Raw genomic sequence first — 42161 nt, 5'->3', positions numbered from 1 at the left:
TGGTAATGCCAGGTGACAACATTCAGATGACTGTTACCCTGATCAAAACCATCGCAATGGAAGACGGTCTGCGCTTCGCTATCCGTGAAGGCGGCCGTACTGTTGGTGCTGGTGTTGTAGCCAAAATCATCGAGTAATCTCTTTTTTGAGATGGCTTTGATGCTTTGAGAAAGCCCCCGCTCAGCGGGGGCTTTTTTATTGGGTTGACACCTATCTGGGGCGTCTATAGAATTGCGCCTCCTTTTAACGGGCGTATTGCGCCCGGTGGGAATAGCAGCCGGAGTCTGAAATCCAATGCAAAATCAGCAAATCCGTATCAGGTTGAAGGCTTTCGACCATCGCCTGATCGACCAATCAACCCAGGAAATCGTGGAAACCGCGAAACGTACTGGTGCTCAAGTGCGTGGTCCAATTCCACTGCCTACCCGTAAAGAGCGGTTCACCGTTCTGGTCTCCCCGCACGTCAACAAAGACGCGCGTGACCAGTACGAGATCCGTACTCATAAGCGCGTTCTGGACATCGTCCAGCCAACGGATAAAACCGTTGATGCTCTTATGAAGCTTGATCTTGCGGCCGGTGTGGAAGTGCAGATCAGCCTCGGCTAAGACTCGGTCTTAGTCGTGTAACGCTCTGAAATGGGCGGCCATAGCGGGTGAAAGCCCCGTACACTCATGAGGTTTACAACATGACTATTGGTGTAGTCGGTCGTAAATGCGGTATGACCCGTATTTTCACCGAAGAAGGTGTCTCCATTCCGGTCACGGTCATTGAGATCGAGCCGAATCGCGTCACCCAGTTCAAAACTGAAGAGACCGATGGCTATCGTGCAGTGCAAGTCACTGTCGGCGAGCGTCGCGCTTCGCGTGTAACAGCAGCTCAGGCTGGCCACTTCGCCAAGGCGAACGTTGCCGCTGGTCGTACCGTAATGGAATTCCGTCTTGAAGAAGGCGAGTACCAGGCCGGCGATCTGATCAACGCTGAAATCTTCGCCGCTGGTCAACTGGTTGATGTAACCGGTCAGTCCAAGGGTAAAGGCTTCCAGGGTACGATCAAGCGTTGGAATTTCCGCGGGCAAGATAACACCCACGGTAACTCCGTATCCCACCGCGTTCCAGGCTCTATCGGCCAGTGCCAGACTCCTGGTCGTGTATTCAAGGGCAAAAAAATGTCCGGTCATATGGGCGCTGAGCGCGTGACCGTGCAGTCCCTCGAAGTAGTGCGCGTGGACGCTGAACGCAATCTGTTGTTGGTCAAGGGCGCTGTTCCTGGCGCTACTGGCGGCAACTTGGTTGTACGTCCAGCAGCCAAGGCTCGCGGTTAAGGGGAAGCTGACATGCAATTAAATGTAAATGACGCTCAAGCGATCGAAGTTTCCGAACTGACATTTGGCGGCGAGTTCAACGAGACGCTGGTTCACCAAGCAGTCGTGGCCTACATGGCCGGCGGCCGTCAGGGTAGCAAGCAGCAAAAGACCCGTTCCGACGTTCGTGGTGGCGGTAAGCGCCCATGGCGTCAGAAAGGTACTGGCCGTGCTCGTGCCGGTACTATCCGTAGCCCAATCTGGCGTGGCGGCGGTACCACTTTCGCAGCTCGTCCACAGGATCACTCCCAGAAGCTGAACAAGAAGATGTATCGCGCAGCAATGCGTTCCATCCTTGCTGAGCTGGTGCGTACTGATCGTCTGGTCGTGGTTCAGGATTTCGCCGTTGAGACGCCGAAAACCAAAGACCTGCTGGGCAAACTGAACAACATGAGCCTGACCGACGTTCTGATCGTGTCGGACGCTGTTGATCAGAACCTGTACCTGGCTGCTCGTAACCTGCCACACGTAGATGTACGTGACGTGCAAGGTTCCGATCCAGTTAGTCTGATCGCATACGACAAGGTGTTGATCACCGTGTCGGCCGTGAAGAAATTCGAGGAGCTGCTGGGATGAACCAGGAACGCGTATTTAAAGTTCTGCTTGGCCCGCACGTTTCCGAGAAGGCTACGGTTCTGGCAGACAAGAAAGGCCAGTTCGTTTTCAAGGTTGCTACTGACGCAACCAAGCTGGAAATCAAGAAGGCCGTCGAAAGCCTGTTCAGCGTGAAAGTAGAGCGTGTTACTACCCTGAATGTTCTGGGTAAGAGCAAGCGCACTGCTCGCGGTCTGGGCAAGCGTAATGACTGGAAGAAGGCAGTTATCTCCCTTCAGCCAGGCCAAGATCTCGATTTCAGCAGCAGTGCTGAGTAAGGAAGGGGTGCATCATGGCAATCGTTAAATGCAAACCGACTTCCCCTGGCCGCCGTTTTGTGGTCAAGGTGGTCAACCAGGAGCTGCATAAAGGCGCTCCTCACGCACCGCTGCTCGAGAAGAAGTCGAAGTCTGGTGGTCGTAACAACAATGGCCGTATTACCACTCGTCACATCGGTGGTGGTCATAAGCAGCATTATCGTCTGGTCGACTTCCGTCGCAACGACAAAGATGGCATCGCTGCCACTGTCGAGCGTATCGAATACGATCCAAACCGTACTGCTCACATCGCTCTGCTGCTGTACGCAGATGGCGAGCGTCGCTACATCATCGCCCCTAAAGGCGTGAGCGCTGGCGACCAGCTGATCGCAGGTGCTCTGGCACCGATCAAGCCGGGCAACGCTCTGCAACTGCGTAACATTCCAGTTGGTAGCACCGTACACGGCATCGAATTGAAGCCAGGTAAAGGCGCGCAGATCGCTCGTTCCGCTGGTGCTTCGGCTCAGCTGATCGCTCGTGAAGGTGTCTACGTGACCCTGCGTCTGCGTTCTGGTGAGATGCGTAAAGTGCTGGCTGAGTGCCGTGCGACCCTGGGCGAAGTCTCGAACTCCGAGCACAGCCTGCGTTCGCTGGGTAAAGCTGGTGCCAAACGCTGGCGTGGCGTTCGCCCAACCGTTCGTGGTGTTGCCATGAACCCGGTTGACCACCCACATGGTGGTGGTGAAGGTCGTACCTCTGGTGGTCGTCATCCGGTATCGCCATGGGGCTTCCCGACTAAGGGCGCGAAGACTCGTGGTAATAAGCGTACCGACAAAATGATCGTCCGTCGTCGCAAGTAAATAGAGGGATACGACAGTGCCACGTTCTCTGAAAAAAGGTCCTTTTATCGATCTTCACCTACTGAAGAAGATCGAAGTGGCGGCGGAAAAGAACGATCGCAAACCAGTTAAAACCTGGTCGCGCCGTTCGATGATCCTGCCACAAATGGTCGGTCTGACCATCGCAGTACACAACGGTCGTCAACACGTCCCAGTTCTCGTTAACGAAGACATGGTCGGCCACAAACTGGGCGAGTTCGCCGGTACCCGCACTTATCGCGGGCACGTGGCAGACAAGAAAGCCAAGCGTTAAGGGGTTAGGAAATGGAAGTAGCCGCTAAGTTGTCGGGCGCTCGAATCTCCGCCCAGAAAGCCCGCTTGGTCGCCGACCAGATCCGCGGGAAGAAGGTGGGCGAAGCGCTCAACCTGTTGGCTTTCAGCAGTAAGAAAGCCGCCGAGATCATGAAGAAAGTGCTGGAGTCGGCCGTAGCCAACGCCGAGCATAACGAAGGCGCAGACGTTGATGACCTGAAGGTCAGCACCGTTTTCGTCAACGAAGGGCGTTCGCTGAAGCGCATCATGCCACGTGCCAAAGGCCGTGCTGATCGCATCGTCAAGCGGTCTTGCCATATCACTGTCAAGGTTGCTGACAAGTAACGGAGTCGAAGAGATGGGTCAGAAAGTACATCCCATTGGCATTCGCCTGGGAATCGTCAAGGAGCACACCTCCGTCTGGTACGCAGACGGTCGGACTTATGCGGACTACTTGTTCGCTGATCTGAAGGTGCGTGAGTATCTCCAAGACAAACTAAAAAGCGCGTCCGTAAGCCGTATCGATATCCATCGTCCGGCCCAAACTGCACGTATCACCATCCACACCGCTCGTCCAGGTATCGTTATCGGGAAGAAAGGTGAAGATGTTGAGAAACTGCGTCAGGACCTGACCAAGCAAATGGGTGTGCCTGTGCACATCAATATCGAAGAGATCCGCAAGCCGGAGCTCGACGGTATGCTGGTTGCGCAGAGCGTAGCTCAGCAGCTGGAGCGTCGCGTAATGTTCCGTCGCGCTATGAAGCGCGCTGTACAGAACGCCATGCGCATTGGTGCCAAAGGCATCAAAATCCAAGTGAGCGGTCGTCTCGGCGGTGCTGAAATCGCACGTACTGAATGGTATCGCGAAGGTCGTGTGCCACTGCACACCCTGCGTGCCGACATCGACTATGCCAACTACGAAGCTCACACCACTTACGGTGTGATCGGTGTAAAGGTTTGGATCTTCAAAGGCGAAGTAATTGGTGGTCGCCAAGAAGAACTGAAACCACAAGCACCAGCGCCTCGTAAAAAAGCTGCTAAGTAAGGGGTACGCCAAATGTTGCAACCAAAGCGTACGAAGTTCCGCAAGCAAATGACTGGTCACAACCGTGGCCTGGCATTGCGCGGTAGCAAAGTCAGCTTCGGCGAGTTCGCGCTGAAGTCTGTTGCTCGTGGTCGTCTCACCGCTCGTCAGATCGAGTCAGCGCGTCGTGCTCTGACCCGTCACGTAAAACGTGGCGGCAAGATCTGGATCCGTGTATTCCCGGACAAGCCGATCTCCAAAAAACCTCTCGAGGTTCGGATGGGTAAAGGTAAGGGTAACGTGGAATACTGGGTTGCCCAGATTCAGCCAGGCAAAGTCCTGTATGAAATCGAGGGTGTTTCTGAAGAGCTGGCGCGTGAGGCTTTCGCCCTGGCTGCTGCAAAGCTGCCGCTCGCCACCTCCTTTGTTAAACGGACGGTGATGTGATGAAAGCGAATGAACTTCGTGAAAAATCCGCACAGCAGCTGAACGAGCAACTGCTCGGCCTGCTGCGCGACCAGTTCAATCTGCGTATGCAGAAAGCAACTGGCCAGTTGGGGCAGTCTCATCTGCTCTCGCAAGTTAAGCGTGACATCGCTCGCGTGAAGACTGTGCTCAACCAGCAGGCAGGTAAGTAATCATGGCTGAAGCCGAAAAAACTGTCCGTACGCTGACTGGCCGTGTTGTCAGCGACAAGATGGACAAAACCATCACCGTTCTGATCGAGCGTCGCGTTAAGCACCCGATCTACGGTAAATACGTTAAGCGTTCGACTAAGCTGCACGCGCACGACGAAACCAATCAGTGCCACATCGGCGACAAAGTCACTATTCGTGAAACTCGTCCTTTGGCCAAGACCAAGTCTTGGGCGCTGGTTGATGTTCTCGAACGCGCTGTGGAAGTCTAAGGACTAGGGGTCGGAGAAATTATATGATTCAGACTCAATCCATGCTCGATGTGGCCGATAACAGCGGCGCTCGCCGTGTTATGTGCATCAAGGTGCTGGGTGGCTCCCATCGTCGTTACGCTGGTATCGGTGACATCATCAAGGTTACCGTCAAGGAAGCAATTCCTCGCGGTAAAGTGAAAAAAGGCCAAGTGATGACTGCTGTTGTAGTCCGCACTCGTCACGGCGTACGCCGTGCCGATGGCTCCATTATCCGCTTTGATGGCAACGCTGCTGTTCTTCTGAACAACAAGCAAGAGCCGATCGGCACCCGTATCTTTGGGCCAGTGACCCGTGAACTTCGTACTGAGAAGTTCATGAAGATCGTCTCGCTCGCCCCAGAAGTGCTGTAAGGAGATCCGACATGCAAAAGATTCGTCGTGACGACGAGATCATCGTGATCGCCGGCAAAGACAAAGGTAAGCGCGGTAAGGTGCTGAAGGTTCTTGCTGACAACCGTCTGGTTGTTGGTGGTCTGAACCTGGTCAAGCGCCATACCAAGCCTAACCCGATGTCGGGCGTACAAGGCGGTATCGTCGAGAAAGAAGCGCCACTGCACGCTTCCAACGTCGCCATCTTCAACGGCGAAACCAACAAGGCTGACCGCGTTGGTTTCAAAGTAGAAGACGGTAAGAAAATTCGTGTCTTCAAGTCGACCCAAAAAGCGGTTGATGCTTGAACACTGCTAGGTAGAAGACCATGGCACGACTAAAAGAGATTTACCGGAAGGAAATCGCTCCGAAACTTAAGGAAGAACTTAAGCTTTCGAACGTGATGGAAGTTCCGCGCGTTACCAAAATCACCCTGAACATGGGTCTGGGCGAAGCGATCGGCGACAAAAAAGTCATCGAGCACGCTGTTGCTGACCTGGAAAAGATCACCGGCCAGAAAGTCGTTGTGACCTACGCTCGCAAATCCATCGCTGGCTTTAAAGTCCGTGAAGGTTGGCCGATCGGCGTCAAAGTGACCCTGCGCCGTGAGCGTATGTACGAGTTCCTGGATCGTCTGCTGTCGATCTCCCTGCCTCGGGTTCGCGACTTCCGCGGCCTGAATGCCAAGTCCTTCGATGGTCGTGGTAACTACAGCATGGGCGTAAAAGAGCAGATCATCTTCCCGGAAATCGACTACGACAAGATCGATGCTCTCCGCGGTCTGGACATTACCCTGACCACCACTGCCAAGAACGATGATGAAGGCCGCGCTCTGCTGCGTGCGTTCAAATTCCCGTTCCGCAACTGATTGGAGTAGGACCATGGCCAAGATGAGCATGAAAAACCGCGAGCTGAAGCGTCAGCTCACGGTTGCCAAGTACGCCAAGAAGCGTGCAGCACTGAAAGCGATCATCGTTGATCTGAACGCAAGTCCAGAAGCGCGTTGGGAAGCTACAGTAGCCCTGCAGAAGCAGCCACGTGACGCAAGCGCCTCGCGCATGCGTAACCGCTGCCGCCTGACTGGTCGTCCGCACGGCGTTTACCGCAAGTTCGGCCTCGGCCGTAACAAACTGCGTGAAGCGGCAATGCGTGGTGACGTACCAGGTCTGGTTAAAGCCAGCTGGTAAATACTTTCAAAGTCTCGGTGTTCGGGGTCGCAAGATCCTGACCACCGGTGGCCTTGAATCTGAATCAAGCCCCTTTTGGGGCTTGATTCATTTCTGGGGTGTGTCTAGAATACCCGGCTCGCCTGAGCCCGTGTTTTATACGCTCGGAGATTCTCGGCGACACGTAGTAGCCGCAAGGCTAATTTTTCTGTATTAGGAGCGTCTAGCCCATGAGTATGCAGGACCCGTTAGCGGACATGCTAACTCGAATCCGTAATGCCCAGATGGCTGAAAAGTCCGTCGTAAGCATGCCATCTTCTACTTTGAAGGTAGCTGTTGCCAAAGTCCTGAAGGACGAAGGTTACATCGCGGGTTATCAGATCAGCAGCGAAACCAAACCACTGCTGTCTATCGAGCTTAAATATTTCGAAGGCCGTCCGGTTATCGAAGAAGTCAAGCGCGTTAGCCGTCCAGGCCTGCGTCAGTACAAGTCCGTCGAAGATCTGCCGAAAGTTCGTGGCGGTCTCGGTGTGTCTATCGTCTCCACCAACAAGGGTGTGATGACTGATCGTGCTGCGCGCGCTGCCGGTGTCGGCGGCGAAGTTCTTTGCACTGTGTTCTAAGGGGGGATAAGCATGTCTCGCGTCGCTAAGAACCCCGTTAAGCTGCCAGCCGGTGTCGAAGTAAAATTCGCAGGCCAACAGCTTTCGGTGAAGGGTGCCAAGGGCACTCTCGAACTGAACATCCATTCGTCCGTTGAGATCGTTGAAGAAGCCGGTGAGCTGCGTTTTGCTGCTCGCAATGGCGATCAACAGACTCGCGCAATGGCTGGTACCACTCGTGCGTTGGTAAACAACATGGTCCAAGGCGTAAGCCAAGGCTTCGAGCGCAAGCTCCAGCTGGTCGGTGTTGGTTACAAAGCGCAAGCTAAAGGCACAGTGCTGAACCTGGCTCTTGGCTTCTCGCACCCAGTGGATTACGAACTGCCGGAAGGCATCACCGCTGAGACTCCTAGCCAGACCGATATCCTGATCAAGGGCATCGACAAGCAGCTGGTAGGTCAAGTGGCCGCCGAGATCCGCGACTTCCGTCCACCAGAGCCGTACAAAGGCAAAGGTGTGCGCTACGCGGACGAAGTCGTCCGTCGTAAAGAAGCCAAGAAGAAGTAGGGCATAGCAAATGACCGACAAAAAAGTTACTCGACTGCGTCGCGCTCGCAAAGCACGCCTGAAAATGCACGAACTCGAAGTCGTGCGTCTCTGCGTGTTCCGCTCTTCGCAGCACATCTACGCCCAGGTCATTTCGGCCGACGGCAACAAAGTCCTGGCAAGTGCCTCGACTTTGGATAAAGAACTGCGTGATGGCGCCACTGGCAACATCGACGCGGCCACTAAGGTTGGCCAGCTGGTCGCTACGCGTGCTAAGGCCGCTGGCGTCTCGCAGGTGGCTTTCGACCGCTCTGGCTTCAAGTACCACGGCCGCGTTAAAGCGCTGGCTGATGCTGCTCGTGAAGCTGGGCTGGAGTTCTAAGTTATGTCAAATAACGACCAAAAGCGCGACGAAGGCTACATCGAGAAGCTGGTTCAAGTTAACCGCGTAGCCAAAACCGTTAAAGGCGGCCGTATCTTCACTTTCACCGCGTTGACCGTGGTTGGTGATGGTAAAGGCCGTGTTGGCTTCGGCCGTGGCAAGTCGCGTGAAGTGCCTGCTGCGATCCAGAAGGCAATGGAAGCTGCTCGCCGCAACATGATCCAGGTTGATCTGAACGGCACCACTCTGCAGTACGCAATGAAGTCCGCTCACGGCGCTTCGAAGGTGTACATGCAGCCTGCTTCTGAAGGTACCGGTATCATCGCTGGCGGCGCAATGCGTGCCGTTCTCGAAGTTGCTGGCGTTCAGAACGTTCTGGCCAAGTGCTACGGCTCGACTAACCCGGTAAACGTGGTTCACGCCACTTTCAAGGGTTTGAAAGCAATGCAGTCTCCTGAATCCATTGCCGCCAAGCGTGGCAAAAGCGTCAAGGAGATCTTCTGATCATGGCTACCGTTAAAGTTACGCTGATCAAAAGCATGACCGGCCGCATCCCTAACCACAAACTGTGTGTTAAGGGTCTGGGTCTGCGTCGCATCGGTCACACTGTAGAAGTCCAGGATACTCCCGAGAATCGCGGGATGATCAACAAGGCTTACTACATGCTGCGTGTCGAGGGTTAATCGATGAAACTCAATGATCTGAGTCCAGCGCCGGGTTCCCGTCGCGAAAAGCATCGTCCGGGCCGTGGTATCGGTAGTGGTTTGGGTAAGACTGGTGGCCGTGGTCACAAAGGTCAAACCTCCCGCTCCGGTGGCACCATTGCTCCAGGCTTTGAAGGCGGTCAACAGCCGCTGCATCGTCGCCTGCCGAAGTTCGGTTTCGTTTCCCTGAAAGCCATGGATCGCGCAGAAGTGCGTCTGTCCGAGCTGGCTAAAGTGGAAGGCGACATCGTCACCGTGCAGTCCCTGAAAGATGCCAACGTGATCAACGTCAACGTACAGCGTGTGAAAATCATGCTGTCCGGTGAAGTGACTCGCGCTGTCACTATCGGCAAGGGAATCGGCGCCACCAAAGGTGCGCGTGCGGCTATCGAAGCAGCTGGCGGCAAGTTCGAGGAATAAATGGCTAAGCAAGGTGCTCTCTCTGCGCTCGGCAAAGGCGGTATGTCTGAACTCTGGGCTCGTCTGCGTTTTCTGTTCCTGGCGATTATCGTCTACCGAATAGGCGCACACATCCCGGTTCCAGGTATCAACCCGGACCGACTCGCGGACCTGTTTCGACAGAATGAGGGGACCATTCTTAGCTTGTTCAACATGTTTTCCGGCGGCGCGCTGGAGCGGATGAGCATCTTTGCACTGGGGATCATGCCGTACATTTCGGCATCGATCATCATGCAGTTGATGACAGCCGTCAGCCCGCAGCTGGAGCAGTTGAAGAAGGAAGGTGAAGCTGGCCGTCGCAAGATCAGCCAGTACACCCGCTACCTCACCGTCGCTCTTGCTCTTGTCCAGGCCATTGGCATGTCCATCGGCCTGGCGGGGCAGGGCGTTTCGTTTACTGCTGATTTCAGCTTTCATTTCGTTGCGGTAACCACATTTGTGGCTGGTGCGATGTTCATGATGTGGCTGGGTGAGCAGATCACTGAGCGCGGTGTAGGCAACGGTATCTCGATGTTGATCTTCGCAGGTATCGTCGCCGGTCTTCCGAGAGCGATCGGGCAGTCTTTCGAGTCTGCACGTCAGGGTGATATCAATATCTTCGCCCTGGTTGCCATCGGTTTGCTGGCAGTAGCGATTATCGGTTTCGTGGTGTTCATTGAGCGTGGTCAGCGTCGTATTGCTGTTCACTACGCCAAGCGTCAGCAAGGCCGTAAGGTGTTTGCTGCGCAGACTAGCCACTTGCCGCTGAAGGTGAACATGGCCGGTGTTATTCCGGCTATTTTCGCGAGCAGCATTTTGCTGTTCCCGGCTTCGTTGGGTGCCTGGTTCGGTCAGTCTGAAGGTATGGGCTGGTTGCAGGACATCTCGCAGTCGATCGCTCCTGGTCAGCCGTTGAATATTCTGCTGTTTAGTGCAGGGATTATTTTCTTCTGCTTCTTCTATACGGCGTTGATGTTCAATCCGAAAGACGTAGCGGAAAACCTGAAGAAGTCCGGTGCCTTTATTCCGGGCATTCGTCCAGGTGAGCAGTCTGCGCGCTACATTGATGGCGTTCTGACTCGCTTGACCCTGTTCGGTGCTCTATACATGACGGCCGTGTGCCTGTTGCCCCAGTTCCTGGTGGTTGCAGCCAACGTTCCGTTCTACCTTGGCGGGACCTCGTTGCTGATCGTCGTCGTGGTTGTGATGGACTTCATGTCCCAAGTACAATCGCACCTCGTTTCGCACCAGTACGAATCCCTGATGAAGAAAGCCAACCTGAAGGGTTACGGCAGCGGCATGCTGCGCTGACCCATAAGGTTCGAGGAGTTGGTGATGAAAGTTCGTGCATCGGTGAAAAAGCTGTGCCGTAACTGCAAGATTATTCGCCGCGAAGGTGTTGTTCGAGTAATTTGCAGCGCGGAACCGCGTCACAAACAGCGCCAAGGCTGAGTGTGATTGTGCTTCAAGCCCGGTAGCTAGTGCGCTACCGGGTTGATTATTTGTTATTACAGCGATATTATCTCGCGCCCTATTTCTTGGCTTCCGGGGCGTAGGTAGCTGTCAATTGGAGTCCCACTGAATGGCCCGTATTGCAGGCGTTAACATTCCAGATAACAAGCATACTGTTATCTCGCTGACCTACATCTATGGTGTTGGTCGCACTACTGCACAGAAAATTTGTGCAGAGACTGGGGTAAACCCAGCAGCAAAGATCAAAGATCTGAGCGACGAGCAAATTGAACAGCTGCGTGGCGAAGTGGCGAAGTTCACCACTGAAGGTGACCTGCGTCGCGAAATCAACATGAAAATCAAGCGCTTGATGGACCTCGGTTGCTATCGCGGTCTGCGTCATCGTCGTGGTCTTCCAGTACGCGGTCAGCGTACCAAGACCAACGCGCGTACCCGTAAAGGTCCGCGTAAGCCGATCCGCAAGTAATCGCCCCAGCGAATCGACAGGAATTTAATCATGGCAAAACCTGCTGCTCGTCCTCGTAAAAAAGTTAAAAAGACAGTGGTTGATGGCATCGCCCACATCCATGCATCTTTTAACAACACCATCGTGACCATCACCGACCGTCAAGGTAACGCTCTTTCCTGGGCTACCTCCGGTGGTTCGGGTTTCCGCGGTTCCCGCAAGTCCACCCCGTTTGCTGCTCAAGTAGCTGCTGAACGTGCTGGTCAAGCTGCGCTGGAATACGGCCTGAAAAACCTCGACGTCAACGTCAAAGGTCCAGGTCCAGGTCGTGAATCCGCAGTCCGCGCTTTGAACGGCTGTGGCTACAAGATCGCCAGCATCACCGACGTGACGCCAATCCCGCACAACGGGTGCCGTCCGCCGAAGAAGCGCCGCGTGTAATCCAGGAGATTGTAAAGAATGGCTCGTTACATTGGTCCAAAATGCAAACTCGCTCGTCGCGAAGGCACCGATCTCTTCCTGAAGAGCGGCGTGCGCGCGATCGAATCGAAGTGCAACATTGAAGCAGCACCTGGTATCCACGGCCAACGCCGCGGTCGCCAGTCCGACTACGGCACCCAACTGCGTGAAAAGCAGAAGGTCCGTCGTATCTACGGCGTTCTCGAGCGTCAGTTCAGCGGCTACTACAAAGAAGCTGCTGGCAAGAAAGGTGCAACCGGTGAAAACCTGCTGCAACTGCTCGAATGCCGTCTGGACAACGTTGTATACCGTATGGGCTTTGGTTCGACTCGTGCCGAATCCCGTCAGCTGGTATCGCACAAGTCGATCAGCGTAAACGGTCAGACCGTTAACGTTCCGTCCTACCAGGTTCGTGCTGGTGACGTGGTTGCTGTTCGCGAGAAAGCTAAAAACCAACTTCGCATTGTCCAAGCTCTCGATCTGTGTGCCCAACGTGGCCGCGTAGAATGGGTAGAAGTAGACACTGAGAAGAAGTCGGGCGTTTTCAAGAACGTTCCAGCTCGCAGTGATCTGTCCGCCGACATCAACGAAAGCCTGATTGTCGAGCTCTACTCCAAGTAAGGGCTAGAAAATAGGTGCATCCATGCAGATTTCGGTAAATGAGTTCCTGACACCCCGCCACATTGATGTGCAGGTTGTCAGTCCAACCCGCGCCAAGATCACTCTCGAGCCTCTCGAGCGTGGTTTTGGCCACACCCTGGGCAACGCGCTGCGCCGCATCCTGTTGTCCTCAATGCCTGGCTGTGCAGTAGTCGAGGCCGAGATTGACGGTGTGCTCCACGAGTACAGCGCCATCGAAGGTGTACAGGAAGACGTAATTGAAATCCTGTTGAACCTTAAAGGTCTGGCTATCAAGCTGCACGGCCGTGACGAAGTTACGCTGACCTTGTCGAAGAAGGGTTCGGGGGTGGTTACCGCTGCCGATATTCAGCTGGATCATGATGTCGAGATCGTTAACCCCGATCACGTAATCGCTAACCTGGCGTCTAACGGCGCCCTGAACATGAAGCTCGTAGTAGCTCGTGGTCGTGGTTATGAACCAGCAGACTCGCGTCAGAGCGATGAAGACGAAAGCCGCAGCATCGGTCGCTTGCAGCTCGACTCTTCGTTCAGCCCGGTTCGCCGTATCGCATACGTGGTGGAAAACGCCCGTGTCGAGCAGCGTACCAACCTGGACAAGCTGGTTATTGATCTGGAAACCAACGGTACTCTGGATCCTGAAGAGGCAATCCGTCGCGCGGCAACCATTCTGCAACAGCAGTTGGCTGCGTTCGTCGACCTCAAAGGTGACAGTGAGCCAGTGGTTGTCGAGCAGGAAGACGAGATCGATCCGATCCTGCTTCGCCCGGTTGACGATCTGGAACTGACTGTACGTTCGGCTAACTGCCTTAAGGCGGAAAACATTTACTACATCGGCGACCTGATTCAGCGTACCGAAGTAGAACTGTTGAAGACTCCGAACCTGGGCAAGAAATCCTTGACTGAAATCAAGGACGTTCTGGCCTCCCGCGGTCTGTCCCTCGGCATGCGCCTCGACAACTGGCCGCCTGCAAGTCTTAAGAAGGACGACAAGGCGACTGCCTGATCGTCGTAATCACCGAACGTAGTGTTTGGTAAGGAATGAACCATGCGTCATCGTAAAAGTGGTCGTCACCTCAGCCGCACCAGCTCGCACCGCAAGGCCATGTTCCAAAACATGGCGGTGTCGCTGTTCGAGCACGAGCTGATCAAAACTACTCTGCCAAAAGCTAAAGAACTGCGCCGCGTTGCCGAGCCGCTGATCACTTTGGCCAAGACAGACAGCGTTGCTAACCGCCGCCTGGCTTTCGACCGTACTCGTTCGAAAGCTATCGTTGGTAAGCTCTTCAACGACCTGGGCAAGCGTTACGCTACCCGTGAGGGTGGCTACCTGCGCATCCTCAAGTGCGGTTTCCGCGCTGGCGACAACGCGCCTATGGCGTACGTCGAGTTGGTTGATCGTGCTACTGCTGGCGAAGCTGTATCCGCCGAGTAAGACGTCAGTCTGAAACAAAGAACCGGGCCTAGCGCCCGGTTTTTTGTGTCCGCTTCAAAAGCCCGCCGAGCCGCCTATAAATTGAAGAGTGATCAGGTTTCTCTATCGATTTATATCAGTCAATGAATTAGAAGATGTCATCTCGATCGTCAATACTTCCTTTCAGCCGTTTAGCCGGCAGTTCAAGACCGACAAAGGAAGAGATCGCATGAGCCAAAACAAAACGCTTACCACCGCCAGTGGCGCTCCTGTCGCCGATAACCAGAATTCCCGATCCGCCGGTCCTCGTGGCCCGCTGCTGCTCGACGATTTTCATCTGATCGAGAAGCTTGCCCACTTCAATCGTGAAAACATCCCGGAACGCCGTGTACACGCCAAAGGCTCGGGCGCTTACGGTACCTTCACCGTGACGCGTGACATCACTCAGTTCACTAGCGCCAAGCTGTTCGAGACTGTAGGTAAGCAGACTCCGACGTTTCTGCGGTTCTCAACCGTTGGTGGTGAGCGTGGTTCGGCAGACACCGAACGTGACCCCCGCGGCTTTGCCTTGAAGTTCTATACCGAAGAAGGTAACTGGGACATTGTCGGCAACAACACACCGGTGTTTTTCATTCGAGATCCGCTGAAATTCCCGGACTTTATCCACACGCAAAAGCGTCTGCCGCAGAGCAACCTCAAGAGTGCGCAGGCGATGTGGGATTTCTGGTCGCATTCTCCAGAGGCATTGCATCAGGTCACGATCCTGTTCTCAGATCGCGGCATCCCTGATGGTTACCGTCACATGCACGGCTTTGGTAGCCACACGTATAGCTTGATCAACGCCAGTGGCGAGCGTCATTGGGTCAAGTGGCACTACAAGACCCGGCAGGGCATCAAGAATCTGGCACCGGCAGATGCAGCGCGTCTGGCCGGGACTGATCCTGATTACGCTCAGCGCGACCTGTTTGAGGCCATCGAGCGCGGTGACTTTCCGAAATGGAGCGTGTGCATTCAGATCATGACGCAAGCTCAGGCTGCCGCACATTATGAAAACCCGTTTGATGTCACCAAAACGTGGTCGCAGAAAGAGTTTCCGCTGATCGAGGTCGGTGAGCTGGAACTCAATCGCAACCCGCTCAATTACTTCGCTGAGGTTGAGCAAGCCGCATTCGGTCCTAGCAATATGGTGCCGGGTGTTGGTCTGTCGCCGGATCGCATGCTGCAAGGCCGAGTATTCGCGTATGCGGATGCACATCGCTACCGTGTTGGTACCAACCACCAGCAACTGCCGGTGAACGCGCCTCGCAGTCCTGTAAACACCTATCAGCGTGATGGCTCCATGGCTTTTGGAAGCAATGGCGGTGCGGCACCGAACTACGAGCCGAACAGCTATGTGGAGGCACCTAAACAGGCGCCTCGTTATGCCGAGCCTGCGTTGGCTGTAAGCGGGGCTGCCGATCGCTATGACCATCGTGAGGACACCGACTACTACAGCCACGCCGGTGCACTTTTCCGATTGATGAGCGATGAGCAGAAAAACTTGCTGGTCAGCAACATCGCTGGAGCAATGGCAGGTGTGTCGAGTGATGTGGTCGACCGGCAGTTGCAGCATTTCTTCAAGGCCGACCCGGCGTATGGAGAAGCAATCGCAACGCTACTCAACGTACAGCTTAACGAAGTCTAAATGAGAAGCAGAACCGCCCTTATTAGGGCGGTTTTTGCGTTATTTCAGCTGGTTTTCTCAGAATATCTTCGCTTTTATTGCGTCTGCCGAGTGACGTTGCAGCCCGGTTGGTTCAAACTACAGACTTTAAAGCAGGGAGATGTAGGGCGATGCAAGGCCACCCAGACGTTATCGATTACCTCAACACGTTGCTGACCGGCGAGCTGGCCGCGCGTGATCAATATTTCGTCCACTCGCGGATGTATGAGGACTGGGGTTTCACCAAGCTCTACGAACGTATCAACCATGAAATGGAAGAAGAAGCAGGTCATGCTGATGCGCTGATGCGTCGCATCCTGATGCTCGAAGGCACACCGCGTATGCGTCCGGACGACCTCGATGTCGGCACCACCGTACCGGAAATGCTCGAAGCGGATCTGCGTCTCGAGTACAAAGTTCGCGCCGCTCTGTGCAAAGGTATCGAGCTTTGCGAGCAGCACCAGGATTACGTTAGCCGCGAAATGTTACGCATCCAGCTCAACGACACCGAAGAAGATCACACTTACTGGCTGGAGAAGCAGCTGGGTCTGATCAAGTTGATCGGTCTCGAGAACTACCTGCAATCCCACACCTGATCTCAGCGAATACAAAAAAGCCCCTGTCACCGATAAAGTGACAGGGGCTTTTTCATTGCGTCAGGTCAGGCGCGATCACGCTCCAGCAGCGGCTTGAGGTAGTAACCCGTGTGAGACTGCTTCATTTCGGCCACCTCTTCGGGTGTGCCGACCGCAATGATCTGTCCACCCTTTGACCCGCCTTCCGGCCCCAGATCCACCAGCCAGTCGGCGGTCTTGATCACGTCCAGGTTGTGTTCGATGACGACGACTGTGTTGCCGTGGTCGCGCAATCGATGCAGTACGTCGAGCAGTTGCTGGATGTCCGCGAAATGCAGCCCTGTCGTCGGCTCGTCAAGGATGTACAACGTCTTGCCGGTATCGCGCTTGGAGAGCTCGCGGGACAGTTTGACCCGCTGGGCCTCACCACCGGACAAGGTTGTCGCCGATTGCCCCAGCTTGATGTACGACAGGCCGACGTCCATCAACGTTTGCAGCTTGCGCGCCAGCGCCGGTACAGCGTCGAAGAACTCACGCGCTTCCTCGATGGTCATCTCAAGCGTTTCATGGATGCTCTTGCCCTTGTATTTGATCTCAAGGGTTTCACGGTTGTAGCGTTTGCTCTTGCAAACATCGCATGGCACATAGATGTCGGGCAGAAAGTGCATTTCGACCTTGATCAAGCCATCGCCCTGGCAAGCTTCGCAGCGACCGCCCTTCACGTTGAAGGAGAAACGCCCGGGGCCATAACCGCGGGAACGTGATTCAGGCACGCCAGCGAACAACTCGCGAATCGGCGTGAACAAACCGGTGTAAGTCGCCGGGTTGGAGCGCGGCGTGCGACCGATCGGGCTCTGATCGATGTCGACAACTTTGTCCAGATGCTCCAGTCCCTTGATGCTGTCGTGGGCCGCGGCTTCCAGCGTGGTTGCGCCATTCAGAGCCGTGGCGCTCAGTGGGAAAAGCGTGTTGTTGATCAGCGTCGATTTGCCCGAGCCGGAGACTCCGGTCACGCATGTCAGCAGGCCGATCGGGATTTCCAGGTCGACATTGCGCAAGTTGTTGCCGCGAGCGCCCTTGAGCGACAACGACAACTTCTTGTTGCGCGGCGTGCGTTTGGCGGGTACCTGGATTTTCACCCGGCCCGACAGGTACTTGCCGGTCAGGGAGTCCGGGTGGGCCATGACTTCGGCCGGTGTACCTTCGGCGACGATATGACCGCCGTGAACCCCGGCGCCTGGGCCGATATCCACCACGTAGTCGGCCAGACGGATCGCATCTTCGTCGTGTTCGACGACGATCACCGTGTTGCCGATGTCGCGCAGGTGCTTGAGGGTACCCAGTAGCCGGTCGTTATCACGCTGGTGAAGGCCGATCGATGGTTCGTCGAGGATGTACAGAACGCCCACCAGCCCAGCGCCGATCTGACTCGCCAGACGAATACGCTGCGCTTCACCACCGGACAGCGTGTCCGCGCTGCGATCCAGCGACAGATAGTCGAGGCCGACGTTGACCAGGAACTGAAGGCGTTCGCGGATTTCCTTGAGAATCTTGTCGGCGATTTCCCCGCGACGGCCGGTCAGTTTCAGGCCACCGAAGTAGTCACAGGCATCGCCGATCGGCAGATTGGTGACTGCCGGCAAGGTTTTCTCACCGACCCACACATGCCGCGCCTCACGGCGCAAGCGGGTGCCGCGGCAGTCCGGACACGACTGGGTGCTGAGGAACTTGGCCAGTTCTTCACGCACCGAGGCCGATTCGGTTTCGCGGTAGCGCCGCTCCAGATTCGGCACGATGCCTTCGAACGGGTGCGAGCGTTTGACGATGTCGCCACGGTCGTTCAGGTACTTGAAGTCGACGTTCTGCGAGCCACTGCCGTGCAGGATCTGCTTTTGTTGATCGGCCGGCAGTTCGTTGAATGGCACTTCCAGACTGAACTTGAAGTGGGAGGCCAGTGACCCGAGCATCTGGAAGTAATAGACGTTGCGCCGGTCCCAGCCACGTATCGCGCCTTCGGCCAGCGTCAGTTCGCCATTGACCAGCCGCTTGATGTCAAAGAACTGCTTCACACCCAAACCATCGCAAGTCGGGCAGGCGCCGGCCGGGTTATTGAAGGAAAACAGCTTCGGTTCGAGTTCGCTGATGGCGTGACCGCAAATCGGGCAGGCGAAGCGTGCGGAGAAGATCATCTCTTCGCCGGGCTCGTCGTCCATCGGCGCCACGAGGGCGATGCCGTCCGCCAGTTTCAGTGCGGTCTCGAAGGATTCGGCCAGACGCTGCTGCAGGTCGGGACGGACCTTGAACCGGTCGACCACGACATCAATGGAGTGCTTCTTCTGTTTGTCGAGCTTGGGCGCTTCGTCCAGCTCATACAGCTTGCCGTTGATCCGGGCGCGTACAAACCCTTGGGCGCGCAGCTCTTCGAAAACCGACAGGTGTTCGCCTTTACGCTCGCGGATGACCGGGGCCAACAGCATCAGTTTACTGCCCTCCGGTTCGGCGAGGACCAGATCGACCATCTGGCTGACAGTCTGCGCTTCCAGCGGAATGTCATGGTCCGGGCAACGCGGAATACCCACGCGTGCATACAGCAAACGCAGGTAGTCGTAGATTTCGGTGATGGTGCCGACGGTCGAGCGCGGGTTGTGCGAGGTCGATTTCTGTTCGATGGAGATCGCCGGCGACAAGCCTTCGATGGTGTCGACGTCGGGCTTTTCCATCATCGACAGGAACTGGCGGGCATACGCCGACAGCGATTCGACGTAGCGGCGCTGGCCTTCGGCGTACAACGTGTCGAACGCCAGGGAAGACTTGCCGGAGCCGGACAGGCCGGTGATGACGATCAGCTTGTCCCGTGGCAGGGTCAGGTCGATGTTCTTAAGGTTGTGGGTTCGAGCCCCACGAATCAGGATCTTGTCCAAGGTGGCCTCGCTTGGCGGGCGTCGAAAACGTAGGAGTATACGGCCAAATACTGGATGGATGCACACTATCGAATGATGTCATTGCAGGCTTACATGAAAGCTCTGTCATCTACACGCGGCAAAGCGTCGCGATATACCCTGCCAATCGATGGGACTGGTAGAATCGCCGCCGGTTCACATGAGGTTTTTCCATGCACGATCCCCACAGCGAACGCATGAGTGGCAGCGAGACCCGCGCAGCGAGCGGTCTGGCCCTGGTGTTCGCCTTCCGTATGCTTGGCATGTTCATGGTGTTGCCGGTGCTGGCGACCTATGGCATGGACCTGGCAGGCGCGACCCCGGCCCTGATCGGGCTGGCGATTGGCGCTTATGGCCTGACCCAGGCGATTTTCCAGATTCCCTTTGGTTTCATTTCCGACCGTATCGGTCGCCGCCCGGTGATCTACCTTGGGCTGATCATCTTCGCCCTGGGCAGCGTATTGGCGGCCAACGCCGATTCGATCTGGGGCGTGATCGCCGGTCGCATCCTGCAGGGCGCCGGGGCGATTTCCGCAGCGGTCATGGCGTTGCTGTCGGACCTGACCCGCGAACAGCACCGGACCAAGGCCATGGCCATGATCGGTATGACCATCGGTCTGTCGTTCGCCGTCGCGATGGTCGTGGGGCCATTGCTGACCCGTGCCTTCGGCCTGTCCGGGCTGTTTCTTGCCACGGGCGGCATGGCGCTGTTGGGCATTGTGATCGTGATGTTCATGGTGCCGCGCTCCACCGGGCCGTTGCAGCATCGCGAGTCCGGCGTGGCGCGCCAGGCTTTGATTCCTACCCTTAAACACCCGGATCTGCTGCGTCTGGATCTGGGGATTTTTGTCCTGCATGCAATGCTGATGTCGAGCTTCGTTGCCTTGCCGCTGGCGCTGGTGGAAAAAGCCGGGCTGCCCAAGGAGCAGCATTGGTGGGTGTACCTGACTGCGTTGCTGATTTCTTTCTTCGCCATGATTCCGTTCATTATCTACGGCGAGAAGCGACGCAAAATGAAACGAGTTTTACTCGGCGCCGTCGTGACGCTGATGCTCACTGAGCTATTCTTCTGGCAGTTTGGCGATAGCTTGCGGACTCTGGTGATCGGTACGGTGGTGTTCTTCACCGCGTTCAATCTGCTGGAAGCCTCATTGCCATCGCTGATCAGCAAGGTTTCACCGGCCGGCGGCAAAGGCACGGCGATGGGGGTGTATTCCACCAGTCAGTTCCTCGGATCGGCATTGGGCGGGATACTCGGCGGCTGGTTGTTCCAGCATGGCGGTTTGTCGGTTGTCTTCCTGGGATGTGCCGGGCTGGCTGCACTTTGGTTGGTCTTTGCTGTTACCATGCGCGAACCTCCCTATGTAACGAGCCTGCGCTTGCCGTTGTCGCCCGAAGCGATTCGTGAAGCTGGCCTGATCGAGCGCCTCAAGGCCGTCGTAGGGGTAACAGATGCAATTGTCGTTGCCGATGAAGCCGCCATTTACATCAAACTGGACACAGAATTATTGGATCGCACCACTCTCGAGCGTCTGGTGAACAACCCGGCCGCGACAGCGTGCGAAGCCTAGGAGAACGCAATGGCCCGTGGGGTTAACAAAGTCATATTGGTCGGCACTTGCGGCCAGGATCCTGAAGTTCGCTACCTGCCCAATGGCAACGCCGTGACCAACCTGAGTCTGGCGACCAGCGAGCAATGGACTGACAAGCAAACCGGTCAGAAAGTCGAAAAGACCGAATGGCACCGTGTGTCGATGTTCGGCAAGGTCGCAGAAATCGCTGGCGAGTACCTGCGTAAAGGTTCGCAGGTCTACATCGAAGGCAAACTGCAGACCCGCGAATGGGAAAAAGACGGTATCAAGCGTTACACCACTGAAATCGTGGTCGACATGCAAGGCACCATGCAATTGCTGGGCGGCCGTCCTCAGGGCGACCAGCAGGCTCAGGGCGGCGGTAACTACCAGCAATCCGCTCCGCGCCAGCAGGCTCCACGTCCTGCTCCGCAACAACAGCCACAGCGTCCGGCCCCACAGCAGGCCGCACCGCAACCGGCTCCGGATTTCGACAGCTTCGATGACGATATCCCGTTCTGATTCCTGCAAGCAGCAATAGAACCTGAAAAGCCCGGCTTCCGTATGGATGCCGGGCTTTTCGAATTTTCACCTGGGAAAATCCTGCGGGGGACAGGCCCGACCCAGGTGCGGTGGTATTCTGCTACAGGTGTAGAGCCTGTGAAGAATTGCCCATGGATCGCCTATCCACGTTGTTGTCACAGTTTGGCGTACGCGCAAATCTGTTTTACAGCGGCAAGCTGTGCGGAGTGTCTACCTATGAGGGTGCCGACCAACGCGGTCATATTCATCTGTTGCAGGCCGGCTCTGTCACGTTGAAAGTCCCCGGGCGGCGCGAAATGCTGTTAACGCGCCCAAGCCTGATTTTCCTGCCACGCCCCAGCCGTCACCAACTCATCGCCAGTGAGCCTGAGGGCGCTCAGCTGTTATGCGCGTCGATGGTGTTTGATGGCGGTGTCAGCAATCCTCTATGTGTTTCGCTTCCGGACCTGCTGGTGCTACCCCTGGATGAGTTGCCGCTGCTGGCGGACACCTTGAGATGGTTGTTCAGTGAAGCTGCGGATGGGCATTGTGGCAGGGAAGCGGTGCTTGATCGCTTGTTCGAACTGTTGATTATCCTGCTGTTCCGGCATTTGCTCGATCACCAGCAGTTGAGCACCGGCATGATGGCCGGATTGGCCGATGCGCGCCTGGCTCGCTCGCTGATACAGATGCACAACCATCCTCAACGCCCCTGGTCCGTGGCGGAGCTGGCGAACGAGTCGAACATGTCGCGCGCCGCGTATGCGCTGCATTTTCGTGCGGTCCTGGGACAAACCCCGCTGGATTATCTTTTGAGCTGGCGGATCAGTCTGGCGCAGAAGCGTTTGCGGGAGGGACGGCCGATAACGCTGATCGCCGACGAAGTGGGCTATGAAAGTCCTTCGGCACTCGCCCGTGCCTTTCGCCGCAAGACCGGCAGCAGTCCACGGGACTGGATGAAATCACTGAGCGGTGAGGGCGTCTTTCTAGCGCAAGACGGCGATGACCTGAATGTATGAACTGATTCAGGCCATCGGTGGATGAGGTTGTCAGCTCAAGGGGTTTCCAATCGGGTCAGCGAATGGCCTGCCACGAACAGGGACGCGGCAAGCAAGCCGATGTCCTTGAGCAGGAACTGGCCTGGCGCGACGGTAATGGCCGGGAAACCAAGACCGGGCTCGACCACACCGGGCGTCGAGAACATAAAGCTCAACGTGGTGAAAAACAATCCGGCCGACAAAGCGCCCCCAATCAATGAAAGCTTTGGTGAGAACAGGCGGCCCGCAATCAGTACACCGATCGAAACTTCCAGGACACCCAGCAAACTGGAAAACAGATCGACGCTGAAAAGCTGATAGACCCAACCCAGCAAGGGACTGTTGCTCACCAGGGGGACCAGCCCCTGCGCTTCGTAGTGAGTGAATTTCATTCCGCCGAACCAGAAGTAGATTACGGCAAGAGCGAAATAGATACCGTAGGCCCCGATCGCCATGGTGGTGAGACCCAGGGATGTTTTTTTCTTCAGGCTGTCGGTGCTGATAGTCATGCTGTTCATTGTTCAGGCTTCCAGTGAGTTTTCTCGAAAGTGGCATGGGTGCAAGCAACAATCCCCCGCGGGTGCGTTGGGAGTGAGGCCATTGTTAGCGTTGGCATGACTTTCCAGCGTTCTGGCGGTCTTGCGTTCGGTGCAGATCGTCCAGATTCACAGGCGATAAAAAGCCCATGGCATTTGCGGCCATGGGCTTTTGCATTTTTGTTGCCGGTCAGGTTCTGGCAAATGCCAGCATGACCGAAGTGATTATCGGGCCAGGAACTCGTCGGTCGACACCACGCTGGCATAAGCAAAACCCAGTGCCGACATGAAGGCGGCATGCACATGGGCTGCCGGGACGGTGAGGCCATTGAACTCCAGATCGCGGGAGGCGCAGGCGTCATGGATCACCGTAACGCTGTAGCCCAGATCATTGGCCGCCCGGGTGATGCCATCGACGCACATGTGGCTCATGCTGCCGACGACCACCAGCTCCTTGATGCCTTGCTCGTCGAGGATCGACTGTAGTTCGGTTTCGCGGAACGAGTTGACGAAGTGCTTGAGCACCACCGGCTCATTGGCCTGGTTGAGGACTTTGGGGTGAAGCTTGGCGCCCTCGGAGTTCGGGGTGAAAAACGGCGCGTCCTCTGAGGTGAATTCGTGGCGAATGTGCACCACCGAATCACCGGCCTCGCGAAAAGCCTTGAGCAGGCGAACGGCGTTGTCGGCAGCGGCATCGGCGCCGACCAGCGGCCACTTGCCTTGGGGGAAGTAGTCGTTTTGGATATCGACTACGATGAGTGCTTGCTTGGCCATGACTGTTTCCTCGAAGTGCGGTTTGGTGTGGAATCAAGTATTGGCTTGTGCAGGCCTTCCGAGGATTGGCCGCACCGACAATTGAAAGGGGAAAACTGACAATGGACGCACAAAGGCCAATCGCCGAACTGGGGGTGGTGATCTATCCCGGCGCGCAAATGGCGGCGGTGCATGGCTTGACGGACCTGTTCGGGGTGGCCAACCGGATTGCCGGGGAACATCAGGCAGCACATCTGCCGTTGTTGCGCGTCAGCCATTGGCAGGTCGAGGGTGACCGGGAACCGGTGCGGGTTTACGACAGCCATCCCGGCCCCGAGCACGCGTTAGTGGCGGTGATGATTCCGCCGTCGATTGCCGGGTTCTCCGAAGGCCAGGCGCCGCAAGGGCTGATTCAGTGGATTCGACAGCAGCACGCCGACGGAGCAACTCTGGGCGGCGTCTGTGTCGGCTCGATCCTGCTGGCTGAAAGTGGTCTGCTCGACGGTCGTAGCGCCACGACTCACTGGACTTCGTCCAAGACCTTTGCCGAGCGTTATCCGGCCATCAAACTCAAGGCCGACACGCCGATTGTCGACGATGGCGACTTGATCACCACTGCCGGATTGATGGCCTGGTCGGAACTGGGGTTGCGTCTGGTGGATCGTCTGCTGGGGCCAAGCATTGCCACCGGCACCGCGCGTTTTCTGGTGGTCGAACACAGCGACAGCGCCAGCGAGTGCGGCAGCAACTTTGCGCCGATCCTCAACCATGGCGATGGGGCGATACTCAAGGTCCAGCACTGGCTGCAAAGCACCGGGGCCACTGACGTTTCGCTCACGACGATGGCTGAGCGCGCAGGGTTGGAGGAGCGTACGTTTCTGCGCCGGTTTCGCGCGGCCACCGGGCTCAAGCCCACCGAGTACTGCCAGCACCTGCGTGTCGGCAAGGCACGGGAAATGCTCGAGTTCACCAATGGCACCATCGATCACATTGCCTGGACCGTGGGCTATCAGGACCCGGGGGCTTTCCGTTCGACGTTCAAGAAAATTACCGGGCTGGCGCCGAGTGATTACCGGACGCGGTTTGGGGTGACGCCAGCCGCTGCGAACCGATAATCACCACAACCTCCCTGCAGGAGCGTTTATTGGTCGTGCAAATTGCATGGAGTGGATTTGCTGTCGTGCAGAATAAAGCAGGCGCCATGCCATCACCGCTCGCGTAAATGTTTGATTGAAAAAGCGTTTTCCCGCTACCCCGATTGGCCTGATCTCTGCACCTGCAAAGGCTACATTCTCAAGCGACGATTCAAGGGGGATGCATGACCCCGGCAAACCGCAAGAAACTGGTAGTCGCCCATTCGGTGCACCCTGATGCGCCGCAGCATGAAGTCGAAACCAACCGCGCGTTGGCCCGCTGGCTGGCGCAAATTCTCGGGCTCAAGTTCGGTGGCAGCTTCGACCCGCAACAGCATGCCGGTCGAGACCTTTACTTGCTGCCAACCCAGACGCTGGTGGGTGCCGCGGCCGCTTGTCAACTGGGCATCAAGGGGCCGGAAGATTTGTGGGGCGGGTATGTCGAGCATGACTTCATCTGCACCAAGGCGATCAGCCACGGCTTGTTGAACTACCACGCTCATGCGCCGAAAGGCTGGGCGCCGCTGTTTTCCGAGCGTGTGCGCAGTGTCGTGCTCGACGGTCTCAGCGTGTTCTCGTTCGCTGATGCACGGCCGGCGGCGGAGCATCTGCTCTACACCGGGCCAATACGTCTCAAGCCCATTCATGCTTGCGCCGGACGCGGTCAGGAAGTGATCAGCAGCCTCGATCAATTCGACGAGATACTCGCTCGCCCTGAAGCCAAAGCGTTGTTCAATGAGGGCGTAGTGCTGGAACAGGACCTGGACCAGGTGATCACCCACAGCGTCGGTCAGAGTTTCATCGGCGACACCGTGCTGAGTTACTGCGGTGATCAATACTTGACCGAAGACGCTCACGGCGAAGAGGTCTATGGTGGTTCCAACCTGCTGGTAGTGCAGGGTAGCTACGATGATCTGTTGAAGCTGGACTTGCCGGAGGATGTGCAACTGGCGATCCACCAGGCGCAGGTGTTCGACAGGGCCGCTGATGAAGCCTATCCCGCTTTTTATGCCTCGCGGCGTAACTACGACATCGCCCAAGGGCTGGCCAGCGACGGCAAGCGGCGTAGCGGGGTGCTCGAACAATCCTGGCGCATGGGCGGTGCCAGTAGCGCCGAAGTGGCAGCGTTGCAGGCATTTCTCAATGATCCTGCAATGCGTGCGATCCGGGTGTCTTCGGTGGAAACCTACATCGATCAGGCGCTGCCCGCGGACGCCATCGAGGTGTACCGGGGGCCGGCGCAAAACAGTGATTTTCTTCTCAAGTATGTAACGGTCAAATCCTATGACGGCTAGAAGCGAAAGCATTCAAATCGACATTGACGACGAACAGATGAGCGGGACGTTCCTCAGTCCCAAATCCAAGGTCCCTGGCGTGTTATTTGTGCACGGCTGGGGCGGCAGTCAGGAGCGAGACCTGGAACGGGCCAAAGGTATTGCCGGCCTGGGGTGTGTCTGCCTGACATTCGATCTTCGCGGACACACCGGAGGCACGGGGATTCCACTGTCACGGGTGACTCGCGAAGATAATCTGCGTGACCTGTTGGCAGCTTACGATCGCTTGCTGGCGCACCCGGCACTCGATACCTCGGCCATTGCCGTGGTGGGCACCAGTTACGGCGGTTACCTGGCCTCGATCCTGACGTCGTTGCGCCCTGTGCGTTGGCTGGCGTTGCGGGTGCCGGCGCTGTATCGCGACGATAAATGGCACACGCCAAAGCGGGATTTGGACAAGCTCGACCTGCGCGATTACCGCAGCACGCTCGTGCGTGCCGACAGCAATCGCGCCTTGCACGCCTGCTCGGAATTCACCGGGGATGTTCTGCTGGTGGAATCGGAGACCGATGCCTATGTACCTCACGCAACCATCATGAGCTACCGCGCGGCGTGCCAGCAGACTCACTCGTTGACGCACCGGATTATCGACGGTGCCGATCACGCATTGAGCGATCCGGTTTCACAGCAGGCTTACACCTCGATCCTCGTGGACTGGATCACGGAAATGGTGGTGGGTGAGCGTTTGAGCATTATTCAGTCCAAGTGATTGGTGGTGTTCTTTAAGGCGCCATCGAAGGCGCCATCGCGGGCAAGCCCGCGATGGCGTCAGTCCAATCACAGCAGATCACTTGGGTTTCTTGGCAATCCGCAGCGACTTCGCCTTGGCTTCCACCAACAAATACATCACCAACGTGATCAACAGCGGCAGCAGAAAATAGATCGCCCGATAGGCCAGCAACCCCGCCACCAGGCTGCCCCGTGACGCTTCATGTTGCAGCAGCGCGACGAACACCGCTTCCAGCACACCAAGCCCGGCCGGGATGTGCGTGATGACCCCGGCGATGGCACTGATCAGCAACACTCCAAGCACCAGCGGATAATCCAGTTTGCTCGGCAGCAAGGTAAAGATCACCGCGGCCATCAGTGACCAGTTCAAGGCACCCAGGCACAGTTGCAGGATTGCCATGCGCAGCGATGGCAAGTTGATTTCCACACCGCGAATCGACCACTCGCGGCGGCTGGAAAAACGGCAGGCCGCGAGGTATCCGGCACTCGCCAAGAGCAACAACACGCCCACCGCCTGCAATGCACCGCTGCTCAATTTCCAGCCTGGCGGCATCCGCACCAACCCACTGCTGAACACTACGCCGGCGATCAGCATGTAGCCGAACCAGTTGGTCGCCAGGCTCAGGCCGAGAATCTTGGCGATATTGCTCTTGCTCACCCCCAGTCGCGAATACAGACGATAACGCATGGCGATGCCGCCCACCCAGGCGCTCAGGTTGAGGTTGAAGGCATAGCTGATGATCCCTACCGGGAGGATCTGTTTCCACGTCAGGTCCTGGCGGATGTAAGTGCGGCCGATCAGGTCGAAACAGGCGTACACCAGAAAACTCACCACGGTCAGGCTGGCCGCGATAATCAGAGTACGCACCTTGAAATCAGCCAGGGTTTCGAGCACTTCGGCCCATTCGATACGCTGGGCGAACATCGTCAACAGGACGATCAGCGCCAGAAAAAACAGCAGGGTCAGCGGTCTTTTCCAACGGCCCAGACGCGATTTGGCCGGATGCTCGGCGTGGGGCGCCGCGGGTGCTTCAGTGCGGCTCATGTCGATCGCTCCCGGTCGGTGGGGTGAACGCTTTCAGACGAGGTTTGTGCGCGGGCAGCCACCCGGCCCAGGCGGGGAAATGGCGCAGGAAGTGGAACACCAGAAAGCCCACGGTCATGTGCCAGATTCGGCCGCGCGGGGCCTTGTCCACGGACATGAACTTGCAGTGGTTGTCACTGAGATCTTCCAGGCGTTCGTAAAGTACGCGGTTGAACGTTCGATCGCGGATCAACACGTTGGCCTCCAGGTTCATCGACAGGCTCAACGGGTCGAGGTTGCTGGAGCCGACGGTGCTCCAGTCTTCGTCCACCAGCGCGACTTTGCCGTGCAGCGGACGGTCGCAGTATTCGTAGATTTTCACCCCGGACTTGAGCAGGTAATCGTAGGTCATGCGCGCAGCGAGCTTGGCCATCAGGACGTCCGGCTGCCCTTGCAGGATCAGGCGCACGTCAACGCCACGGCGAGCCGCGTTGCGGATGTCGCGCAGCAAACGATAGCCAGGGAAAAAGTAGGCGTTGGCAATTACCACGCGACGTTTTGCCGTGCGCAACACCTCGCGGTAAACCTCTTCGATGTCGTTGCGGTGATCACCGTTGTCGCGGTGTACCAGGCGCACCTGACCATCGTGATCGCTGACCGCCAGTTCCGAGCGGCGCTGCCTGCGGCGTTGCCACCAGTACTTGGCGTGCACCGGTCGGCCGCATTGCAGCAGGGCAAAATGGTGAATGTCCGCCACCGCCGGGCCTTGAACTTCCACCGAATAATCCTGCTTGGCTTCAGGACCGAAATCGGCCAGATGGTCAGCGGAAAAATTGATCCCTCCGATGAAGGCAATGGTCCCGTCCACCACCACGATCTTGCGGTGCAGGCGGCGGAACCAATTGGTGCGGATGCCCAGGCGCTTGGGGGCCGGGTCGAACATTTGCAAATGCACGCCAGCGCTGCTCAGGGCAGTGAGATACCCAGTGCTCAGTTCGCCACAACCAAATCCGTCCAGGCTGGCGGTGACGCGCACGCCCCGTTGCGCTGCTTCGATGAGCACCTCCTTCAGTTCATCGCCGACCTTGTCTTCAAAGACAATGAAGGTTTCCAGAAGGATTTCGGTTTTCGCCTGGCGCATGGCCTCGAACACCCGGGGGAAATAGGCTTCGCCGTTTTCCAGCAACTCGACGCGGTTATTGCCTTGCCAGCGGTATTCGACATCGACGGTTGCAGGCTGGCTAATGGGGGGCGCGGCAATCGGCTGCACAGTGGTTTTTTCCATCGGTGAAGTACTCATAGCTCTATCTCCACCGACAAGGGGGCGTGGTCGGAAAGGTGTGACCAGGGGCGAGTGGTGAGCACTTGCGGGTGGCTGGCCTTGAGGTTGCGCACGTAGATGCGATCCAGGCGCAGGGCCGGCAGGCGTGCCGGAAAACTGCGCGCCGGTTTGCCGTGATGCTGGGCGAACACTTCGCGCAGACCACAGGGTTTGAGCAGGGCATCGGCGCGCTGGCGCCAATCGTTGAAATCGCCGGCGACAATCACGGGTGCATCACCTGGCAGTTGCGCCAAACGCTGGGCGAGCAATTTGAGTTGCTCATTGCGGTGGGATTCACGCAGGCCCAGGTGCACGCAAATCGCGTGTACCTCGGGACCTTCACCGGGCAGGCGCAGGGTGCAATGCAGGATGCCGCGATTCTCGTGGCCGCTGATGGACACGTCGAGGTTGTCATGGCGAACGATCTGGAATTTCGACAACAGCGCGTTGCCGTGATCGCCCGCCGGATAAACCGCATTGCGTCCGTAGGCAAACTGCGGCCACAGCGTGTCGGCAAGGAACTCATATTGCGGCATCGCCGGCCAATTGCTGTAGCGTTTGGGATGCTGTTCGTGAGTGCCGTGAACTTCCTGCAAAAACACCACATCGGCGGCTACACTGCGCACCGCTTCGCGCAACTCCGGCAGAATGAACCTGCGATTGAGTGCGGTGAAACCTTTGTGCGTATTGACCGTCAGCACCGTAAACCGGTGCACGCTGGTGTTGACGCTTTCTTGTTCGTCCGTCACACCGATTGGCTCGGAAATGCTCATGGCAGCACCCCTTCGGCGGCAGTTTCTCCGGGAGCGGTGAGCAGGTGTTTGTCGAGATCGAAACGTTCCAGCAGGCGGCGCGCGTCGTAGGGCGCGTGAACCTTGATGTCATTGTCGAAGTAGCAAAACACTTCGCGGGACTTACGTGCCTTGGGCTTCTGTCTGGGCGCGATCAGATGCGGATCCTCCGGTTGCCGACCGTGATGCCAGGCTTCGATCCGGTCCCCCCAGCGCTTGAGCGCCTGCGCGGTATAGCCGCTGGCGTACAGTTCTTCGGCACCGTGCAGGCGCAGGTAGACGAAGTCGCTGGTGATGTCTTCGCGGTAAGGCCACTTACCGGCGGTGTCGGCGATCACCAACGCGGCGTTATAGCGCTTGAGCAGGCGAACGAAGGCCGGGTCGATGAAGCTTTCGTGACGAATTTCCACCGCGTGGCGCAGCGGCTTTTTTCCATGGGCCTTCAAACTGGCCGGGCCGTGCAGGTGCGAGTCGTGCTCGTGGGCGAGGGCGGCTGCTTGCTGGGTATCGTGGGGAAGCTGATCGAGAAAGGTTTCGAACAGTTCGGCATCGAATTTGAAGTTGGGCGGAAATTGCCAGAGGATCGGCCCCAGTTTTTCCCTGAGCTCTAGAACTCCGGAGGCGAAGAAATTGGCCAGGGGCTTGTGGATGTCCCGCAAACGCTTGATGTGGGTAATGAAACGCGGGGCTTTAACGCTGAAGATGAAGTTCAGTGGGGTTTCGGCGTACCACTGGGCGTACCGGTCAGGCCGCTGCAGGGCGTAGAACGATCCATTGATTTCGATACTGTTGACCGCCCGCGACGCGAACTGCAGTTCACGTTTCTGGGGCAAGCCCTTTGGGTAGAAATCGCCCCTCCAGGGCGTGTAGCGCCAACCTGAAATGCCGATGTGAATCGCCGCCATGTCGCCTCCCGTCTGAATGCCCCCGATCTTTTGATGACTGCGGGCAAGCGGCGAAAGTTTCGACGGAACTACCGACGGTTCATTTCTTTAAATTGACCGGTAGGAGCGAGGCTTGCCCGCTAAGGCGTCATAACATTGAACATCAATGTCGCCAGATCCGGCGCCTTCGCCGGCAAGCCTCGCTCCTGCAAGGGAATATCAGTGACTGGGGACGACCCGCGTCGAGCTTTCGGCATACACCGGGCCGAGGCGATCCAGGCGGCCGCTCCACGCCGTCAATGCCAGCGCCACCAGCACCACCAGCCCACCGATCCATGCGGTATGGATCAAGCCAATGTGTGCAACGATCAAACCGCCACCCCAGGCGCCGCCGGCGATACCGAGGTTGAACGAGGCGATGTTCAGGCCCGATGCGACGTCCACCGCATGGGGGGTGTGATGTTCGGCCTGTCGCACCACGTACACCTGCAAACCCGGCACATTCCCGAAAGCCACGGCGCCCCAGACCAGCACGGTCGCCAGCGCCAACCAGGGATTGCCAGCGGTAAATGTCAGGATGAACAGTACTGCGGCGAGCAAGGCGAAGATGATTTTCAAGGCGCTGATCGGGCCGCGTTTGTCGGCCAGTTTACCGCCCCAGATGTTGCCGACCGCCACCGAGATGCCATACACCAGCAATACCAGGCTGACGGTGCTGGCACTGAAACCTGCGATGTCCTGAAGAATCGGTGCCAGGAAAGTGAAGGCAATGAACGAACCGCCGTAACCGACCGCCGTCATCGCGTACACCAACAACAGGCGCGGTTGCTTGAGCACCTGCAATTGCTGCAACAATGAAGCCGGTTTGCTGTGGGCAATGTTTTTCGGCACATAGAGCAGGCTGCCAATGAACGCGATCACGCCCAGGGCCGAGACGGCGAGAAAGGTTTCACGCCAGCCGAAATGTTGGCCGATGAACGTACCCAGCGGCACGCCGGTGACCAGGGCCACGGTCAGGCCGGTGAACATGATGGCAATGGCGCTGGCGGCTTTTTCCTTGGGCACTAGACTGGTCGCGATGGTCGAACCGATCGAGAAAAACACCCCGTGCGCCAGACCGGTTACGATCCGTGCCAGTATCAGCGACTCGTAACCCGGCGCTTTCCAAGCCAGCAGATTGCCAAGGGTAAACAGCACCATCAGCGACAACAGCAACAATTTGCGCGGGACTTTGCTGGTCAGGGCAGTCAGCACCGGGGCGCCCACGGCGACGCCCAGCGCATACAGGCTGACCAGCAGGCCGGCCGACGGCAGGCTGACGCCGAGGTCGGCGCCGATGGTAGGTAGCAGGCCAACGATGACGAACTCGGTCGTCCCGATGGCGAAGGCGCTGAGGGTCAGCGCGAGCAAGGCAATAGGCATGACTGCAACTCCGGTGGGTTGATTTGATGGAGCGCAGTGTCGGGGTTTGGGTTGTGCGGAAAAATACAGGGATGAGCATTTGATATTTGTCTTCAACGCAAAGATCGCCGAGCCGATGGGGGCCAGCGCCGAACTAGTCCGTCATTTGTCGATCAGTTCCTTACAGTCTTATCCAAAGGAGCGGATGCCTTGATCAAGCTCAAGACCGCGATGTTACTGGGGGCGTTGCTGTTTGTGGGCAGCGAGGAACTGGAGGCGGCGGCCGTTGCGGGTCTGCCCGCAAGTGCCACTGCAGCGACACCACCGGCCCACCCTCAACCGCTGGTTCAGGGCGGCTTGCTGGGCGCCATCAGTTCCAGCATTGACGAGGTGCAGACCAGGCTCGACCTCAATGAAAACCTGGTCGACGCCTGGCGTCTGCGCGCTGATCGCGCCGCGGACGAGGTCGATCAGCTGGTCAATCATCCATCCGCTCGTTCGAGCTGGAGCGTGACTGGGGATTTCCTGTTGCTGACCTTGGTCTGGGCCGCAGTTTTTGGCTCATTCTGGTTGCTCGGCAAATGGTCGGCGCAACGCCTGTGTGAACATCGGTTACTGCTCAGTCGTGAGCGTGGACAAGCGTTGCTGGGCTACGTGCTGCCCTACGGCATCGCCGCCCTGGTGAGCCTGCCGCTGACCATTTATGCCAGTCAGTTTCTACCGGTGTCGGCGGGGCGGGCGCTGGCGTTGTGCTTTGCCTATGCCACCAGTAGCGGCGTGTTCGCCGCGTCGTTGGTGATGTCACTGGTGGTGCTGTTCAACACCGGTCACAAACGTCGCGCAGTACAGATCATTCGCCAGCACAGTCCGCGTCCGTTGTTCGGGATCGGTTTTCTCGTCGCACTGAGTGACGCGCTGACCAGTCCGCAGATCGCTCATCAGTTGGGCAATAATCTCACCAGCAGCATCGCAGTGTTTACCGGTCTGGCGGCTTCGATTTCCTTTGGTCTGCTAGTGGTCCGCATGCGTCGACCGGTCGCTCAGCTGATTCGCATCCTGCCGCTGGCCCAACGCCGCAAACAGCCGGCGTTACGTGAAACCCTGCGGATTTTTTCCGGGCTCTGGTATTGGCCGATTCTGTTGATGGTGCTGGTTTCGATCATCAACCTGATCAGCGTCAGTGCAGACAATCAGCAGGTCCTGCGCAGTGCACTGTTCACTACGATACTGCTGATTGCCACGGTGTTCCTGAGTACCACGCTGCATCACCTTTTCAAGTCGCGCAGTGAAACGGACGTGCGCCGCAGCAGTGCCTACAAACAGCGTTTTCTGAGCCTTTCCCACGCCTTGCTGCGCATCGCCATGGCCATTGTCTTCATCGATATTCTCGGGCGCATCTGGGGCGTATCGCTGTTCGATTTTGCGGTGAGCAATGCGGTCGGTCGGGCGATCAGTGATTCGCTGAGCCATATCGGCCTGATCTTCCTGATCACCTGGATGGTGTGGGTGGTGCTCGATACGGCGATCCAGGAAGCGCTGAAACCACCGGCCAATAAACGCTCGGCACGCCAGCCCAGTACACGGGTGAAAACCATCCTGCCGCTGCTGCGCAATGCGATCAAAATCATTCTGGTGGTGATCTGCGCGATCACCACCATGGCCAACCTGGGGATCAACGTCGCGCCGTTCCTGGCCGGTGCCGGGGTGATCGGCCTGGCCATCGGTTTCGGTTCCCAGCAACTGGTGCAGGATGTGATCACCGGATTGTTCATCATCATTGAAGACACGCTGTCCATCGGCGACTGGGTGGTACTCGATTCCGGCCACGCCGGTACGGTCGAAGGTTTGACCATTCGCACCTTGCGCTTGCGCGATGGCAAGGGGTTCGTGCACTCGGTGCCGTTCGGCCAGATCAAGGCAGTGACCAACCAATCGCGGCAATTTGCCTACGCGTTCTTCTCGGTGCAGTTCACCTACGACACCGATGTCGACAAGGCCATTGAGCTGATTCGCGAGGCCGGGCATTCCATCAGCGATGACCCGTTCCTCAGGTACAACCTGCAAGGGCCACTGGACGTATTTGGTGTCGACAAAATGGACCTCAACGGCGTGGTGCTGACGGCGCAGTTCCGCACCGTGTCGGGAGGTCAGTACGCGGTGAGTCGAGCGTTCAACCAGCGTTTGAAAAAGCTTGTGGATAACAGCCCATGGGTGCACTTCGCGCAGACTTATCCACAGCAGGTTTTGTTGCCCAAGCGCCGGCAGGAGGATGAGGAGATATCGGATCAGGTTCGGATTCCATAACTGCGCCCCAACAAATCTTTTGTGGCGAGGGAGCTTGCTCCCGCTGGGCTGCGCAGCAGTCAATGATCGTTCCCACGCTCCGCGTGGGAATGCCTCACCGGACGCTCCGCGTCCGCTTCCGGGACGCAGAGCGTCCTTGGCTGGGTTCCCACGCGGAGCATGGGAACGATCAGCGTCTTATCAGTTTATTGCGAACCTCTGCACCCGCCTGCTGATCCAGCTCCCGCCAAAAAACCTGCTTGCCGGCAATCTCCGCAGCCACCGGCAATCCATCCCGATACACCAGCCGATTACTTGCCAGCGCCGGCACTTTCGCCCCTGGCAGCAGCGTGCCGGCAAGGTTCAGCGGATCGACCCCGCACACCGCGATCAAGCTGCCGTCATGGGGCCGGCGGCGCACCTCGCGCAACAGAGGAATCGCCTCGGGCAGCGCAAATTGCTCGCCCGCCAGGCCACTGACAAAGCGTCCGCCGCGAATCTCACCGCGTGCTTCCAGGCGATGGAAAGTGCGCAACAATTCCCGCCAGCTCGGCAACCAATCCGCTTCCCGTTCGAGCAACCGCCAGAACACTACGCCGTAGCGGCGCAACAAGGTCATGGCGATGTGTTCCAGCGTGTCGGCGGGTGTTGGCGCCGGGCGCAGGTTATCCACAACCGCGGCGCCGGCACCCCGCCTGAGCAACGCCCAGCGCCCGGCGTCGTCCATGCCCCCGACGAAGGCCCCGCGGCCGCGTCGGCTGCTGCGGTTCTGCCGCTTGCTGGCCGGGGTGATCAATGCGCGCAGACCGGCAAAGCTGTCGGCGTTTACCAGTCCGGCGCCGACCAATTCCTGCAAGGCAATTTCCAGTTCCGCGCGCAGCAAGTGCGCTTCATGAGTCAGCTCATCAAAAAACAGTGCGCCGTGCTGGCTGAGGGCGGCGTGAACCTTTTGCGTTTTCGGCGACAGTTCGTCAATCGGTGTTTGTTCGGCCAATTCGCTCCAGAGCCCGACCCGGTTGCGTGGCAATAACACAATCGGTGTGCTGCGCAGGGCGGCGCTGGCGTTTTTGTTGTGCGCGGTGAGACGAGTCCACACCAGTTTGCCGCTGCGGCACAGTTCATCGAGCCAGGTCGGCGAATAGTCCTTGATGCGCGCCGGGAGGAGGTCGCTGTCCCAGGCTGAAGCGGCGGCGGGGTAGCCTTCGAATTGCGCGGCGATTGCCGGCAATACCGCATTGCCCTGACCTTGGGTAGCGCTGGACAGATGCTGCCAGTCGAACAGAAACCGCATGAAGTCCTGCAACGCCACCGGTTCGATTTCCCGGCGCAGACGCTTGACCGTGTAGCGGTGAATCCTCGCGAGCAGATGCCGTTCGCACCATTCGTCGTCGGCGCCGCCCGGGGTAAAACGACCACGCAGTACGTAGCCTTCGCGCTCCAGTTGCGCCAAGGCCTGCGTGACTCGATCAGGCGGTAAACCGAGCGGTTCGGCAATCGCCTCCAGCGGCACCGGGCCAAAAGCGCTGAGCCGCGCACGAAGCACTTCCAGCAGGGCGGCATCCGCTTCCCAGGGTTCATCAAAGCCCGGCAACGCTTGCAGGACCGGCCAGCATTCGGCCTGTGGATAAATCGCCCGCAGGCAAGTGAGGCGTTCCCGCGCCAGCCACAGAGACTGATTGATTTGGCAGGCGCGGCCGCTGTCGGCCAGGGTTCTCAGCCAGTCGAGCCAATTCGGATTGGCCCGGGCCTCGGTGTCGGTGATGCACGCCAGGCTCATCAGCGCCTCGTGCATTTCATCGACGTTCCCGGGGGCTGGCCAGGCTTCATCGCCCACAGCGGCAATCGCCTCGACGTCCAGTGCGCCGAGGTCGTCGGTGGATTGCGGATCGCTCCAGCGGCGGTTGAGCACCGCTTGCGTGCGTCGTTCCTCCAGCGGTGCATCGTCGAGAAAGGTGTAGGGGCGGGCGCTGAGGATTTCTGCGGCCAGCGGCGAGGGTGCCGGCAAGTCGCGGCTGATCAGGCGAACGTCGCCGTGCTCCATGCGCCGCAGCAAGGCCAGCCAGCCTTCACTGTCCATGGCTTCGTGCAGGCAGTCGTCGAGGGTTTGTTCCACCAGCGGATGGTCGGGAATGTCCCGCTCGCCAGCGAGGTTTTCCACGCAGGCGATCTGGTCGGGAAACACGCTGGCGATCAAGTCTTCGCTTTTCATCCGCTGAATCTGTGGCGCGACTTTACGCCCGCCGCTGAAGCGCGGCAGGCCCAGGGCAACCCCGGCATTCCAGCGCCAGCGCACGCCGAACAGCGGCGCGTCGAGCACCGCTTGAATCAGGATGTGCTCGGCGCTGTTGCTGTGCAGGTAACGCCAGACGTCGTCCAGTTCAAAGCTGTGGCTGGTGGACAGCGACAATACGATGGCGTCTTCGCTGGCGGCGGCCTGCAATTCGAAGTTGAAGGTGCGACAGAAACGCTTGCGCAGGGCCAGGCCCCAGGCGCGGTTGATGCGACTGCCGAATGGGCTGTGGATGATCAGTTGCGTGCCGCCGGACTCGTCGAAAAAACGCTCCATCAACAGCGTATCCTGCGACGGCAGGGCGCCGAGGGTCTGGCGCGCCCGGGCCAGGTATTCCACCAGTTGTTCGGCGCTGGCCAGGTTCAGACCGAGGGTGTTCGTCAGCCACTCGATCGCGGGTTGCAACTGGCCCGGCGTAGCGCCCAGCAACCCATCGAGGTGCGCCTGCAAACGGGCCACCGCCTTCGATAATTCGGTGCTGCGTGCTGGCGCTTCGCCGAGCCAGAACGGAATGGTCGGCGGCTGGCCCTGGGCATCTTCGACCCGCACCTTGCCGGTTTCCACGCGCAGGATTCGATAAGACGTATTGCCCAACTGGAAGACATCCCCGGCGATGCTTTCCACTGCAAAGTCTTCGTTGACGCTGCCGATGTTCAGCCCTTGAGGTTCGAGCAACACGCTGTAGTCGGCATTGTCCGGAATGGTCCCGCCGCTGGTCACCGCCGTCAGTTTCGCCCCCCGGCGCCCGCGCAGGCTGCGGGTCACGGCGTCGCGGTGCAGGTAAGCGCTGCGAATGCCCTGGCGTCCGTTGTAGCCTTCGGCAAGCATCCGCAGTAGCGCCTGATAGTGTTTTTCGTCGAGATCGGCATAGGGTGAGGCGCGGCGCAGCAGGTCCAGCAACGCTTGTTCCTGCCATTCCTGGCAACTGACTTCGGCGATGATCTGCTGCGCCAGAACGTCCAGCGGTGCCACGGGGATCAGCAAGGTATCGAGCTCGCCCCGGCGAACGCAGTCGAGCAGCGCGGCGCATTCGATCAAGTCGTCGCGGGTGGTGGCGAACAAACGGCCCTTGGGCGTGCCGCCAACCTGGTGTCCGGAGCGGCCAACCCTTTGCAGAAAGCCGGAGATCGACCGCGGCGAGGCGATCTGGCACACCAGGTCGACATCGCCGATGTCGATACCCAGTTCCAGCGATGCCGTGGCGATCAACACTTGCAGGTCGCCGCGCTTGAGCCGCTGCTCGGCGTCGAGACGGAATTCCTTGGCCAGGCTGCCGTGGTGGGCGGCCACGGCTTCTTTGCCCAAACGTTCGCTCAAGTGCCGGCTCAGGCGTTCGGCCAGGCGCCGGGTATTGACGAAAATCAGCGTGGTGCGGTGATCCCGGGCGAGGGCGGCGAGGCGATCATAGACCAGCTCCCAGACATCATTGGCCATCACCGCCGACAACGGCACGGGCGGCACTTCGATATCCAGGTCCCGTGGGCGGGCGTGGCCGATGTCGATGATTTCACAAGGTCGGTCGCGCCCCACCAGAAAGCGCGAAACCGCGTCGATGGGTTTCTGCGTGGCTGACAGGCCGATGCGCACCAGCGGTTCGACGCACAGCGCCTGCAAGCGTTCCAGGCTCAAGGCCAGGTGACTGCCGCGTTTGCTGGCGGCGATGGCGTGGATTTCGTCGACGATCACCGTGCGCGTGGTGCCGAGCATTTGCCGGCCGGAATCGGAGCCGAGCAACACATAGAGCGATTCCGGCGTGGTCACCAGGATATGCGGCGCGGTTTTGCGCATCGCCGAGCGGTCTTTTTGCGGAGTATCGCCGGTGCGTACGGCGGTGCTGATCGAAAGTTCCGGCAGGCCCATCAGGCGCAATTGTTCGGTGATGCCGGCGAGCGGGTTTTGCAGGTTGATGCGAATGTCGTTCGACAGCGCCTTGAGCGGTGAGACGTAGACCACCAGGGTTTGATCCGGCAGGCCTTCAGGATTGTCCAGGCCCCGGTGCACCAGATCGTCGATGACCGCGAGGAATGCGGTGAGGGTTTTGCCCGAGCCCGTGGGCGCCGCGATCAACGTCGAGCGGCGCTGGCGAATCAACGGCCACGCCCGGGCCTGAGCGGCGGTGACCGCAGCAAAGGTGTGACTGAACCAGGCGCTGACGGCGGGGTGGAAGCCGTCCAGGGCACTGTCTGCGGGGATGGGCAGGTTCATGTGCTGATTTATGCGGGCGGGGCAGGGAAGATGCAAGTACCGCTCGGTTTATCAATTCCTCCCCTGTGGCGAGGGAGCTTGCTCCCGTTCGACCGCGAAGCAGTCGCCAGCAATCTGGGGCCGCTTCGCAGCCCAGCGGGAGCAAGCTCCCTCGCCACAGGGGGGGGGCGAGTTGAAGTCCCGGACATCTACACTTTACGGATGACGGTTGCGCACTAAACCCGCAAAATGCAACGATTCCGGCAACCATCAATGGCATCGCCCGCGGGCGTTGTCCATTCAGCCATTGTTTTTACCAGACTGGGCCTGCTGACTTTATGCGAATGCGCCTTATGTTACTGGGCGGCGGAAATGCCCTTGGGCAGGCGCTGATTCGCCTCGGTGCAGAGGAAGACATCGGTTTCCTCGCCCCCCGCCCGCCGCAAGACGGCTGGGATGCCGCGAGCCTGACGCAACTGCTCGACGACACCCGTCCGGACGCGTTGATCAACCTCGCCTATTACTTCGACTGGTTCCAGGCGGAGGCGGTCAGCGAACAACGTCTGGCCGGGCAAGAGCGCGCAGTCGAACGCCTGGCCGAACTGTGCCAGCACCACAACATCGTGCTGCTGCAGCCTTCGAGCTATCGCGTGTTCGATGGCTCCCGCGCCACCGCCTACAGCGAAAAAGACGAACCGGTGCCGCTGGGCCTGCGTGGTCAGGCGTTGTGGCGAATCGAGCAGAGCGTTCGCGCTACCTGCCCGCAGCACGTGCTGCTGCGCTTCGGCTGGCTGCTCGATGACAGCACTGACGGCAGCCTCGGCCGTTTCCTCGAGCGGGCCGAGCAGCCGGATGAATTGCTGTTGGCCGACGACCGTCGGGGTAATCCGACGCCGGTCGACGACGCCGCCCGGGTGATCATTTCGGTGCTCAAGCAACTCGACTGCGCAGCGCCGTTGTGGGGGACTTACCACTACGCCGGGCATGAGGCGACCACGCCGCTGGCGCTGGGGCAGGCGATCCTCACCGAAGCGCGGGCGTTGCATCCGCTGGCGCTAGAAGCACCGACCGCCCAGGCCCATGCCGCGCGGCCGGACGCCGCCGAAGAACCGCAACATGCGGTGCTGGCCTGCAAGAAAATTCTACACACCTTCGGCATCAAGCCACGCGCCTGGCGTGCGGCACTTCCCGGACTACTGGACAGGTTCTATCGCCATGGCTGACGGCCCCGTTTTAATCACCGGCGGCGCCGGTTTCATTGGCTCGCACCTGACCGATGCCTTGCTCGCCAAGGGCTATTCGGTGCGCATCCTCGATGACTTGTCGACGGGCAAGCGCAGCAATCTGCCATTGGATAATCCGAAGGTCGAACTGATTGTCGGCGACGTCGCCGATGCCGCGCTGGTGACACGGACCATGGCCGGTTGCAGCGCCGTGGCGCACCTGGCGGCAGTGGCATCGGTGCAGGCTTCGGTGGACGATCCGGTGAAGACCCACCAAAGCAATTTCATCGGTTCGCTGAATGTCTGCGAAGCCATGCGCCAGTCCGCGGTCAAACGGGTTGTGTTTGCCTCCAGTGCGGCGGTGTACGGCAACAACGGCGAAGGTGAGTCGATCGATGAAGACACAGCAAAATCACCGTTGACGCCCTACGCGTCAGACAAACTGGCGAGCGAGCACTACTTCGATTTCTACCGGCGCGAGCATGGTCTTGAACCGGTGATCTTTCGCTTCTTCAACATCTTCGGTCCGCGTCAGGATCCGTCCTCGCCGTACTCCGGTGTGATCAGCATTTTCAGCGAGCGCGCGCAGAAAGGCCTGCCGATCACCGTGTTTGGCGACGGCGAGCAGACCCGGGATTTTCTCTACGTCGAAGACCTGGTGAAACTGCTGGTGCAAGCCATCGAAAAACCTCAGGTTGACGTTGGCGCGGTCAACGTTGGCTGGAATCAGGCGACCAGTCTCAAGCAATTGCTGACCGCACTTGAAAGCGTGGTCGGCGAGTTGCCTGCCGTGAGTTACGCCCCGGCACGTTCCGGTGACATCCGCCATTCACGGGCGAACAATCGGCAATTGCTGGAACGTTTCAAAGCTCCCGCGCAAACGCCGTTGAACGTTGGCCTGGCGCGGCTGCTGGGGCAATAGAAAAAGGCGCCTGTTACAAGGCGCCTTCTGCATATCGTTCCCACGCTCTGCGTGGGAATGCCTCAATGGACGCTCTGCGTCTGCTCTTGGGACGCGGAGCATCCCTGGCCGCATTCCCAAGCGGAGCGTGGGAACGATCTTCACCACCACGTGAATCCTTAGAATTTATAACCCAGACCGACCATGTAGATGAACGGATCGACATCCACGTTCACCCGTGCCCGGGTGCCCGGTGCAACGGCGTTGTTCTCCACGGTCGCGCGGGTGTCGATGTCAATGTAGCGCACCTGGGCGTTGATCATCACGTTGTCGGTCAGCATGTAGTCGGCACCAACCTGCCAGGCCATGCCCCAGGAATTGCTCGCCTTGAAGTTGCTGAAACCGGCGGCACTGGCCTGGCTGCCCACGTGCTCGTCGTAGATCCAGGTGTAGTTGATACCGGCGCCCACATACGGCTGGAAAGCGGACTTCCCGTCCAGTGGGTAATACACCACGCTCAAGGTCGGCGGCAGGTGTTTGAGCGTACCGAGTTTGCCGTTGGCGGCGCTCAGCGCGGTGTTCTTGAGTTTCACGTCGTGCTCGAACGGTGTGGCCGCGAGCAGTTCGATACCCCAGTTGCTGGTCAGCATGTAGGCAACGTTGAGGCCCAATTGCGTGTCGCTGCTCATGGTCGCCTTGCCGCCCAGGTCGGCGCCGCTCAGCGGGCCTTGATCGACCTTCACGGTGGAGCTGTCGGCTTCCGGGTTGACGGTGATCGCGCCGGCGCGAAGGATGATGTCGCCCGCCTGGTGGGCGTGGGCGAGCGGGGCTGCGAGCGCGAGGGCGACCAGCGATGCGCCGAGCAAAGACTTGTTCATGGGGGCTCCAAAGGACGTTAAAAATGTTCGATGTCCAATGGTAAGTTGCCTAACGATTCGGTCTTTTGATGCAGCTCAATGAAACAGTGGAAGGTCTGGCTTTTGTGGAATGTCTGAGGATCTCTTCGCGGGCAAGCCTCGCTCCTTGTATGTTGACCCTGAGTCCAAAGAGAGAGGT

Annotated in this window: 49 protein-coding genes and 1 pseudogene; 40 read left to right on the top strand and 10 right to left on the bottom strand. The window is 58.3% G+C overall.

Features of this window, described 5'->3' with window-relative positions:
- From D8U73_RS06785 to bfr, 31 genes and pseudogenes are all read left to right on the top strand, one after another.
- Window positions 1–137: pseudogene (locus D8U73_RS06785) on the top strand (elongation factor Tu); the annotation flags it as partial.
- Window positions 138–294: 157 nt separating this feature from the next.
- Window positions 295–606, top strand: coding sequence for a 30S ribosomal protein S10 (rpsJ, locus tag D8U73_RS06780; RefSeq protein WP_003186070.1), 312 nt, complete (start codon window positions 295–297; stop codon window positions 604–606).
- 80 nt (window positions 607–686) lie between these two features.
- Complete coding sequence (gene rplC / locus D8U73_RS06775) at window positions 687–1322, top strand: 50S ribosomal protein L3 (protein ID WP_003186059.1); 636 nt, start codon at window positions 687–689, stop codon at window positions 1320–1322.
- A 12-nt stretch (window positions 1323–1334) separates the two neighbouring features.
- Window positions 1335–1937, top strand: a complete 603-nt coding sequence (rplD, locus tag D8U73_RS06770; RefSeq protein ID WP_003228735.1) for a 50S ribosomal protein L4 — start codon at window positions 1335–1337, stop codon at window positions 1935–1937.
- The gene (gene rplW, locus D8U73_RS06765; protein WP_002555488.1) at window positions 1934–2233 is read left to right on the top strand and encodes a 50S ribosomal protein L23; all 300 of its coding nucleotides are present in this window, start codon (window positions 1934–1936) and stop codon (window positions 2231–2233) included. The genes rplD and rplW overlap by 4 nt, the downstream gene beginning before the upstream one ends.
- Window positions 2234–2247: 14 nt before the next feature.
- Window positions 2248–3072, top strand: a complete 825-nt coding sequence (rplB, locus tag D8U73_RS06760) for a 50S ribosomal protein L2 (RefSeq protein ID WP_003186055.1) — start codon at window positions 2248–2250, stop codon at window positions 3070–3072.
- A 16-nt stretch (window positions 3073–3088) separates the two neighbouring features.
- A complete protein-coding gene (rpsS, locus tag D8U73_RS06755) occupies window positions 3089–3364 on the top strand; it encodes a 30S ribosomal protein S19 (protein ID WP_002555486.1) in 276 nt (91 codons plus the stop codon).
- Between the two features lie 11 nt (window positions 3365–3375).
- The gene (rplV, locus tag D8U73_RS06750) at window positions 3376–3708 is read left to right on the top strand and encodes a 50S ribosomal protein L22 (protein ID WP_003103908.1); all 333 of its coding nucleotides are present in this window, start codon (window positions 3376–3378) and stop codon (window positions 3706–3708) included.
- 13 nt (window positions 3709–3721) lie between these two features.
- Window positions 3722–4408 carry a 30S ribosomal protein S3 gene (gene rpsC, locus D8U73_RS06745; RefSeq protein WP_003176422.1) on the top strand — a complete coding sequence of 229 codons (687 nt, stop codon included), beginning with the start codon at window positions 3722–3724 and terminating at the stop codon, window positions 4406–4408.
- 12 nt (window positions 4409–4420) lie between these two features.
- Window positions 4421–4834, top strand: a complete 414-nt coding sequence (gene rplP / locus D8U73_RS06740) for a 50S ribosomal protein L16 (protein WP_003228729.1) — start codon at window positions 4421–4423, stop codon at window positions 4832–4834.
- Window positions 4834–5025 (top strand): 50S ribosomal protein L29, encoded by a 192-nt coding sequence (gene rpmC / locus D8U73_RS06735; RefSeq protein ID WP_002555481.1) that lies wholly within the window; start codon window positions 4834–4836, stop codon window positions 5023–5025. Before rplP ends, rpmC begins: the two co-directional genes overlap by 1 nt.
- A gap of 2 nt (window positions 5026–5027) precedes the next feature.
- Window positions 5028–5294, top strand: coding sequence for a 30S ribosomal protein S17 (rpsQ, locus tag D8U73_RS06730; protein ID WP_003176419.1), 267 nt, complete (start codon window positions 5028–5030; stop codon window positions 5292–5294).
- Between the two features lie 23 nt (window positions 5295–5317).
- Window positions 5318–5686 (top strand): 50S ribosomal protein L14, encoded by a 369-nt coding sequence (gene rplN, locus D8U73_RS06725; protein ID WP_002555479.1) that lies wholly within the window; start codon window positions 5318–5320, stop codon window positions 5684–5686.
- Between the two features lie 11 nt (window positions 5687–5697).
- Entirely contained in the window at window positions 5698–6012 is a 315-nt protein-coding gene (rplX, locus tag D8U73_RS06720) for a 50S ribosomal protein L24 (RefSeq protein ID WP_003186046.1), read from the top strand.
- A 20-nt stretch (window positions 6013–6032) separates the two neighbouring features.
- Entirely contained in the window at window positions 6033–6572 is a 540-nt protein-coding gene (gene rplE, locus D8U73_RS06715; protein WP_003210069.1) for a 50S ribosomal protein L5, read from the top strand.
- Between the two features lie 13 nt (window positions 6573–6585).
- A complete protein-coding gene (rpsN, locus tag D8U73_RS06710) occupies window positions 6586–6891 on the top strand; it encodes a 30S ribosomal protein S14 (RefSeq protein WP_003176414.1) in 306 nt (101 codons plus the stop codon).
- 209 nt (window positions 6892–7100) lie between these two features.
- The gene (rpsH, locus tag D8U73_RS06705) at window positions 7101–7493 is read left to right on the top strand and encodes a 30S ribosomal protein S8 (RefSeq protein WP_003228724.1); all 393 of its coding nucleotides are present in this window, start codon (window positions 7101–7103) and stop codon (window positions 7491–7493) included.
- Between the two features lie 12 nt (window positions 7494–7505).
- A complete protein-coding gene (gene rplF, locus D8U73_RS06700; RefSeq protein ID WP_003176412.1) occupies window positions 7506–8039 on the top strand; it encodes a 50S ribosomal protein L6 in 534 nt (177 codons plus the stop codon).
- A gap of 10 nt (window positions 8040–8049) precedes the next feature.
- The gene (gene rplR, locus D8U73_RS06695) at window positions 8050–8400 is read left to right on the top strand and encodes a 50S ribosomal protein L18 (protein ID WP_003186037.1); all 351 of its coding nucleotides are present in this window, start codon (window positions 8050–8052) and stop codon (window positions 8398–8400) included.
- Window positions 8401–8403: 3 nt separating this feature from the next.
- Complete coding sequence (gene rpsE, locus D8U73_RS06690) at window positions 8404–8904, top strand: 30S ribosomal protein S5 (protein WP_003186035.1); 501 nt, start codon at window positions 8404–8406, stop codon at window positions 8902–8904.
- A 2-nt stretch (window positions 8905–8906) separates the two neighbouring features.
- Complete coding sequence (gene rpmD, locus D8U73_RS06685) at window positions 8907–9083, top strand: 50S ribosomal protein L30 (RefSeq protein ID WP_003176408.1); 177 nt, start codon at window positions 8907–8909, stop codon at window positions 9081–9083.
- Between the two features lie 3 nt (window positions 9084–9086).
- The gene (gene rplO / locus D8U73_RS06680) at window positions 9087–9524 is read left to right on the top strand and encodes a 50S ribosomal protein L15 (protein WP_003228720.1); all 438 of its coding nucleotides are present in this window, start codon (window positions 9087–9089) and stop codon (window positions 9522–9524) included.
- Window positions 9525–10853 carry a preprotein translocase subunit SecY gene (gene secY / locus D8U73_RS06675; RefSeq protein ID WP_056855884.1) on the top strand — a complete coding sequence of 443 codons (1329 nt, stop codon included), beginning with the start codon at window positions 9525–9527 and terminating at the stop codon, window positions 10851–10853.
- 24 nt (window positions 10854–10877) lie between these two features.
- Window positions 10878–10994, top strand: a complete 117-nt coding sequence (rpmJ, locus tag D8U73_RS06670) for a 50S ribosomal protein L36 (protein ID WP_002555468.1) — start codon at window positions 10878–10880, stop codon at window positions 10992–10994.
- 130 nt (window positions 10995–11124) lie between these two features.
- The gene (gene rpsM / locus D8U73_RS06665; protein WP_009045849.1) at window positions 11125–11481 is read left to right on the top strand and encodes a 30S ribosomal protein S13; all 357 of its coding nucleotides are present in this window, start codon (window positions 11125–11127) and stop codon (window positions 11479–11481) included.
- 30 nt (window positions 11482–11511) lie between these two features.
- A complete protein-coding gene (gene rpsK, locus D8U73_RS06660; RefSeq protein WP_002555466.1) occupies window positions 11512–11901 on the top strand; it encodes a 30S ribosomal protein S11 in 390 nt (129 codons plus the stop codon).
- Window positions 11902–11919: 18 nt separating this feature from the next.
- Window positions 11920–12540, top strand: coding sequence for a 30S ribosomal protein S4 (gene rpsD / locus D8U73_RS06655; protein ID WP_003176404.1), 621 nt, complete (start codon window positions 11920–11922; stop codon window positions 12538–12540).
- Window positions 12541–12562: 22 nt separating this feature from the next.
- Entirely contained in the window at window positions 12563–13564 is a 1002-nt protein-coding gene (rpoA, locus tag D8U73_RS06650) for a DNA-directed RNA polymerase subunit alpha (protein WP_007970428.1), read from the top strand.
- Between the two features lie 42 nt (window positions 13565–13606).
- Window positions 13607–13993: a 50S ribosomal protein L17 gene (gene rplQ / locus D8U73_RS06645; protein ID WP_007970429.1), complete on the top strand. Its 387-nt coding sequence runs from the start codon at window positions 13607–13609 to the stop codon at window positions 13991–13993.
- Between the two features lie 208 nt (window positions 13994–14201).
- Window positions 14202–15656 carry a catalase gene (locus D8U73_RS06640; protein WP_130904022.1) on the top strand — a complete coding sequence of 485 codons (1455 nt, stop codon included), beginning with the start codon at window positions 14202–14204 and terminating at the stop codon, window positions 15654–15656.
- Window positions 15657–15805: 149 nt separating this feature from the next.
- Window positions 15806–16270 carry a bacterioferritin gene (bfr, locus tag D8U73_RS06635; protein ID WP_056855882.1) on the top strand — a complete coding sequence of 155 codons (465 nt, stop codon included), beginning with the start codon at window positions 15806–15808 and terminating at the stop codon, window positions 16268–16270.
- Between the two features lie 65 nt (window positions 16271–16335).
- Here the strand turns inward: bfr and uvrA are convergent, their stop codons facing one another.
- The gene (gene uvrA, locus D8U73_RS06630) at window positions 16336–19170 is read right to left on the bottom strand and encodes an excinuclease ABC subunit UvrA (RefSeq protein WP_056855881.1); all 2835 of its coding nucleotides are present in this window, start codon (window positions 19168–19170) and stop codon (window positions 16336–16338) included.
- Window positions 19171–19361: 191 nt separating this feature from the next.
- Between uvrA and D8U73_RS06625 the strand changes: the two genes are divergently transcribed.
- The 3 genes from D8U73_RS06625 (at window position 19362) to D8U73_RS06615 (ending at window position 22300) form a co-directional block, all read left to right on the top strand.
- Window positions 19362–20759 carry an MFS transporter gene (locus D8U73_RS06625; protein ID WP_056855880.1) on the top strand — a complete coding sequence of 466 codons (1398 nt, stop codon included), beginning with the start codon at window positions 19362–19364 and terminating at the stop codon, window positions 20757–20759.
- Window positions 20760–20768: 9 nt separating this feature from the next.
- A complete protein-coding gene (locus D8U73_RS06620; RefSeq protein ID WP_056855879.1) occupies window positions 20769–21281 on the top strand; it encodes a single-stranded DNA-binding protein in 513 nt (170 codons plus the stop codon).
- A gap of 152 nt (window positions 21282–21433) precedes the next feature.
- A complete protein-coding gene (locus D8U73_RS06615; protein ID WP_130904021.1) occupies window positions 21434–22300 on the top strand; it encodes an AraC family transcriptional regulator in 867 nt (288 codons plus the stop codon).
- A gap of 35 nt (window positions 22301–22335) precedes the next feature.
- Here D8U73_RS06615 and D8U73_RS06610 read toward each other — a convergent pair whose 3' ends face one another.
- Together D8U73_RS06610 and D8U73_RS06605 are read right to left on the bottom strand one after the other, a co-directional pair.
- Window positions 22336–22836, bottom strand: coding sequence for a DUF417 family protein (locus tag D8U73_RS06610; protein WP_130904020.1), 501 nt, complete (start codon window positions 22834–22836; stop codon window positions 22336–22338).
- Between the two features lie 243 nt (window positions 22837–23079).
- Window positions 23080–23628 carry a cysteine hydrolase family protein gene (locus tag D8U73_RS06605; protein WP_056855869.1) on the bottom strand — a complete coding sequence of 183 codons (549 nt, stop codon included), beginning with the start codon at window positions 23626–23628 and terminating at the stop codon, window positions 23080–23082.
- A gap of 101 nt (window positions 23629–23729) precedes the next feature.
- Between D8U73_RS06605 and D8U73_RS06600 the strand changes: the two genes are divergently transcribed.
- From D8U73_RS06600 to D8U73_RS06590, 3 genes are all read left to right on the top strand, one after another.
- The gene (locus D8U73_RS06600) at window positions 23730–24722 is read left to right on the top strand and encodes a GlxA family transcriptional regulator (RefSeq protein ID WP_130904019.1); all 993 of its coding nucleotides are present in this window, start codon (window positions 23730–23732) and stop codon (window positions 24720–24722) included.
- Window positions 24723–24925: 203 nt separating this feature from the next.
- On the top strand, window positions 24926–26035 hold the full coding sequence (locus D8U73_RS06595; protein ID WP_130904018.1) for a DUF3182 family protein: 1110 nt from the start codon (window positions 24926–24928) through the stop codon (window positions 26033–26035).
- Window positions 26025–26783, top strand: coding sequence for an alpha/beta fold hydrolase (locus tag D8U73_RS06590; RefSeq protein WP_130904017.1), 759 nt, complete (start codon window positions 26025–26027; stop codon window positions 26781–26783). The genes D8U73_RS06595 and D8U73_RS06590 overlap by 11 nt, the downstream gene beginning before the upstream one ends.
- A 78-nt stretch (window positions 26784–26861) precedes the next feature.
- On the opposite strand, the gene D8U73_RS06585 is transcribed toward D8U73_RS06590, so the two are convergent.
- From D8U73_RS06585 to D8U73_RS06565, 5 genes are all read right to left on the bottom strand, one after another.
- Window positions 26862–27848: a lysylphosphatidylglycerol synthase domain-containing protein gene (locus D8U73_RS06585; protein ID WP_056855865.1), complete on the bottom strand. Its 987-nt coding sequence runs from the start codon at window positions 27846–27848 to the stop codon at window positions 26862–26864.
- On the bottom strand, window positions 27835–29127 hold the full coding sequence (gene clsB / locus D8U73_RS06580; RefSeq protein ID WP_130904016.1) for a cardiolipin synthase ClsB: 1293 nt from the start codon (window positions 29125–29127) through the stop codon (window positions 27835–27837). Before clsB ends, D8U73_RS06585 begins: the two co-directional genes overlap by 14 nt.
- A complete protein-coding gene (locus D8U73_RS06575; RefSeq protein ID WP_056855863.1) occupies window positions 29124–29921 on the bottom strand; it encodes an endonuclease/exonuclease/phosphatase family protein in 798 nt (265 codons plus the stop codon). The genes clsB and D8U73_RS06575 overlap by 4 nt, the downstream gene beginning before the upstream one ends.
- Window positions 29918–30844 carry a DUF72 domain-containing protein gene (locus D8U73_RS06570; protein ID WP_130904015.1) on the bottom strand — a complete coding sequence of 309 codons (927 nt, stop codon included), beginning with the start codon at window positions 30842–30844 and terminating at the stop codon, window positions 29918–29920. The genes D8U73_RS06575 and D8U73_RS06570 overlap by 4 nt, the downstream gene beginning before the upstream one ends.
- Window positions 30845–31042: 198 nt before the next feature.
- Window positions 31043–32245, bottom strand: coding sequence for an MFS transporter (locus D8U73_RS06565; protein ID WP_130904014.1), 1203 nt, complete (start codon window positions 32243–32245; stop codon window positions 31043–31045).
- 189 nt (window positions 32246–32434) lie between these two features.
- Between D8U73_RS06565 and D8U73_RS06560 the strand changes: the two genes are divergently transcribed.
- Entirely contained in the window at window positions 32435–34528 is a 2094-nt protein-coding gene (locus D8U73_RS06560) for a mechanosensitive ion channel domain-containing protein (protein WP_130904013.1), read from the top strand.
- 169 nt (window positions 34529–34697) lie between these two features.
- On the opposite strand, the gene D8U73_RS06555 is transcribed toward D8U73_RS06560, so the two are convergent.
- The gene (locus D8U73_RS06555; RefSeq protein WP_130904012.1) at window positions 34698–39002 is read right to left on the bottom strand and encodes a DEAD/DEAH box helicase; all 4305 of its coding nucleotides are present in this window, start codon (window positions 39000–39002) and stop codon (window positions 34698–34700) included.
- 317 nt (window positions 39003–39319) lie between these two features.
- On the opposite strand from D8U73_RS06555, the gene D8U73_RS06550 reads away from it, so the two are divergent.
- On the top strand, window positions 39320–40204 hold the full coding sequence (locus tag D8U73_RS06550) for a sugar nucleotide-binding protein (RefSeq protein WP_130904011.1): 885 nt from the start codon (window positions 39320–39322) through the stop codon (window positions 40202–40204).
- Window positions 40197–41126 (top strand): NAD-dependent epimerase/dehydratase family protein, encoded by a 930-nt coding sequence (locus D8U73_RS06545; RefSeq protein WP_130904010.1) that lies wholly within the window; start codon window positions 40197–40199, stop codon window positions 41124–41126. The genes D8U73_RS06550 and D8U73_RS06545 overlap by 8 nt, the downstream gene beginning before the upstream one ends.
- 158 nt (window positions 41127–41284) lie before the next feature.
- Here the strand turns inward: D8U73_RS06545 and D8U73_RS06540 are convergent, their stop codons facing one another.
- Complete coding sequence (locus D8U73_RS06540) at window positions 41285–41983, bottom strand: OmpW family outer membrane protein (RefSeq protein ID WP_056855856.1); 699 nt, start codon at window positions 41981–41983, stop codon at window positions 41285–41287.
- Window positions 41984–42161 lie beyond the last annotated feature (178 nt).

This window comes from Pseudomonas sp. Sample_22 (assembly GCF_004307635.1).
Classification (GTDB): Bacteria; Pseudomonadota; Gammaproteobacteria; order Pseudomonadales; family Pseudomonadaceae; genus Aquipseudomonas.
The sequence above is the reverse complement of the archived record's forward strand: the minus strand, read 5'-3'. Positions and strand labels throughout refer to the sequence as shown.

Excerpts from the sequence above, each read along its gene's own strand:
- rplF (WP_003176412.1), top strand. The coding sequence starts at position 7,506 with ATGTCTCGCGTCGCTAAGAACCCCGTTAAGCTGCCAGCCGGTGTCGAA.
- rplD (WP_003228735.1), top strand. The coding sequence starts at position 1,335 with ATGCAATTAAATGTAAATGACGCTCAAGCGATCGAAGTTTCCGAACTG.
- rpsE (WP_003186035.1), top strand. The coding sequence starts at position 8,404 with ATGTCAAATAACGACCAAAAGCGCGACGAAGGCTACATCGAGAAGCTG.
- D8U73_RS06575 (WP_056855863.1), bottom strand. The coding sequence starts at position 29,921 with ATGAGCATTTCCGAGCCAATCGGTGTGACGGACGAACAAGAAAGCGTC.
- rpsC (WP_003176422.1), top strand. The coding sequence starts at position 3,722 with ATGGGTCAGAAAGTACATCCCATTGGCATTCGCCTGGGAATCGTCAAG.
- rplN (WP_002555479.1), top strand. The coding sequence starts at position 5,318 with ATGATTCAGACTCAATCCATGCTCGATGTGGCCGATAACAGCGGCGCT.
- D8U73_RS06545 (WP_130904010.1), top strand. The coding sequence starts at position 40,197 with ATGGCTGACGGCCCCGTTTTAATCACCGGCGGCGCCGGTTTCATTGGC.
- secY (WP_056855884.1), top strand. The coding sequence starts at position 9,525 with ATGGCTAAGCAAGGTGCTCTCTCTGCGCTCGGCAAAGGCGGTATGTCT.
- rpsJ (WP_003186070.1), top strand. The coding sequence starts at position 295 with ATGCAAAATCAGCAAATCCGTATCAGGTTGAAGGCTTTCGACCATCGC.
- D8U73_RS06555 (WP_130904012.1), bottom strand. The coding sequence starts at position 39,002 with ATGAACCTGCCCATCCCCGCAGACAGTGCCCTGGACGGCTTCCACCCC.
- D8U73_RS06590 (WP_130904017.1), top strand. The coding sequence starts at position 26,025 with ATGACGGCTAGAAGCGAAAGCATTCAAATCGACATTGACGACGAACAG.
- D8U73_RS06605 (WP_056855869.1), bottom strand. The coding sequence starts at position 23,628 with ATGGCCAAGCAAGCACTCATCGTAGTCGATATCCAAAACGACTACTTC.
- D8U73_RS06540 (WP_056855856.1), bottom strand. The coding sequence starts at position 41,983 with ATGAACAAGTCTTTGCTCGGCGCATCGCTGGTCGCCCTCGCGCTCGCA.
- clsB (WP_130904016.1), bottom strand. The coding sequence starts at position 29,127 with ATGAGTACTTCACCGATGGAAAAAACCACTGTGCAGCCGATTGCCGCG.
- D8U73_RS06550 (WP_130904011.1), top strand. The coding sequence starts at position 39,320 with ATGCGAATGCGCCTTATGTTACTGGGCGGCGGAAATGCCCTTGGGCAG.
- D8U73_RS06600 (WP_130904019.1), top strand. The coding sequence starts at position 23,730 with ATGGACGCACAAAGGCCAATCGCCGAACTGGGGGTGGTGATCTATCCC.
- D8U73_RS06595 (WP_130904018.1), top strand. The coding sequence starts at position 24,926 with ATGACCCCGGCAAACCGCAAGAAACTGGTAGTCGCCCATTCGGTGCAC.
- rplP (WP_003228729.1), top strand. The coding sequence starts at position 4,421 with ATGTTGCAACCAAAGCGTACGAAGTTCCGCAAGCAAATGACTGGTCAC.
- D8U73_RS06565 (WP_130904014.1), bottom strand. The coding sequence starts at position 32,245 with ATGCCTATTGCCTTGCTCGCGCTGACCCTCAGCGCCTTCGCCATCGGG.
- rpmC (WP_002555481.1), top strand. The coding sequence starts at position 4,834 with ATGAAAGCGAATGAACTTCGTGAAAAATCCGCACAGCAGCTGAACGAG.
- D8U73_RS06620 (WP_056855879.1), top strand. The coding sequence starts at position 20,769 with ATGGCCCGTGGGGTTAACAAAGTCATATTGGTCGGCACTTGCGGCCAG.
- D8U73_RS06640 (WP_130904022.1), top strand. The coding sequence starts at position 14,202 with ATGAGCCAAAACAAAACGCTTACCACCGCCAGTGGCGCTCCTGTCGCC.
- rpsN (WP_003176414.1), top strand. The coding sequence starts at position 6,586 with ATGGCCAAGATGAGCATGAAAAACCGCGAGCTGAAGCGTCAGCTCACG.
- rplE (WP_003210069.1), top strand. The coding sequence starts at position 6,033 with ATGGCACGACTAAAAGAGATTTACCGGAAGGAAATCGCTCCGAAACTT.
- rplB (WP_003186055.1), top strand. The coding sequence starts at position 2,248 with ATGGCAATCGTTAAATGCAAACCGACTTCCCCTGGCCGCCGTTTTGTG.
- rplC (WP_003186059.1), top strand. The coding sequence starts at position 687 with ATGACTATTGGTGTAGTCGGTCGTAAATGCGGTATGACCCGTATTTTC.
- rpoA (WP_007970428.1), top strand. The coding sequence starts at position 12,563 with ATGCAGATTTCGGTAAATGAGTTCCTGACACCCCGCCACATTGATGTG.
- rplO (WP_003228720.1), top strand. The coding sequence starts at position 9,087 with ATGAAACTCAATGATCTGAGTCCAGCGCCGGGTTCCCGTCGCGAAAAG.
- rpsK (WP_002555466.1), top strand. The coding sequence starts at position 11,512 with ATGGCAAAACCTGCTGCTCGTCCTCGTAAAAAAGTTAAAAAGACAGTG.
- D8U73_RS06610 (WP_130904020.1), bottom strand. The coding sequence starts at position 22,836 with ATGAACAGCATGACTATCAGCACCGACAGCCTGAAGAAAAAAACATCC.
- rpsM (WP_009045849.1), top strand. The coding sequence starts at position 11,125 with ATGGCCCGTATTGCAGGCGTTAACATTCCAGATAACAAGCATACTGTT.
- rpmD (WP_003176408.1), top strand. The coding sequence starts at position 8,907 with ATGGCTACCGTTAAAGTTACGCTGATCAAAAGCATGACCGGCCGCATC.
- D8U73_RS06615 (WP_130904021.1), top strand. The coding sequence starts at position 21,434 with ATGGATCGCCTATCCACGTTGTTGTCACAGTTTGGCGTACGCGCAAAT.
- bfr (WP_056855882.1), top strand. The coding sequence starts at position 15,806 with ATGCAAGGCCACCCAGACGTTATCGATTACCTCAACACGTTGCTGACC.
- rplV (WP_003103908.1), top strand. The coding sequence starts at position 3,376 with ATGGAAGTAGCCGCTAAGTTGTCGGGCGCTCGAATCTCCGCCCAGAAA.
- rpsD (WP_003176404.1), top strand. The coding sequence starts at position 11,920 with ATGGCTCGTTACATTGGTCCAAAATGCAAACTCGCTCGTCGCGAAGGC.
- D8U73_RS06570 (WP_130904015.1), bottom strand. The coding sequence starts at position 30,844 with ATGGCGGCGATTCACATCGGCATTTCAGGTTGGCGCTACACGCCCTGG.
- rpsH (WP_003228724.1), top strand. The coding sequence starts at position 7,101 with ATGAGTATGCAGGACCCGTTAGCGGACATGCTAACTCGAATCCGTAAT.
- rpsQ (WP_003176419.1), top strand. The coding sequence starts at position 5,028 with ATGGCTGAAGCCGAAAAAACTGTCCGTACGCTGACTGGCCGTGTTGTC.
- rplQ (WP_007970429.1), top strand. The coding sequence starts at position 13,607 with ATGCGTCATCGTAAAAGTGGTCGTCACCTCAGCCGCACCAGCTCGCAC.
- rpmJ (WP_002555468.1), top strand. The coding sequence starts at position 10,878 with ATGAAAGTTCGTGCATCGGTGAAAAAGCTGTGCCGTAACTGCAAGATT.
- D8U73_RS06585 (WP_056855865.1), bottom strand. The coding sequence starts at position 27,848 with ATGAGCCGCACTGAAGCACCCGCGGCGCCCCACGCCGAGCATCCGGCC.
- rplR (WP_003186037.1), top strand. The coding sequence starts at position 8,050 with ATGACCGACAAAAAAGTTACTCGACTGCGTCGCGCTCGCAAAGCACGC.
- rplW (WP_002555488.1), top strand. The coding sequence starts at position 1,934 with ATGAACCAGGAACGCGTATTTAAAGTTCTGCTTGGCCCGCACGTTTCC.
- rplX (WP_003186046.1), top strand. The coding sequence starts at position 5,698 with ATGCAAAAGATTCGTCGTGACGACGAGATCATCGTGATCGCCGGCAAA.
- D8U73_RS06625 (WP_056855880.1), top strand. The coding sequence starts at position 19,362 with ATGCACGATCCCCACAGCGAACGCATGAGTGGCAGCGAGACCCGCGCA.